This window comes from Burkholderia sp. L27(2015), from assembly GCF_009765705.1.
In the GTDB taxonomy this organism is placed as follows: Bacteria; Pseudomonadota; Gammaproteobacteria; order Burkholderiales; family Burkholderiaceae; genus LMUX01.
On the sequence record NZ_LMUX01000021.1, the window covers coordinates 457,327 to 502,945 of the forward strand.

Sequence of the window (45,619 nt, forward strand, 5' to 3'; positions counted from 1 at the left end):
CGCGCTCTTTACCATATACGTTGAAAACCGATTTTACCGCGAATCCACGCGCCATTAAATCATTCAATACCTTACTGCGTCTTTCATTCATACTGCCGTAGAACAATACATCTATATCTTCAGCGACCTCGGGGATTCTGGTAAGTTGTTCGACATAACCAATCGGCACGAATTTGATTGCGTCGACGCCTTTTTCCTGCAATTTCTTGACGTTGCCAACACTGTAATCCCAAACCTGACATTTTTTCAGCATGGCGAGATATGCCGAATCCCCTTTAAAACACGGGGCCCCCATCTGCTCGGTATTGTAAATGATACTCTTCGCCGGAATTTTATCTAGGGTATCGCGACTCAGCAAATGAGCCCCTATTATTATATTTAGCTTCGTTGGGTGCAGCTCATTTACTCCTACATCACACTCCACATTTATTTCGTGCAACCCGTAAATGATAGTTTCCGCGAGTTCGTACAACGCCAAATAATGGGTGTAACCTTCTGGCTTGATGACCACGATACGAATTTGTTCATTGGGCTGCATTTTTCTTCCACTTTAAGTATCAGCGAATAATTATCCGACTTTCGATCAACCGATGAATTCTCTCATTTCACCGGGATATTATCTAATTAATGTAGTGACTTTTTAAAGAAATATGCAGTCACGGCGTCTCCCATCGACCCATCAAACCCTCGATCCGGCTCACTGCACTACCCACATCGTCGATCGAGGCGTCGATAACAAGGTCAGCCTGTTCCGGCGCCTCATAAGGGCTATCGATCCCGGACATGTTCGGTAGTTTCCCGAGTCGTGCCTTGCGGTACAGACCTTTTACGTCCGCGGCTTCGCAGACCGCCAACGGCGTACTGACGTAAATCTCGACGAAGTTATCGCACCCTATCGTGTCACGCGCCATTTCCCGCTCGCGACGGAATGGCGAGATGAATGCCGTCATCACAATGATGCCGGCGTCCATCATCAATTTCGCCACTTCCGCGATCCGCCGAATATTTTCAACCCGGTCGGTTTCCGTGAAGCCCAAATCCCTATTCAGCCCTTGGCGAACATTGTCGCCATCGAGAATGTAGGTGCGGCGCCCCTTGGCGTGCAACTCCAGTTCAAGTGCATTAGCCAGCGTGGATTTGCCGGACCCGGACAGACCCGTGAACCAGATGACGCATCCCTTGTGTCCGTTCAGGCGCTCGCGGTCGGTACGGCCAATCGCCAGCGCTTGCCGATGCACGTTCTGGGCGCGCCGCAAGCTATGCCGTATCAGTCCGGCCGCGACGGTCGCATGCGAAACCCGGTCGATCAGGATAAAGGCGCCCAATGCTTTCGACGTTTCGAATGCATCGAACACCAGCGGTTTGGAGGTGGCCAGATTGCAAACGCAAATATCGTTAAGCTCGAGTTTTCGGTGTGCTTCATGCGCCAGCGTATCGACGTCCACACGGTGCTTGATGGTCGTGATTGCCGCCGGCGTCGTCTGAGTGCCTAGCATCAGTTCGTAGCTGCGTCCAACCAGGCCATCTTCGTCGGCCAGCCATATCACGCTCGCCTCGAACTGATCGGTGGTTTCGAGTGGCATCGATGCCAGGCTCAACACGTCGCCGCGAGAAATATCGAGGTCTTTGTCCAGTGTCAACGTCACCGCATGACCCTGGCTGGCGCTGGTGCGCTCGCCATCCATGGTCACGATCGCGCTTACCCTCGCGGTATGTCCGGAACGCGTGACGCGGATCTCATCGCCCCGACGCACCGCGCCCTGCATGATCGTCCCCGCGAAACCGCGGAAATCGGAGTTGGGCCGGTTGACCCATTGCACCGGAAACACCAGCCGGTCCGAGACCGCCGGCATCACCTTGACGGTTTCCAGATAGCCGATCAGGGTCGGTCCGGTATACCAGGGCGTGGCCGCGCTGCGTTCGGTAATGTTCATGCCTTTCAACGCCGAGAGCGGAATGGCCGTGATCGACTCGAAGCCCAGCGGCTGCGCGAAATGCTCGAAATCTTCGCTGATGCGGGTGAACCGATCCTGATCATAATCGACCAAGTCCATTTTGTTCACCGCCAGTACGACGTGCTTGATGCCCATCAGTGCCACGAGATTGGCATGGCGACGGGTCTGCGTTTTTACCCCCGCGCGCGCGTCGAGCAGGATCAAGGCGACATCCGCGGTTGAAGCCCCGGTAATCATATTGCGCGTGTACTGCTCATGACCCGGCGTGTCGATCACGATGAACCGGCGGCGGTCCGTGGCGAAAAAGCGGTACGCGACATCGATCGTGATGCCTTGCTCGCGCTCGGCCGTCAGCCCGTCGACCAGCAGCGCGAAATCGATTTCTCGGCCCTGGGTACCGTGCTTCTCCGAATCCGCTTTCAATGCCGCCAGTTGGTCGTCGAAGATTTGCTTCGCCTCCCAGAGCAGCCGGCCTATCAGCGTACTCTTCCCGTCATCGACGCTGCCGCACGTAATGAAGCGTAGGAGATCCGTGTTTTGCTGTCGCTCCAGATAGACCTGAACGGCTGTCACGGCGTCTATCGGCGACACGGGTGACGTCGCGGTCTGCCGCGTTGCCGGCGAGTGCTGCGGTGCTTTCGTGCGAGGAGGCATCAGAAATATCCCTCTTGTTTTTTTCGTTCCATCGAGCCACTGCTATCCAGATCTATGGCCCGCCCCTGGCGTTCCGAGGTGCGTGCATCGAGCAACTCAAGAATGATTTCCGGCAGGCTGGCCGCCTGGGATCCGACCGCACCGGTCAATGGATAACATCCTAGTGTCCTGAACCTCACGGTACGGCACTCGATGGTCTCGTGTTCGAGCAGGCGCATGCGCGCATCGTCGACCATGATCATCATGCCGTCACGCACCACCACGGGCCTGGGCTTGGCGAAATACAGCGGTACGATAGGAATCGATTCACGGTAAATGTATTGCCAGATATCGAGTTCGGTCCAATTGGAAAGAGGAAATACGCGGATGCTCTCGCCTTTGTTTTTCCGCGCGTTGTACAGGTTCCAGAGTTCCGGGCGCTGGCTCTTTGGGTCCCATCGGTGGTTTTGCGAACGGAACGAAAAGATGCGCTCTTTGGCCCGCGATTTTTCCTCGTCGCGTCGCGCTCCGCCAAAAACCACGTCGAATTGGTGTTGGTCCAGCGCCTGCTTGAGGCCTACCGTCTTGGTGATATCTGTATGCACGGAAGAACCGTGGTCAAACGGATTGATATTCTTTTCGATGGCTTCCGGATTGATATGGATCAGCAACTTCATACCGCTGGAGCGGGCGATCTCGTCCCTGAACAAATACATTTCATGGAATTTCCACCGCGTGTCGACGTGCAACAAGGGAAACGGCGGGGGCGCGGGAAAGAAAGCCTTGCGCGCCAGATGCAGCATGACCGAACTGTCCTTACCGATCGAATACAGCATCGCGGGATTTTCAGCCTGAGCCACCGCTTCACGCAGGATAGCGATGCTTTCGGCTTCGAGCCGGTCGAGGTGCGTGAGCGTTTCGGAAGCCGTCGCCCGCGCAGGATGCCGCGCCGTCTTTTGACTTTCCAAATTCAGTCGAGGCGGATAACTGAGCAAGGCAATATCGACATCGGCCAGGGCGTCGATCTCCCGGCATGGGGCGACCAAAGCCGCGTGAGGAAATAGCGTCAGCGGCTTGCCCACATAGGCCTGCAGCATTTCCAACGCGGTTGCGATGTTCGCCGCGCTGTGTGCCTCATTAGCGACTCCATCCAACGCGATCCAATAGCGGCCACCGCGCGCATCGTTCGCATGCAGGAACATCTGCTCTTCATAGCGCTTGAGCTGCCCGAACAGCACCAATTTTCGCTGGGCTTTGGACCGCGTAATTTCCCACTCCATCACGGACGGCGTGGGGGCCTTGCCTTGTTCGTCCAGAAGATCGCTAGCTTTGAGTTCGACCGGGAGAAAGCCGGTCTCATGAAGCCGGCGCTCCGCGGTGCGTTTGCTGGACGCGAGACCCAGTTGCTCCAGTAGTTGATAAGCCTGCTCGGTGTTCCAGACACGCGAGGAAGAAAAACTCAAAATGGGAGGGACTGTCATCCACGCATCCTTTTTGACGCAATAATTCAAAATCAAGACAATACAGAACAATCAATGTCATTTTTCTAATTTCCCCCACAAATTTTCTTGTTTCTCAAAATTGCGACAACTCTTGTCGATTGCAGCATGGAAAATTTGATAAGTGCGTGCACGGCGGGGGAGAATCAGCGCAGCGTGCGCTTAGATCGTGCGCAGAAAATACCAGGGGCTCGACCTATGACCTGCCACCATTGCGGGGCCGAACTGAAAACACGTTTGATAGACCTGGGCAGCGCGCCGCCGTCCCACACCTATCTGACGCAGCAAACCCTGCAGGCCCCCGAGAAATGGTATCCGCTCGAAGTATGGGTATGCGAAACCTGCTGGCTGGCGCAAACCCTGGACCTCGCACCGCAAAGCGAATTTTTCTCGGCCGATCACGCCCATTTCAACGCGTCCTCCAGCACCTGGCTCGCGCACGCGCGGCGTTACGTCGACGAGATGAGCGTGCAATTCGGGCTGACCGCCGAGTCCATGGTGATCGAAGCCGCGTCGGGCGACGGCTACCTGCTGCAGTACGTCAAGGAGCTCGGCATTCCGTGCCTGGGCATCGAGCACACCGAAGGCGCCGCGCAGGCTGTGCGCGGCAAAGGCATCGAAGTGATCACGGCGTCTTTCGGCATCGCGCTGGCGCAGAAACTGGCGGCGCAGGGCAAGAGCGCGGACCTGATCGCGGCCAATAATGTGCTGACCCATGTGCCCGATATCAACGACTTCGTGGCCGGTTTTACCGCCCTGCTCAAACCGGGGGGCGTGGCTACGTTCGAATTCCCGCATCTGGCAAACCTGATGCGGCACAACCAGTTCGATACCATCCACCACGCGCATTTTTCTTACCTGTCGTTGACCGCAGTGATGCGTATCCTGGCCTACAACGGGCTGGCGGTATTCGATGTGGCGGAATTGCCCACGCTCAGCGGCAGCTTGCGGGTGTTCGCTCAACGCGCGGATCGTGGCCGCCACGGCACCAGTGGCCGGGTGGGCGAGATGCTGGAGGCGGAACTGCGGACGGGCATTGCGAGCACGGGGTTTTACCGCACCTTTCAAGCCCGGGCCGAAGGCGTCAAGGACGATTTCGTGGCGTTCCTGATCGACGCCAAACGCGCGGGCAAGACCGTCGCCGCTTATGGCGCGGCAGCCAAAGGGAATACCTTGCTGAACTACGCGGGGGTACGGGGAGACTTGATCAGCTATGTCGTGGATCGTAACCCGGCCAAGCAAGGGATGTTCATGCCCGGCAGCCGGATACCGGTTCGCGGCGTAGAGTATCTTGCGCAAACCCGGCCGGACTTTATCGTGATCCTGCCTTGGAATCAGCAGGCGGAAGTGATGGATCAGCTCGCCTACGCGTCGCAGTGGGGCGCGCAGTTCGTGGTGGCGTTTCCGCAGTTATCGATTATTCCGCAGGCGCGGTAATCAGCGGCCGTAATACGCAAGAACACGACTCGGCCGCCCGCCTACCTACTTCTTATAGCTCGCCACGCCGTCGGTGATTTCCTTGTGGGCGGCTTCCACGCCCAGCCAGCCCTCGACCTTGACCCATTTGCCTTTCTCGAGCGCCTTGTACTGCTCGAAGAAATGCTTGATCTGGTCCTTCAGGTACGAAGGCACATCCTCGATCGTTTTCAGATCTGCCGTCATTGGGCAAACCTTGTCGGCCGGCACCGCAACCAGCTTGGCATCGACTCCAGCCTCGTCGGTCATTTGCAGCATGCCCAGGGCGCGTGCGCGCACGATCGAGCCGGCCAGCAGCGGGAACGGGGTAATGACCAGTACGTCGACCGGATCGCCGTCGCCCGACAGGGTTTGCGGAATGAAACCGTAGTTGACCGGGTAACGCATGCCGGTGCTGATGAAGCGGTCCACCACCAGCAGGCCCAGTTCTTTATCCAACTCGTACTTGACCGGATCGCTTTGTGCGGGAATTTCAATGATGACGTTGAAGTCGTGCGGCAGATCCCGGCCGGCGGGTACGTGATTAAAGCTCATCGGGCGTCTCGTGTAAGTCTGGATTAAAAAAACGGGGTGGCGTCATGGAGTAGTGCCACGCATTGACGTCGCGCATGGACGTCACGCATGGACGTCAATTCGTGACGCCATACGGTAACGCCGCGTCGTTGCGTGAACGGTGCGCGAAATACGCATGCAGGACTATGTGCGAATTACGAATTATAGCCAATTATCATGACCGATTCGGGCCGGGTCAGATCATCAATGCGCCCGCCCGGTAATGTTGGCCGGCCTGATCCTGATTCCCGAGCTGTTCGTGCAACTGTGCCAGGGTGCGATGCAGGCGCATGGTGAGCGTGCGGTCGTCGGTCAGCTTGAGCGCCTGCTCGAGGAAGGCCTGCGATTTGCCCCATAGCTGTTGCTGCAGGCACAAACGGCCCAGCGCGAACAGCAGATCCGGATCTTCGCCATGATCCACGCGCCACGCTTCGGCGCGCGCAATCAGTGGCAGCGGATCGTCGCCTGCGCAGTCGGCATAACGCCGCAACAAGCGCGTGTCCCAGCTGTGACCCAACGCCTCTTCGACGATCGCGCGAGCCTGTGCCGGGCGATCCAGCGCCACCAGCAATTCGGCGGCCAGATCGGCCAGACGCGGCGAAATGCGCTCGCTGGCCGGCAAGCTGTTCCAGCACTCCATCAAGGCATCGGCGTTGTGACGGCAATCGCGCAGCAGGTTTTCGCCCGACAACTGACGCAGGCGCATGGCCACCGCGGAATGGATTGCATCGCGCTTTTCCAGCCCCTTGACCAGCCGCAGCACCTCGGCCCAATGCCGCAGTTGCTGGTGGGCGCGCAACGCGATTTGCTGCGCGTAGATGCGCCGGCCACCCTGCGCTTGCATTTCGGTCAACGCGGCCAGCGCGCCCTCGGGATCGCGGCCATCGGCACACATATCGGCTTGCGCGCTAAGGCGGGCATCCTGCCACTCCGGTGCACGGATCGCGGCCAGCCATTCGTCGCGGCGCGTGAACTCGTGCATGCGATGCGCCGCCGTCGCGGCGATCAGGCTCGCGGCGTCATTGTTTTCCGGCAGCACGCTGGCATCGCGAGCGGCTTTTTCCGCGCGCGAAAAACGGCCCGCGAACAGATTGCCGACGGCCTCGCGCAACGCCGTCTGCCCTTTGGCCGTCCGCGAACGGGTACGGTAGGCCGACACGCGCTCGGGCATTTTCCAGATATTGCGCAGCGCGCGCAGCAGCGCGTACAGCACAATGAAGACAACCACGACCGCGATCACAAAGAAGTTCAACGAAACATCGATCCGATAGGGCTCGAACACGATCACGACCTGGCCGGTATCGTGATGCCCGACTATCGCGAGCGCGGTCGCTACCGCGAACAGGAACGCCAGCCAGAGAAGAGCGCGCATCATGGCCTAACCCCGGCTCTTGAACTGACGGACCGCAGCGAGGCTGCCGTTCATATCAGGCACCTGCACGGTGACCGCTGCCTGATCCACTTGCTGCAGCAAGGTCTTCACCGTCTGCACCTGCTTGGAGGCAGGATCGAAGTAGCGATTCACCGAAGCGCTGGCCGCAGTCAGGTCCGATTTCAGCGTAGCCGGATTGCGCGCCAGCAGCGACAGGCGTGCCGAAAGCAGCCGCAGCCTCAGGTTCGCGCGCAGGTAATAGCCCTGGTCGGGCGCGACCAGCATGGCATCGGGGTTGTCGATGCGACGTACCTGCACCAGGCCGGTCAGGCTGCGCCCGACCTCGCTGCCAAGCTCGTCGATCCATACGCGCCAGGCCGGCAGCGTCGACGCTGCCGGCGCTGTCGTGTCGACCGAGCCGACCGGATTGGCCTGTTGATGGCCGGTTTTGGCTTCCCCAAGCAGCGGCAGGTTATCGATCTGCGCGATCGCGTCATCGAGTTTGATCGCTAGCCCGGCGAGGTCCACTTGCGGCGTGGCCTTCAGTTTTTCGATATCGTGCTGCACCGCGCGCCGCACCGTGAGCATCTGCGGACCGCTTGACGCGGCGAGCCGCTCGTCGGCGCTTTGTAGTGCGAAAAGCGCGAGTTGCACGTTGCCCGTCAGTTGCAATTGTTCGCTGGCCGTCGAGAGCATCTGGCCGATTTCGGCAAGCGTCCAGTCGTCGCGATTGCGGGTGAAGTCCTGGTATTGCTGCTGTAACGCCTGTTGCGCGGCCTGTTGGTCCTGCAACTTGCTGTTGAATTGCGTCAGTTGATCGTTGAGCGTGCGTGAGGCGGCCAAGGCTTGCTGGGTCTGCGCGAGGGCAGCTGCGATGCGCGCGTCGCTGGCATCCTGGCGTTGCGTCGACGCTTGCTGGTCGCGATGCAATGCGCGGTTGAGCACGAGGCCACCCGCGACAGCCGCGGCCAGTACCAGTAGCAGGCCTATCCATAGTGGGGCGCGGTGCCCGAAGTTGGACGGGCCGCGCGGGCCGCCAGGCGGTTGGTCCCAAAACGGGCGCTCTGATTGCGTGGCGTCGCCCGCGACGGTATAAGCCGGTGCCGCGCTCGCGGCTGGCCGGGCTGTGCCCTGGGGATCGGATTGCATATCGTGCGTGTCTGTCATGCGCTTGGAGACCAATTGAACTGATTGGGACAGAAGCGCGCTGACGATATTGCGATCGCCGGCGCCCGAGACTGTAACTGTATCAAAACCCAGGCTGCGTGCCGTTTCCGCGATGCGCGCATGGGGCGTCATCACTTGCGCGCGCCGCAGTGACACGAGCTGCGTGGCATCGAGGTGGGCGCGGGCCAGCGCGTCGAGATGGCGCAGGCCCTCGGAGCTGGTCACCACCCACACCACTTGCTGCGCGGGGCCGGCCAGCAATACGTGCAGGCGTTGCCATTGTGCCTCGCTGGGCTGCGGCGCACTGCGATGATAAGCCGTCACGGCGTCGACCGCGACGCCCATCGCTTGCAATGTTTGCGTTAATAGTTCGCGCCCGCCGTCGCCTTTGACCAACAGAACCCGTTTGCCGACCAGGCTATCGAGGTGGAGCGTGTGGTCGAGTGCGTCCAACAAGGCTTCGGAGTCGTAGCGGACGGTTTCGTTCGTGTCATGGGATGAATCGGCGCGGGTATCGGCAATCGCATCGGTAGCCACTACGCTGGACGGCTGCGCGATGGCGCCGCCATCGCCGCTGGACGCGAGCGCGCCGCGCGGTGCAATGACGCTCACACGTGGCGCACTGATGCCGCGTTGTGCGAGTGCGCGCACGCTGCCCGGTCCGAGCACGCCGATCGGCACTTGCGCAGGCCACGGCGTGCCAAGATGCGCGAGCGCATGTTCAATTGCATTGGGCGAAACGAATACCACCAACGCGTACTGTTCGAGCGCCACCAACGCTTGCAGCAAGGGCTGCGGGTCCCGCACCGGCGCAATCTCGAGCAAGGGGAACTCGAAGGTCGCAAACCCCGCCGCACCCAATGCCGCGCTCAAACCCGCGGCCTGCGCCGCAGGACGCGTAACAATCACAGTCGGTTTGGAAGCTGGCGACTCGCCTGAGCCATGCGCGCCGCCAGTCGTTTCCACTCTCGTCATGGCAAGCCCATCATAACGAATCGGCACGATAGTCCGGGTCGGGTGGCCTTGTCGGATCGACCGAAGCCTCCTGTGCGTCCGACAAATCCTGCACGATGCCCAGCGCGCCCTGGTCGATCAGCGTCTGCGCCACCTGGTGGCCCAGTTGCCGTGCCTGGCTCAGGTCGGCGACCGCCGCACACGCATCGGCACGCAGCGTGCGCGCGCCGTCGGGCGTGGCGATCGAACTCTGTAGCCTGAGCTGCGCGCCGTCCCAACTGCCGTAGGCCGCCAGCGGCACCGTGCAGCTGCCGCCCAGCGCAAGCGAAACGGCCCGCTCGGCGGCGGTTGCCAGCGCTGTGTCCCTATCGTCTAGCGGCGCCAGCCATTGGAGCAGGTCCGCGCGGTCGGTACGCGTCTCGATGCCCAGCGCCCCCTGGCCTGCCGCCGGCAAGCTATCGGCGATATCGAGCCGTGCGCGTATCCGTGCGGCCAGGCCCAGGCGCTGCAGCCCTGCGGCGGCCAGGATAATCGCCGCGTAGTCGCCGCGATCGAGCTTGGCCAAGCGTGTATCGAGGTTGCCGCGTAACGGGGCCACGTGCAAATGCGGATAACGCGCGCGCACCATCGCTTCGCGACGCAGGCTGGAGGTGCCCACCACGCTGCCTGGCGGCAACGCGTCCAGCGACGCATACAGCGAGCTAACCAGCGCATCGCGAGGATCTTCGCGCTGCATCACTGCGGCCAGCGTAAAGCCTTCGGGCAGCGTCATCGGCACATCTTTGAGCGAATGGACAGCCAGATCCGCACGCCCTTGTTCCAGCGCAGTTTCGAGTTCTTTAACGAACAACCCTTTGCCGCCGACCTTAGCCAAGGTACGATCCTGAATCTGGTCGCCACGGGTCGTCATGCCCAACAGGCTCACTTGGCAGGCCGGATATAATTTTTGCAACGCAGCCTGCACATGCTCGGCCTGCCACAGTGCCAACCGGCTTTCGCGCGTGGCGATCACCAGCTTGGCAGGCGGCGCAAACCGCGGCGCGAGGGGCGACCCGGCCGGCGTGGTAGCGGACGTCGTGGCGAGCGAAGATGTGGGCAGTGGCGCTGAATGCGTCTCGGAGTTCATGAAAAAGCTTTGAAAGGCCCGCTTGCAACACCTACAGCGTCGTTTCCGACAAAACCGGAATAGGGCGCGCGGGCCGGATTGAGAAGTCGAGTAATGGTATCACGCACCCCTGTGCCAACCGGCTGGCTGGCACAGGCTTATCTGGGTCGCTTATCCAACTTGTAATCAGCGAGGGACTTTCATCGTGACGTCTTCCGACTCGGCCCGCAGCATCGGCGCTGCAACCCACCCCGCTGCATCGGAAACCCCTGCACGCGTTTCCGCCGCCGCGGCCAGCGCGCCGCGCGCCGCACGCGCCCGTGCCCGCGAGGACAAAGATCAACCCCTGTTCGAGGACATCCGCTTCCTGGGCCGCCTGCTCGGCGACGTGGTGCGCGAACAGGACGGCGACGCCGTCTACGATGTCGTGGAAACGATCCGCCAGCGCGCCGTCAAGTTTCGCCGCGAGGACGACAACGCCGCGGCAGCCCAACTGGAAAAGCTGCTCAATGCGCTCAGCCGCGACCAGACCGTCTCAGTGGTGCGCGCGTTCAGCTATTTTTCGCATCTCGCCAACATCGCCGAGGATCGCCACCATATTCGCCGCCGCCGCGTCCACATGCTGGCGGAGTCCCCTGCGCCCGCCGGAACGATCGCTTACGCACTCGCGCGCCTGGCTCGCAGCGGCGCCAGCAAGACCCCGACGCTGCAATATTTCTTCGATCACGCCTTGATCGTGCCGGTGCTGACCGCCCACCCGACCGAAGTACAGCGCAAAAGCATCCTGGACGCGCAGCACGATATCGCCCACCTGCTCGCCGAGCGCGACTTGCCGCTCACGCGCACCGAGCGTGAGCATAACGAAGCATTGCTGCGCGCGCGCGTGACCTCGTTGTGGCAGACCCGGATGCTGCGCGAATCCAAGCTTACGGTCGCCGACGAGATCGAAAACGCGCTGTCTTATTACCGTGCAACCTTCCTCAGCGAGATTCCGGCGCTGTACGCCGATATCGAAAAGGCTGTCAGCGCGCATGGGTTGCCCGCGCGTTTGCCCAATTTCCTGCAGATGGGCAGTTGGATCGGCGGCGACCGGGACGGCAATCCGAACGTAACCGCGGCGACGCTCGAATATGCAATCACGCATCAAGCCGCGGTGATTTTCGAGCATTACCTGACGCAGGTCCACAAACTGGGGGCGGAGTTGTCGATGTCCGAACTGCTGTGCGGTTCGAGCGATGCGCTCAAACAACTTGCCGACGCGTCGCCCGACGAATCGCCGCACCGTGCCGACGAGCCCTATCGCCGCGCGCTGATCGGCGTGTACGCGCGCCTGGCCGCCACCGCGCGCCACCTGTTGGGCGCAACCGCTCCGACCACCCGCGAAACTCCAGGCGTGCAGGCGCACGACCCGCAGCCCTATGCGCATCCCGAAGCGTTTATCGTTGACTTGCAAACGCTGCTCGACTCGCTGCGCGCGCATCACGGTGCGTCGCTCGCGCGCCCGCGCCTGGAACCGCTGTTGCGCGCAGCCGAAGTGTTCGGCTTCCATCTGGCCAGCATCGATCTACGGCAAAGCTCCGACATACATGAAGCGGTGGTCGCTGAGTTGCTGCAGCGCGCAGGTGTCGTGCCGAACTACGCGCAGTTGAGCGAGGCCGACAAGTTGCAGGTACTGCAAGCCGAACTGGCGCAGCCGCGGCCGCTGCTCTCGCCGTATCTGGAATACTCGGAACTCACCCGTAAAGAGCTGGCGGTGTTCGTGGCCGCGCGCGAGATCCGTGCGCGTTTTGGCACGCGGGCCGTGCGCAACGCCATTATTTCGCACACCGAGACGGTCAGCGACCTGGTCGAACTTATGCTGCTGCAAAAGGAAACCGGGCTGATGCAGGCGCGGCTGGTGCCGCTGGACGAGCAACTCGAATCGACCGCGCTAGCGGCCGCCGATCGCGACGATCGCGACGATCCCGATGCGACGGAGCCAGGCCTGATGGTGATCCCGCTGTTCGAGACCATCCCCGATTTACGGCAGGCTCCCCAGATCATGCGCGACCTGTTCGCGCTGCCCGGCATCGATACCCTGATGGAATCGCAGGGCAATGAGCAGGAAGTGATGCTGGGCTACTCCGACAGCAACAAGGACGGCGGTTTTCTCACCTCGAATTGGGAGCTATATCGGGCGGAGCTGGCGCTGGTCGCACTGTTCAAAGACCGCGGCGTGCGGCTGCGGCTCTTTCATGGTCGCGGAGGCACCGTGGGACGTGGCGGTGGCCCGACCTACCAGGCTATCCTGTCGCAACCGCCGGGCACCGTCGACGGCCAGATCCGTCTGACGGAGCAAGGCGAAGTGATTGCGTCGAAATTCGGCAACCCGGAAATCGGGCGGCGCAATCTTGAGACCGTCGTGGCGGCGACCCTCGAAGCGTCGCTCGCGAGCGACCCAGAAACACTGGACGTGCCCGCCGCGTTCGAACAACTCATGCAGCAGCTCTCGGATGACGCGATGCAGGCGTACCGCGCGCTGGTGTACGAAACTCCGGGCTTCACCGACTATTTCTTCGCTTCGACCCCGATCGCTGAAATCGCCGAGCTCAATATTGGCAGCCGACCGGCCTCGCGCAAATTCAACGACCCGGCGCAACGCAAGATCGAAGACTTGCGCGCCATTCCGTGGGGCTTCTCGTGGGGCCAGTGCCGACTGCTGTTGCCAGGCTGGTTCGGTTTCGGCAGTGCCGTGCAGGGCTATCTGGACCAGGCCGCGACGCCCGTCGAGCGCAACAAGCGGCTCGCGCTGCTGAAGAAAATGAACAAGACCTGGCCGTTCTTCTCGACGCTGCTGTCGAATATGGATATGGTGCTGGCGAAGTCCGACCTGGCGGTGGCGTCGCGCTATGCGCAACTGGTCAGCGACAAGAAGCTACGCAAGCACGTGTTCGGCAGGATAGTCGCCGAATGGGAGCGAACCTCGCACTTGCTCTCGGAAATCACCGGCAACGACGAGCGGCTCGCCGATAACCCGCTGCTGGCGCGTTCGATCAAGAACCGCTTCCCCTACCTTGATCCGCTGAATCACCTGCAAGTGGAGCTGCTCAGCCGGCATCGCTCGGGCGTTAGCGATGAGCGCGTCAAGCGCGGCATACATATGACCATCAACGGGATAGCGGCGGGCTTGCGCAATACAGGCTAATCGTAGGTAGGCGAGCGCGGTGCGCGAGAATACGGCCGCTTTTTTGCCGTGATAGATTGCGGATCAACTTCGAACTCACCACGCGATTCGCCGCTCCATGCCGACCAGCGCCCTGAACGATACGATCCAGCCCAGTTGGCAGGCTCACCTCAAACTGGCATTTGCCGCGCGGCCCGGCGGCAGTTTCATGACCGAGCGGCGCCATAGCGGGCCCCTGCGGGTGCAAAAGCCGTTGTACCCGGAAGGTGGCCAGATCTGCCATGCGGTAATCGTGCATCCTCCCGGTGGTATCGCCGGCGGCGACGCGCTCACGATAGAAGTTGACGTGGGCGCGGCCAGCCATGCGGTGCTCGCCACCCCAGGCGCCACCAAATGGTACAAATCGAATCGGCGCAGCGCTCGGCAGCACGTGACGCTGCGCGTGCATGAAGATGCACATCTCGACTGGCTACCGCAAAACAACATCGTATTCGACGACGCGCGGGCCGAACTCGACCTGACGCTGGTGATTGCCGCATCGGGCAGCGCGATCGGCTGGGAAGCGACCCAATTGGGTCGTCAGGCCGCAGGCGAAAGCTGGAACGCCGGCCACCTGCAGGCCACCACCACGCTGATGCGCCCGAATGGCGAGCTGTTGTGGACCGAGCGCGCCATCCTCGCCGCCGACGACCCGCTGCGCGATGCGCCGCAGGGCCTGGGTGGCTGGCCCGCGTTCGGCACCTTATGGGCAATCGGCCCGGCGCGCAGCGAGCAAACGGATGCGGCGTTGCACGAACAACTGACCGCCCTGCTCGGCTTCGATGCGAACTTGCGTAGCGGCTTTACTTGTTTGCCCGGCGGAGTGCTGCTGATACGCGCCGTAGCCCGCCAGATGCAAGCGCTGCAGGCGCTGCAGATAGCGTGCTGGAACCTGTTGCGACCGGTGTTGCACGGCGTGCCCGCGCAGCCGCTGAGATTGTGGTCGACCTGAGACCTTGCGAACGATGCTTCATTTGCCCAAGCCGTCGACTCCCCATCGACCAACCCGTTGCACCAACCGTCGCCCCGTAGACCGATTCCGAATCGCCACACCCCGACCCTGAACGCATTGAGCTGCTTATGAAACTGACGCCTCGCGAAAAAGACAAACTGCTGATCTTCACCGCCGCCTTGCTGGCCGAACGGCGCCGTGCGCGCGGGTTGAAGCTCAATTATCCGGAAGCCATCGCCTTTATCAGCGCCGCGCTCATGGAAGCCGCGCGCGACGGCAAAAGCGTGGCCGAGGTCATGCATTACGGCACCACCCTGCTGGGCCGTGACGATGTCATGGAAGGCGTGCCCGAGATGATTCCCGACATCCAGATCGAAGCCACCTTCCCCGACGGCACCAAGCTGGTGACCGTGCATCACCCGATTCCTTAACCCTTAGCGCGCGAGGCAGCGATGATACCCGGCGAAATCCTGACTGAACCAGGCGAAATCGAACTCAACGTGGGGCGCGAAACCGTGTCGCTGACGGTCGCCAACACGGGCGACCGGCCGATCCAGGTCGGTTCGCACTTCCATTTTTATGAAACCAATACAGCGTTGAGTTTCGAGCGCGAGCAAGCGCGCGGCTACAGGCTCAACATCACGGCCGGCACCGCAGTGCGTTTCGAGCCGGGCCAGGAACGCACGGTCGAACTGGTGGCGCTCGCGGGGGACCGCATCGTCTACGGTTTCAACGGCAAGATCATGGGGCCGCTCTAAAGCGGCGTTCCAAGGCAGCTCGCTGGGCACATCCATTTTTCGAATTCCGGTTTTCGAATACCGATATGCCGAAGTAACGCAAAGCCACTGAAAGCAACGGCAACACGACAAGGATACGCAGATGACTCTTCGGATTGGACGCCGCGCCTACGCGGAAATGTTCGGCCCGACCACCGGTGACCGCATCCGGCTGGCCGACACGGGGCTATTCGTCGAGATCGAGCACGACGCGACGATTTACGGCGAAGAAGTGAAATTCGGCGGCGGCAAAGTGATACGCGACGGCATGGCCCAGTCGCAACGCGTGCATGCCGATGTGGTCGACACCGTAGTGACCAACGCCGTGATCATCGATCATTGGGGCATCGTCAAAGCCGATATCGGCATCAAGGACGGCCGGATCGCCGCGATCGGCAAAGCCGGCAACCCCGATATCCAACCGGGCGTGACGATAGCAATCGGACCGGCTACCGAAGTGATCGCCGGTGAAGGCATGATCGCGACCGCCGGCGGAATCGATACGCACATCCATTTCATCAGCCCGCAGCAAATCGACGAAGCGCTGGCCTCGGGCGTGACCACCATGCTGGGCGGCGGCACCGGCCCGGCTACCGGCACCCTCGCCACAACCTGCACGCCTGGGCCCTGGCATCTGGAGCGCATGCTGCAGGCGGCGGACGGCTGGCCGATCAACATCGGCTTTCTCGGCAAAGGCAACGCCAGCCAAAGCGCGCCTCTGCTCGAACAAATCGCCGCGGGCGCAATCGGCCTGAAGCTCCATGAAGACTGGGGCAGCACGCCGGCTGCGATCGATTGCTGTCTGTCGGTGGCCGACGACACCGATACGCAGGTGGCGATCCATACCGATACGCTGAACGAAGCGGGCTTTGTCGAAGCGACCGTCGCCGCCTTCAAGGGCCGCACGATCCATACGTATCACACGGAGGGCGCCGGTGGCGGCCATGCGCCCGACATCATCAAGGTGTGCGGCGAATCGAACGTGTTGCCCTCGTCGACCAACCCGACGCGTCCGTACACCGTGAACACGCTCGATGAGCACCTCGACATGCTGATGGTCTGCCATCACCTGGACCCGGCGATTGCCGAGGATATTGCGTTCGCCGAGTCGCGTATCCGGCGCGAGACGATCGCCGCCGAAGATATCCTGCACGACCTCGGCGCACTATCGATGCTGTCGTCGGATTCCCAGGCGATGGGACGAGTCGGCGAAGTGATACTGCGCACGTGGCAGAGCGCCCACAAGATGAAGGAACAGCGCGGTGCACTGCCGCAGGATACGCCGCGCCACGACAATTTCCGGGTCAAGCGTTACATCGCGAAGTACACGATCAACCCGGCCATCACGCACGGCATCTCGCATGAAGTGGGTTCGCTCGAAGTCGGCAAATGGGCTGACGTGGTGCTGTGGGATCCGGCCTTCTTCGGCGTCAAACCGACGCTGATCCTCAAAGGCGGGATGATCGCGGTCGCGCTGATGGGCGACCCGAACGCGTCGATTCCGACGCCGCAACCGGTGCACTACCGCGAGATGTTCGCGACCCGCGGCGGCGCACTGGGCAAGACCTCGCTGACCTTCGTTTCGCAGATGGCGCTCGATGCCGATGTCGCCGGCCGGTACGGCTTGAACAAGCGCGTGGTGGCGGTGAAGAACACGCGGCAGATCAGCAAATCGCAGATGATCCATAACGCTTGGCAACCCACGATTACCGTCGATCCGGAAACCTATCAAGTGGTCGCGAACGGCGAGTTGTTGACGTGTGAGCCGGCCAAGAGCCTGCCGATGGCGCAACGTTACTTTCTGTTCTGATGCCTACGACCATGCGCAAGATCGATAAGCGTATCGGTAGCGACATCAAGCTCGCGCGTGCGCTGGTGGCGCGTGCGGCTACGTTGACGCTGCCGTATGAAGCACGATGCAAGAGCCGGCTCGCAGCTCACCTCGATGATGGCGAAGCGGTGGCGTTGTTGATGCCGCGCGGTACGGTGCTGGCCGAAGGCGATGTCCTGGTCGCCGAGGATGGCGCGTTGATCCGTGTGGTGGCCGCTCCTGAATCGTTGATGCGCGTGACGGCTTCGAGCGCTGCGGAGTTGATGCGGGCCGCTTATCACCTTGGGAATCGGCATACTCCGGTCGAACTCGGCGACGGTTATCTGCAGCTTGAAGTGGATACTGTGCTGCGCGATATGCTGCAGGGTATTGGTATGCGTGTCGAAGTGGTGGATGCGCCGTTTCATCCGGAGGCTGGCGCGTATGGCGGCGGTCATAAGCATGGCCATGATGAAACGTTTGCTGAGGATTATGCGCTTGCGCAAAAGGTGTATGCCGAGCATGACCATGGGCACGCTAAGGGACATGATCATGGGCATGGGCATGAGCACGGACATCAGCACGAGCATGAGCACGCGAAAGCGCATAAGCACGGTCACGAGTCAGAGCACAAGCATGACGAAAACTGCCAGCACAACCATCCGCACTCACACGATGCAACTGACTGAACTGATCGGCTTGCTGCACTTGGCGTCGCCGGCGTTGCCGATCGGCGGGTTCAGCTATTCGCAGGGATTGGAAGCCGCGGTGGAAACCGGACAGGTGCATGACGGCGAATCCGCGCAGTTGTGGATCGCCGCCGGACTCGAAGGCGTGCTCGCTCGCTGCGAACTGCCGTTCATTGCGCAGCAAATGCAGCGCTGGCACGCGCACGCGGCCCACGATGCGGCGGCCGGCCCGGCGCTCGCCAGTGCCAACGCCTGGTATCTAGCGAGTAGAGAATCAGCCGAGTTGCGGCAGGAAACCGAGCAAATGGGCTGGTCGCTGGCCTCGCTGTGCAATTCGCTGGAATGGGGCGACGCGGATCAACGCGCCGCGCTAATGACGCTCAAGCCGGTGGCATTGCCGACCGTATTTGCTTTTGTGACTGCCGCGCACGGTGCCGAGGTGCAAGCCAGCCTGACTGCGTATGCATTCAGTTGGGTTGAAAATCAGGTCGCGGCCGCGCTGAAGGCGGTGCCACTTGGGCAACTGGCCGGCCAACGCATACTCTACGGATTGCGTGCGCCGATCGCCGCAGCCGCAACAGGCGCCGCCGAGATCGGCCCCGAGCAGCTATCTACGTTCGCGCCTTTGCTGGGCATTTTATCGGCGCGCCATGAATCGCAATATTCTCGATTGTTCCGCTCTTGAGCCTTGATCGCAACTGACCGCGTCGCTCCACGCACAACTTCATGCACGATTCCACGCTTGATTCCTCGTGTGATCCCACGCTTGATTCCACTAACTCAATTCATTCAACGCCATGACCGCACTCTATCCCGCCCGCACCAAAAGCCTGCCACCCCTGCGCGTCGGCATCGGCGGCCCGGTCGGTTCAGGCAAGACCACATTGGTTGAAATGCTCTGCAAAGCATTGCGCGAGCGCTACGATCTGGTGGTCATCACCAACGATATCTACACCAAGGAAGACCAGCGCCTGTTGACCGTGGCAGGCGCACTGCCGGCCGAGCGCATCATGGGCGTGGAGACAGGCGGCTGCCCGCATACGGCGATTCGCGAAGATGCCTCGATCAATCTCGAAGCGGTAGACCGGATGCTGACGCGTTTTCCGAATGCGGACATCGTCTTTATCGAATCGGGCGGCGACAATCTGGCCGCCACGTTCAGCCCCGAGTTATCGGACCTGACGATCTATGTGATCGACGTGGCGGGCGGAGAAAAAATACCGCGCAAGGGCGGTCCCGGCATTACCAAATCGGATCTGCTGGTGATCAATAAGGTGGACCTCGCGCCGATGGTGGGCGCGTCGCTCGAGGTGATGGCCGCCGACGCCGCAAAGATGCGTGGCGTGCGGCCCTTCGTGATGTGCAATACCAAGGCCGGAATTGGCTTGGCCGAAGTGATAGCGTTTATTGAGCGACAGGGCTTGCTTGTGAGTTGAGCAAAGCGCCCAACACAGCCACCGTGCGCTGCGTCGCGCCACGGTGGCGCGCGGCGAACGCAGCCGCCGCCTGCCCCATTGCGATGCGGCGCGGCGAGTCGACAAACAGATCCTGCACGGCCCGTGCGAGCGCAGCCGCGTCCGCCACGCGCAGTGCCGCGCCACTTTCCAACGCATCGGCGCTCGCCTGCGTGAAATTGAAGGTATGCGGGCCGAACACCACCGGCACACCAATCGCGCAGGCTTCTATCAGGTTCTGACCACCCAGCGGCAACAGACTTCCACCGATAAACGCGAGATCGCAAGCCGCGTAATACGCCGGCAACTCTCCCATCGAATCGCCGAGTAACACCTGCACATCGGCGGGTACGTCCCCATCGGGCAGTGCCCCCCATTGAGAACGCCGCATGCAGCGAAAACCGTTGCGCTCGACCAGCGCTGCCACCTCAGCAAATCGTTGCGGATGACGCGGCACGAGAATCAGCAAAGCACGCGTCAAAGTGGGGTGTTCCGCGCCCGCGTCCAGCACCTTCCTGAAGGCGGCCAACACTTCGACCTCCTCCCCTTCGCGCGTGCTGGCCGCGACCCACACGGGCCGCGCACCGATAGCCGCGCGCCACAACCGGCCCAATTCGAGCGGTTGCGGTGGCGGCGTGATATCGAACTTTAAATTGCCCAGCACCATCACTTCGCGCGCGCCCAACGCCGTGAGGCGCTGCGCATCCGCGGGGCTTTGCGCCAGCACTTTGGAGAACCCGCCGAACACACGGTGCGCGGCCGTACCGAACCTGGCGCCACGTCGCGCCGAGCGCGCCGACATGCGCGCATTGGCCAGTACCAGCGGCACCCGCGCGCGTTCGCACTCGGCTATCAGCGTGGGCCACACCTCCGTTTCCATCAGCACGCCCAGCGCCGGCTTCCAGCGTTGCAAGAAGCGCTGCACCGCCTGCGGCAGGTCATACGGCAAATAACAGCGCAGCACCCGATCGCCGAACAACTGCTCGCCGGTCGCGCGACCGGTCGGCGTCATATGCGTGAGCAGGATCTTCACGTCGGGATAGGTTGTGAGCAACGCTTCGATCAACGGCTGCGCGGCACGCGTCTCGCCAACCGAAACCGCGTGCACCCAAATCAGTTGACCGGTCACGCCGTCGGGGCGATCGCTAAAACCGAAGCGCTCGGGGATATGCTCGCGATAGCCGCGCTCGCGCCGCGAACGCCACAGCAAACGCACCACGGCACTCGGCGCAATCAGCCACCATAACAGTCGATACAAGGTATTGAGCATCTATCGCGTCAGACCAGCGCGCGGCCGGTAAGCCGCTCGAGTATGCCCAGCGGCGCGCATTCGGGGCGCACCATGCCGCTTGCCGGCAAAAACAGAGTCTGCTCCAGCATGAATTGGCCGGACATCACCGCATGCGAAGTCTGATCGGAGAAACACACCCAGACGCTGCCCGGTGCAAACGGCATGGTCTCTTGCGGGCAGTCGCGCTGATAACTCTCGTCGGCTTTCATCGCGTCGTGCAGACCCAGCATGAAATGATCGTAGGCACTGCGTGGTGATTTGGTAACGTGCAGCGTATTGAGCAACCAGGCCGAGCCCGGCAACTGCGGCCGGATACGCGGCAGGAAACGCTGCGCGGCCGCTTCGAACGGTTCACCCACGCGCCACACGCGTGGCACGCCGGCCGGGTTGACGTTGGTAAACACCCGCAGGATACGTTCGCCGTAGTTCGGCCGCGACGGAAAGGCATCCACGTGCAAACGCCTATCGTCGGCGCGCACCGACTGCCGGCGCGTTTCGACCTGCATGGGCCGATAACTGGTCGGCGCGAGACGCAGCGCCGGCGTGTAATGCGGTACCAACGAGTGGATCAGTGCTTGCGATTGAGCGCGAAAACGGCCGATCATCGCGGCAATTTCGGTCTGGACCGCGTGCTCCCCTTGCGCGCCTTTAAGGCGGCCCTGCGCGTCGAGGCTGATGTTGCGCACTTTGGGGTCGCGCACCTCGGGCGTCAGAAAACGCTGCTCGCCCTCGCTCAACGGGAAACCGAGCTTGGGGAAATACAGCACCTTCCCGGCTTCCAGTTCCCTGACCGCAGCACCTTTGACAGCGTCGTCGACATCGGCAAGCGCCCAGTCTTGTGCGTCCAGTTCAATGATTTGCGAGCTCATGGGGATTCTTTAGAAAAGACGGCAGGTATTTCAGTAAAAATCGCTGCGCGGCGCTCGCCGCTTGGGTGGTCGAGCACCGTCGCTACCGCCGCGATAGCTTCCGTCAGCGTAGGCGGCGTGCCGGTGTCGCCCAAGTTGACGATCTGCGGCGACCAGAATCCTTCGGTTTTCCAGCGCGGAGAATCGCAGTAAAGCTCGATGGTCGGACGCCCCAACGCGGCCGAGATATGCGTGAGCCCGGTGTCGACGCCCACCACCAGCGTAGCGCGGCGTATCAACGCCAAGGCCTCCAATACCGATATTTTAGGCAGTACCACCGAATTATCCATGCGCGCGGCCAAATTATTGGCGGCCTGCAGCTCGGCCGGGTTGCCCCACGGCAGCAGCACGCGCATACCGCGCGCGGCGAGATGCTGCGCCAGCTCCACCCAACTATCGTCGGACCAGCGCTTGGCGGCTCGCGCGGTCGCATGAAACAGCATCGCAAACGGCACATCGGGCAGGCAGGCAGGCACCGGTTCGGGCTGCGGCGTGCCCAGCTTGAATTCGACGCGACCGTCAACCTGGTAGCCGAGCACCGCGGCGGCCACTTCGCGCGAGCGCGTCACGCCATGCGTACGCAGGCCGACCGGCACCGAGATGTGATGAAAAATGCGCGACAGGCCTTCATAGCCTGAATCTTCGGTCGCGTTGGCCAGGCCCGCACGGCATCCGTTAGGCGCCAGCCGCGCCATCTGCATGAGCGCGCCGGTCTTGAACAGCCCCTGCGTGTCGAAAATATAGTCGTACGGTTCGCTGCGCAACTGCCGCAGGAAATCGGCCATTTCCGCTCGCGTGGCCGCCGACAGCAAGCTTTTGCGCCAGCGGCGCAGCGCGAAGGGAATCACGCGTCGCACGTCGGGGTGCAAGCGCACCAACTCGACATACGCCTCCTCCACGACCCAGTCGATGCTGGCATCGGGAAAATGACGGTGCAAATCGGACACCATCGGCATGTTATGCACTACGTCACCGAGCGATGACACCCGGACAATCAGTATTTTCAAAGCAGGCATACCGGAAAGGCGCAAACGAATGCCCAGCGTGAACGCCGGGCTGAGACTTCATATGATACCTGCACCAGAAGGGGGCCGCGGCGCTTAGTTGGCGCGGTGTTGGGCCGCGGGCACGGTCGAGCGGGCCGCCAGGCGGGCGAAGCGCTCACCTGGCGGCTCACGACGTCCGCTTAAAACGGCAGTTGCGCCGACGGCTTGGCCGCGAGTATCACCCGTTTGAAATCCTGCTGGATGCGCGCCAGAGCCGCTTCGCTATCGGCTTCGAAGCGCATCACGATCACCGGGGTCGTATTGGACGAACGGGCCAGTCCGAAGCCGTCGGGATACTCCACGCGCAACCCGTCGATCGTATTCACCTCATCGGCGCCTTCGAACTTGGCTTCGGCCTGAAGCTTGGCAATCAACTCGAAGTTTTCGCCTTCGGCGCATTTGAGCTGCAGCTCCGGCGTGCACAGCGAATCGGGCAAGGCATTGAGCAGCGCGCTCGGGTCGCTCACGCGGCTGAGGATTTCCAACAGACGTGCGCCGGTATAAAGGCCGTCGTCGAAACCGTACCAACGGTCTTTGAAGAAGATATGGCCACTCATTTCGCCGGCCAGCGGCGCGCCGGTTTCGCGCAGTTTCGCTTTCACCAGCGAATGGCCGGTTTTCCACATCAGCGGCTGGCCGCCGTGCTTGCGGATCCACGGCGCCAGGTTACGCGTGCATTTGACGTCGTAAATGATCTGGCCGCCCGGGTTGCGCGACAGCACGTCTTGCGCGTAGAGCATGAGCTGGCGATCGGGATAAATGATGTCGCCACCCTTGGTGACCACGCCCAGGCGGTCGCCGTCGCCGTCGAACGCGTAGCCGATTTCGGCATCGGTTTCGCGCAGTGCGCGGATCACGTCTTGCAGGTTTTCGGGGTGAGCCGGGTCGGGGTGATGATTCGGGAAGGTGCCGTCTATGTCGCAGAACAACTCATGGACTTCGCAGCCCAGTGCGCGAAACAGGCGCGGCGCGAACGCACCGGCTACGCCGTTGCCGCAGTCGATCACCAGCTTGATCGGGCGAGCCGGCTTGATATCGCCGACGATGCGCGCCAAGTAGGCGTCGACCACGTCGTGCTCGTGATAGGTGCCGGCGCCGGAGCTGAAATTGCCGTCGGCGATGCGGCGATAGAGCGCCTGGATCTGCTCGCCGAAAATGGCCGCGCCACGCAATACCATCTTGAAACCGTTGTAATCGGGCGGGTTATGGCTGCCGGTGACGACGATGCAGGAATCGGCGCTGCGGCCATCAAGCGGGATCTGCGTCGCAAAATAGCCGATCGGTGTGGGCACCATGCCGATGTCGATCACGTCTACGCCCGCCGCCTGGAGGCCTTCGGCCAATGCCGCGGTCAGTTCCGGGCCGGATAGGCGGCCATCGCGTGCGACCACCACGGCGGTACCGCCCTGGGCGCGAATCTCGCTACCGAAGGCACGGCCGATCTGCCGCGCCACGCCAGTGTCCAACGTGCTGCCGACCACACCACGGATATCGTAGGCTTTGAAAATCGATTGCGAAATCATGAATGTTTATCCAGATAGGCGGAACAGGTCCGCGTTCAACTTATAATTGCGAGCAAGGGCCAGGCAGTTTGCGACGGCGCTATTTTAATGCTTACGGAGCTCCGGGCGGCAATATCGCTACCTCGCTCCCCCACATATAGCGCATGCTGAAGAAACTTAATCACCCTGATGTCACTAAAGCGCTAGGCAATCTGTTCTGGCTCGGTCTCGAAAGACTCGTGCAGATTGCTGTCGCGATTGCCATTAGCGGCCTGCTGGCTCGCTATTTCGGCCCCGAACTCTTCGGCAAATGGCAATACGCCAATACGCTGTTGCTGGTGCTGGCCCCCCTCACCTGGGTGTGCGGCTCCGAAATTCTGGTACCCACCATCGTACAGACTCAGCAAACGCCGCAAAATTCCCCGGAAGGCCCTACCCTGGGCGCAATTCTTGGCAGCGCCTTCGCCTTGCGCTTCATGGTGTCGCTGGCGGCGCTGCTGCTGTGCTGGGGCGCGCTCGCGCTCGGCTGGCTGGATCCCGTGGTCGGCGCGATGCTGGCTGGGCTGGCGGTGACGCTGCTGTTTCGCGAACCGTTCGGGGTAGTCAGCGTGTGGCTGCAAAGCAAGACGCACAGCAAGCCGGCGCTGTTGATTGGGCTGAGCACCGCCATATTGAAAGCGGCGGTGGTTTTTGTGATGGTGCGCACGCTGGTCGCGCCTGGTCGGTTTGGCTGGCTTTGGGCTGCGGAAGCGGCGCTGATCGGTGTGGCGCTGATCGTCTATTTCATGTGGAGCAATGGTGGCCGGCTGGGCTGGCGCATCGAGCCGGAGTTGTTCAAGCGTTTTGTTTCGGCTGGTGCCATCTTCTGGCTGGGGCTGATTTGCATGTATTTGTTTCTGAAGCTCGACAGGCTGATCCTTCAACATTTTGTGTCGTATGCTGCGCTGGGGCGCTATTCTGCGGCCCAACAGCTTAACGAGAACTGGATCACGCTTGCGCTGATGCTCGCACAGACGTTGGCGCCGGCGTTCGTTTACCGTGTCGAGCATCTGCTGAAGCTGCGGGGCAATGTGGTGCGGCTGATGTGCCTGGCCGGTGTGGTGATGGCGTTGGGCTCCATCGTGTTGGATCTGTTGGCGGGTATGATCATTCGCCGGGTGTTCGGAGCGGCGTTCGAGGAGGCCATCCCGATTTTTCGCTGGGCTGTGTGGCTGTCGGTTCCGGCTGCGGTCGAAGCGATGGGCAATTTGATCGTTCTTAAATTCCAGGCGCGCTATGTGTTGTTGGTAAAGTGGTTGATCGCTTTGCTGGTGGCGCTGTGCGTGGACATGCTGTTGATTCCGTTGTGGGGCGCCTATGGTGCGCTGAGCGGCTTGGCCTGCGGTTACCTGAGCGCCACCGCTGTCAATCTTTACTACTTTCGCTACCGGTTGCATCCATGACCCCTGGTACCCCTGGTTCCGAATTTTCCGATAACGCTGATAACGCCGACAGTGCGGACAATGCCGAAGCTTATGACGGCGCCCCCGCGTTAGACGACGTGGCCGTGTTGATACCGGCTTATAACTGCCAGGAGGATCTCGAACGCACGCTGGCTTCGTTGCATGAGACGAGTCCTGTGCGTGTGCTGGTGGTGGACGATGGCAGTACACCCGCGATCGTTTTGCCTGCTTGGGAGGGATTGCGGATAGAAGTATTGCGCTTGGCCGTTAATGGCGGTATCGAGCGGGCCTTGCGCACCGGCTGCGAATTGCTGTTCGAGCAGGGAGTGCGATATATCGCGCGAATCGATGCGGGCGATCTGGCCACTGCGGGACGGCTGCGCCGGCAGCGGACTTATCTGGAAGCCCATGCAGAGGTGGGCGCCGTGGGCGCTTGGGCAGAAGTGGTGACGCGCGCGGGAAAGCGGCTGTTTCTGTTGACGCCGCCGACGCAGCCTGAGGAGATTCGACGCCTGCGGTTTTTCCGCAGTTGTTTCGTGCACCCGGCGATGATGCTGCGGGCACAAGCCGTGCAGGCGGCAGGTAATTACCGTGTGGGCTACCGTGCGGCGGAAGATCTCGATTTGTTCTTGCGCATCATGGAACACGCCGAATGCGCGAACCTGCCGGAAATCGGGCTGCGTTATGAGATCAATGAAGGCGGTATTAGCGCTACGCGTCGGCGTGCGCAGATTAGCTCGACGCTGAGGTTGCAGTTGCGTTATATCGATGCGTTGAATCCGTATTATTGGCTCGGTCTCGCGAAAAACCTGCTGCATTTCGCGGTACCGTATCGCGTTTTGCAGGGGTTCAAGCGCGGGTTATTCAGCGCATAACCATGATTATATTTTTCAACTGCTACGCGCTCTTTATGAATTCCCCATGACTGTCAGCCGCCCCTTGCATGTCTGCCTGGTGTGCAACACCGCCTGGGCGATCCATACTTACCGCCCCGGGCTGATCAAGGCTCTACTAGCGCAGGGTGCGCGCGTCACAGTGCTAGCGCCGTACGATCGTACTTTTGCACCGTTACAGGCATGGGGGGTGACGTGCATAGACGTGCCGATTCATTCCAAAGGCACCAACCCGCTTGCCGACCTGAAAACGCTGGTGACGCTGTGGCGGCACTATTGGGCGTTGAAACCGGACATGGCGTTTCACTACACCATCAAAGCCAATATCTACGGGACGATTGCGGCGGCACTAGCACGCGTCAAGTCGATCGCGGTTACGACTGGGCTGGGCTATGTGTTTATCCAGCGCAGCCGCGCGGCGCAGGTCGCCAAACAACTGTACAAAATAGCGTTTCGATTTCCCCACGAGGTCTGGTTTCTAAACCCCGACGACCACCGCACCTTTGTTGACGCCGGCCTGCTGGTTCATCCCGAGCGCGCTGAGCTACTGCGTAGCGAAGGGATAGACCTCGAACAATTTCCACTGACGCCGATTGCCGCGGGAAAGCCCGATTTCGTGTTTATTCTGGTTGGGCGCTTGCTTTGGGACAAAGGAGTGGCCGAATATGTGGCCGCCGCGCGTGCTGTGAAGGCGCGGTATCCGCAGGCACGCTTTCAATTGCTCGGGCCGGTCGGCGTCGCTAATCCGAGCGCAATCTCGAAGCAGGAGGTCGAGCAGTGGGTGGCAGAAGGCGTGGTGGAATGGCTGGGCGAAACTGACGATGTGCGGCCATATCTGAGCGCGGCTGACTGCGTGGTGCTGCCGTCTTACCGTGAAGGCATGCCGCGCACGTTGCTGGAGGCATCCGCATTGGGGCGGCCGATTGTCGCTACCCGCGTGCCCGGTTGCCGCGATGTGGTGGAGGACGGCGTGACGGGCTTGCTGTGTGAAGTCCGCAGTGCAGACGATCTGGCTGCTAAGATGCTGCAGATGCTCGAAATGTCGGCGCAGCAGCGCGCTCATATGGGCGAGTTGGGACGCGCCAGAATGCAGGCCGAATTCGACGAACGATTGATCATTCAACGCTATTTTGCGGCACTGACGACGCACACTGGTGTGCGTTTCGAGGAGAAGAGACCATCATGACGGGAAGCGTACAAAGAAAAGGTCAGACCAAAGGCACCATCCTCGTGACAGGTGGCGCCGGCTTCATCGGCTCGCATACCTGTGTCGAACTGCTCAACGGCGGGTATGACGTGGTGGTGGTTGATAACCTGGTCAATAGCCGTGCCGAGTCGCTGCGGCGCGTTGAAAGCATTACCGGCAAGAAGATCGATTTCTATCAGGAAGATGTGCGTGACGAGAAGGCGCTGGCGCGTGTCTTCGACAATCATCCTATTTCGGCTGCGATTCATTTCGCTGCGCTTAAGGCTGTTGGGGAGTCGGTCGCTCAGCCGATTGAGTACTATCGGAACAATATCGATAGTTTGCTGGTGCTTGCGCAGACCATGCGTGATCGTAACGTGAAGAATTTTGTTTTTAGTTCTTCGGCGACGGTTTATGGCAATCCGGCGAGTGTGCCGATTGATGAGAGTTTTCCCCTCTCGGCGACTAATCCTTATGGGCAGACTAAGCTGATTGCAGAGCAAGTTCTGCGGGATCTGGAGATTTCGGATTCGAGTTGGCGTATTGCTACGTTGCGGTATTTCAATCCGGTAGGGGCGCATGAGAGTGGGCGGATTGGGGAAGATCCGGCGGGGGTGCCGAATAATTTGATGCCGTATGTCGCGCAAGTGGCTGTGGGGAAATTGGCTAAGTTGCGGGTGTTTGGGAATGACTACGACACGCCGGATGGCACGGGTATGCGGGATTTTATTCATGTGGTTGATTTGGCGCGTGGGCATTTGGCCGCGCTGGATGCGTTGGGTCGGTTGAATCGTAGTTTTACGGTTAACTTGGGCACGGGGTTGGGGTATAGCGTGCTTGATGTGATTCGGGCGTTTGAAGCGGCTAGCGGGCGGCCCGTGCCGTATGAGATTGTTGAGCGGCGGCCTGGTGATATTGGGGCTTGTTATGCGGATCCGAAGCTGGCGGCGGAGTTGATTGGTTGGCGTGCGGAATATGGGATTGAGCGCATGTGTGTGGATCAATGGCGCTGGCAGTCGGGGAATCCGGATGGGTTTGTATAATTTGTGCGCACCACCGTTCGTACGTACACGTCAAACGCGCGTTGATTTGGCGCGCGTTTAACGTCTTGGCTTGAAGTCCTTTCCTCGTTCATCCCTCTCTCCCGCAACCGGCCTCCCGCATCAGTCATGCTCAGTTTCGCTCTCGGTTTTTTTGTCTCGCTGTTGGCTACCCTGCTGGTGATCCGCTACGCGCATCTGCATGAGCGTTTTTCTGGAGACCAGGATTTGAGCGGTGTGCAGAAATTCCATGCGCATGCTGTGCCGCGTATTGGTGGGGTTGGGATTTTGCTGGGGCTGATCGCTGCGGCGTTAGAACTGCAGCTCAGTTATCCGCGCGTTTCGATGGCGATTTTGATTCTGGCTGCTTGCGGTATGCCGGCGTTTTTGTCTGGCTTGGTTGAGGATCTGACTAAACGGGTCAGTCCGCTGGTGCGCTTGCTGTGCACTATGGCGGCGGCGTTGCTGGCTTATTTTTTGATGGGCGCGGCTGTTACGCGCTTGAGCGTGCCCTGGGTTGATATGGCGCTGGCATTGCCGCTGGTGGCTTGCGTTGTGACGGTGTTGGCAGTGGCGGCGCTTGCGAATGCGGTGAATATTATCGATGGGTTTAATGGGCTGGCTGCGATGGTCAGCTTCATGATGTTTGCTTCGTTGGCTTATGTGGGGTTTCAGGTTTCGGACCCGGTTGTGCTGTCGGGATCGCTGATCATGATGGGGGCGATTCTTGGCTTTTTTATTTGGAATTTCCCGGCGGGTCTGATTTTTCTGGGCGATGGTGGGGCTTATTTTGTTGGGTTCTTTCTTGGGGAATTGGCGATTTTGTTGGTGCTGAGGCATCGCGATGTTTCGCCTTGGTATCCGGTGCTGCTTTTCATGTATCCGATCTTTGAGACTTGTTTTTCGATCTATCGGAAGCGGTTCGTGCGAGGGATGTCAGCGGGGATGCCGGATGGGGTGCATCTGCATATGCTGGTTTATAAGCGGCTGATGCGCTGGGCGGTGGGAGGGAAGACGGCGCGGGAGTTGACGCGGAGGAATTCGCTGACTTCGCCTTATCTTTGGTTACTGTGCCTGGTGGCGGTGGTACCGGCGACATTGTTTTGGCGGCATACGGTGCATTTGTTTGTGTTTGTGGTGGTGTTTGTTGTGACTTATGTTTGGTTGTATTTGAGCATTGTGCGGTTTAAGGTGCCGCGGTGGATGGTGGTTCGGAAGGGGAAGTGAACTCAGAAATTAAGGTTACGCCAATAGTGAGGTCTCCTGGGCATTCGTCTTCCAACCAACCGGTGGGTTTTATGCAGCCTGTTCTCCCTGCTTTTGTTCGCAGATCCAGCGCGATCGAGATACTCGATGAGCCTATCCGTTTCTTTGTGTGTGAGGCATAAACTGGCAACGTAAGGAGGCCTGTTATGCCACGCAAACAGAAGGAAGACGTGATGGTCGAGCCGGGTCAGGGACTCAATCTGGACCCGGAATTGATCAAGCAGCTGGTGCCTGGAATGTTGGATCGTTCGACACTGGAGGTACAGCTGTGGGCGCTCAAGAAGGCGATTTTCGAGCGAGCGCTAGGCGCCGAGATGACTCACCACCTCGGCTACAGCAAGGGCGAGGCCAAGCCAGCCGAGCTGGCCAATTACCGCAACGGCAGCAGCCGCAAGCGCGTCACGACCGACGACGACACCGTCGAATTAGAAATCCCCCGAGATCGCGAAGGCACATTTGACCCGGTTTTGATCGCCAAGGGCGAGCGCCGGTTCAAGGGCTTTGACGACAAGATTATCGCCATGTATGCCCGTGGCATGACGGTGCGCGAGATTCAGGGGTTTCTGTTGGAGATGTACGGCATCGAGGTGTCGCCGGATTTCATCAGCACGGTCACCGATGCGGTGGTCGAGGAAGTACGGGAGCGGCAGCAGCGCCCGCTCGATGCCATGTATCCGGTGGTCTTTTTCGATGCGTTGCGCGTCAAGATTCGCGACGAAGGGACCGTACGCAACAAGGCGATCTACCTGGCCTTGGGCATGCGCCGCGACGGCACACGGGATGTTCTAGGGATCTGGATCGAACACAGTGAGGGCGCCAAGTTCTGGCTACGCGTAGTCAATGACCTCAAGATCCGTGGCGTGCAGGATATCCTGATCGCGGTTGTGGATGGGCTCAAAGGCTTTCCGGGAGCGATCAATGCCGTGTTCCCGGAGACGACCGTGCAAACCTGTATCGTCCATCTGATCCGCAACTCGCTGGACTTTGCGAGCTGGAAGGACCGCGGGCAAGTTGCGGCAGCACTCAAAGAAATCTATCGAGCGCCAACGGCTGAGGCTGCTGCACAAGCGCTGGAGGCCTTCGATGCAGGTCCTTGGGGCCGCAAACACCCACCGATTGCAGCCCTGTGGCGCCGGGTCTGGGAGCAGGTCATTCCGTTCTTCGCGGTCCACCCGGATGTGCGCAAGGTTGTGTACACGACAAACGCGATTGAGTCGCTGCACATGCAGTTGCGTAAGGTCATTAAGGCACGCGGACACTTCCCAACCGACGAGGCGGCCCTCAAGCTGATATGGCTGGCACTGCGCAACATCATTGCCAAATGGACCGGCACCCGACATGATTGGAAACGCGCCATGACCCAATTCGCTTTGCTTTACCCGGAGCGTTTCACTATCGCGCTATGAGATTCACAACCGCCTCACACACAGAGTTTCGGATACGTCCTACTCGATTGGCGACCTATAGCCAAGCATCGAATGCGGTCGCTTTCGATTGTAAAAGACTTCGATATATTCGAAACCGACGGCGTTCATTGCGGCATGCGTCGTGTACGCATCCCCCATGAACTCCTCTGTTCTTAAGATTGCAGCCAATTTGACGCGCCCGCCCTGCACAGTAGTCCGCAAAGCATTGTCTGGTGTTGCTCAAAATGCGACAATGAAGGTTTTTTAGCAGAAGCCGCCCTTTCATTTAAAGGGGATTTTTCGATTATCCAGACAAAAAAAAGCAAGAAAACAAGTGGTCAATCATTTTCTCACCAAGAAAACCAAGCAAACGCTCATTGTCTCCGGCATCAGTTTGGCCCTAGTCGGTTTTTTGGTTAGGGCCGTCGACTGGAAAGATGCTTTCCGTATCTTTCAGGGCGGGGTCTCACCAAACTCGTTGTGGCCATTCTTGTTAATGGCTTTCGCCATCGCCTTGATTTACGGGTACCGCTGGCGACTACTACTCAAACCAAAACTTAATCACAAGGCATCTCTGATTGCATCGACGCTATGCCTTGGAGGAAACATGATTCTTCCGGCGCGAGGGGGAGATCTACTGCGGGTTCACTACAGCCATGTTGTTGGCAAAATGCCGCATGCCGAAGTCCTCAGCAGGCTATTTGTCGAAAAAGTCATCGATCTTGCGACCATCGCTGCAGTTGGCGTACTTGCTTCTGCCTCCTTGCATGAGCCAAGTGTTTCCTCGCATCCATCTATCCTGATAATTTTCACTGTATCCGCGCTGACGATGGCTTTTGTCGCTGTGGTGGCGATCAAGTATTTCGGCGAGCCGATGTTGCGTTGGTTGCAGCCAGTCTTCAAACTCGCCGGAAAGACTGCGTTTTTTGAGCGACACGTCACGCACCTGGTGCGTGATGCCAGTCGCACCCTCACCTTACCGACCGTGCTCCTGCCTGGCATCCTTACATTGGCCATGTGGCTGTCCGTATATGCGCTGTCTTACATTCTCGCCGCCCGAATTGTTGGCGTAACGTTAAGTTACCAAGAATCGTTGCTAGTTCTTTTTGCTGGCGCTTTAGGCTTAATGCTCCCTGCAGCGCCGTCAGGCGTAGGAACATTTCATGCCTCGGTCGTTTCGGCCTTCATTTTTTTGGGCCGCTCTCCGGCGGAGGGATTACTCGTGGCGACCGCCATTCACCTTCTATTTTTTGTGGCATACGCGGTACCTGCGGCGTTTCTCTACGGTCGCTGGCGCCTAACTCGAAACGTACCAAGCTGAGTTCATGAGAAACTACTTCTATTCACTGCTGCGAAAGTATCTGTCGCTGTTCATTCTGCCGCAAAACTCGGTTGTTGAAGTCGATCCAACATCCTCTTTGTTGGTCGGAGCGATGCCTCAAGGCAAGGTGGCGTTTCGCAACGCCCCGGAAGAGATAGCGTTGGCTACAAATTTCCGAGAGGGTGCCGTGCTTCCTGTCAAGAGCATTTATGAGGCGCGACCAGACTATCTTGTAATCAGCGGCCTGATTCATTACGAGCGAGACATCCAAGGCCTGTTAGGCAGTTTGCACAAAATGTGTCACCGGGAGACGCGCCTGGTGTTGACCTACTACAGCAGTCTGTGGCGTCCATTTACTAACCTCGCGTCGAAGCTCGGCTTGCGCCGCAAGTTACCAGAATCGAACTGGCTGGCACATGAGGACATCAAGAATCTCTTAGAACTTGAGAATTTTGAGTTGATTCGACTCGATCACAAAATACTTTTTCCATTTTATGTTCCAGTCGTAAGCAATTTCTTTAACCGGTACTTAGCCCCATTACCGCTATTCAAGATTTTTTGCCTTTTGAATATCGCCGTTGCCAGGCCATTGGTCGACGAAGTCAATAAGAAGCAAGCAATCCCATCGGTCTCAATTGTCGTTCCCGCCCGGAATGAGTCAGGAAATATCGACAACATCGTCAAGCGCATTCCCACCATGGGGCCCAATGACGAAATTATATTTATTGAAGGTAACTCAACAGACGATACATGGCAGGCCATTCAGGCGGCGCACGCCCGCTACGGGCAGGAGCGCCCCATCCTCATCGCTCAACAGAGTGGAAAAGGCAAAGGGGACGCGGTACGAAAAGGATTTGGACTTGCCACGAATGAAATTCTCATGATCCTCGATGCGGACATGACCGTTCCCCCTGAGGACCTCCCTAAGTTTTACCACGCCATCAGGGACGGAAAAGGCGAATTCATTAACGGCACGCGTTTGGTCTATCCCATGGAGAAAGAGGCGATGCGCTTCTTCAACCTTCTTGGCAATAAATTTTTCGCCATCGCTTTTTCCTTCGTTCTTGGGCAACGATTTAAAGACACGTTGTGCGGCACCAAGGTGATTAGTCGTTCAAATTATCTGCAACTGGCGAAGAACCGCTCCTTCTTTGGCGACTTCGATCCCTTCGGCGACTTCGACCTAATTTTCGGTGCTGCTCGGATGGGGCTGAAGATCGTCGAAGTTCCAATTTGCTATCGCGAGCGCGTCTACGGAGAGACAAATATCTCTCGCTGGCGCCATGGCGCCATCTTGCTTGCAATGCTTATTTTTTCTGCGAAACGAATAAAGTTCCTCTGAGATGAACGTAGATAGCCAAAAACTTTATCAACACGACCTAGATCAAACTCTGGCGAATCGGGAGCGTCTCCAAAACAATCGCAACCTGATGTTTTGGTATCGAGAACTCTATCGAGATTTGTTTCGCACGGTTCCCGACATCGCCCAGAAACGAGTGCTGGAAATTGGAAGTGGAACCTCTCCGCTCAAAATGTTTCTGCCTAACGTCATTACGACGGACGTCCTGACGCTTGAGCATCTGGACCTTGTCTTCGATTGTCACAACATCGCTGACTTGGCTGAAATACCAGATCACAGCATTGACGTCATCACGCTAACGAATGTCCTGCATCACCTGCGCGACCCGATTCACTTTTTACACGGCGCGTCTCGCAAGCTTAGAAAGGGCGGCGATATATTCATCGTCGAACCGTATTTCTCGGTGTTGTCCTATTCGTTGTTCAAGTTCTTGCACCATGAACCTGTAAATTTTGATATATCTCGCCCAGTCTTGGACACGGTCGACGGCCCCTTGTCTTCTTCAAATCAGGCGATTCCATACATGATCTTCTTTTCTCGGCCAAACTGGTTAAAGGAATTAGCTGACAATTACGAATTAGAGGAGACGCGCTTCGGATTTTTTACGAGTCTGGCCTATATGGTAACGGGTGGAATTTCCCGAATATTTCCAGTTCCACACTGTATCTATCGGCCGTACCTCATGCTTGATCGGTCTTTGGCACGCATGCTACCCAAACTATTCGCTTCTTTCTTTAGTGTCCGCTTGGTTGCTAAAAGATAAACATGTAAAATTTGGTATTCGGCTTGACCAGTAGCCACATGAACATTGCTACGGGGTCTACTGCCCTTTGTCAGTCTTGAAGATTAACGTGCGGCGGTGGTTCCCTCAAAAGTTATTGACTTAATCAATTCTCTCGGTTTTTTAAATACAAACAACAAGCTGTTTAGATGGTGATCTCTTCGAAGATTCTCGGCTTGGTCCGAATAATATTGATAACCGTTGCAATCTAATAGTCACCAAGCGCTCATGTGCCTAATATTGATATGCACATATAATAAGTAGGACTCAGCTTACTATGTTATCTACTAGCCACAAAATCAAAATCGCTCGTGGCCTTTCGGCCACAGTTCTTTCAGTACGTAGTCTCTTTGGCCTTCCCCCTGAGGTTGTTGCCACCCGCAGGGGATTGACCTGGTCACTCAATCTAAAGGAAGGTATTGATCTGGCTATTTACGCTCTGAGTGGGTTCGAGCTTCGAACCCTGCGCCGGTATGCCCAGTTGATCAAGGAGGGCAACGTCGTTCTCGACATCGGGGCCAACGTTGGTGCCCACACCCTGCCACTAGCTCAACTTGTAGGAAACACCGGCAAAGTGTTCTCATTTGAGCCAACGGCCTATGCGTTTGCGAAGCAGCAAGCAAACATCGCACTCAACCCATCCCTCGTTTCGAGAATTAGCGCTCATCAGATGATGCTGATGGCCACGGATGCCGATCCGCTACCTGATTCAGTGTACTCAAGCTGGCCGCTTGAAACCGCCGACGATTTGCATAGTCAGCATCACGGCCGCTTGATGGAAACTCGTGGATCTGTCAAAGGCACCTTGGATAGTTTTGTTCGGAATGCGGGAATCGAGCGTATCGACTTTATCAAACTTGATGTGGATGGTAATGAAAATGATGTGCTGGCTGGAGCAAAGACAGTCTTAGAAAATTCAAAACCCAAGATAATGCTCGAGCTCGCGCCCTATGTTTATGCATCGGCGCCGCATAAGTTTGATGAATTGTTAGAAGATCTCTGGCGCATGGGATACCAAATATCCGATATAGCGACAGGACTGCCGTTGCCACAGAATTCAGCTGCGATCAGGGCACTTATTCCCGAAGCTGGCTGTTTGAATGCGTTAGCCGAAATTCAATGATGAATACTATTTCAACACCCAAAAGGAAGCGTGCGATCTCTTTTGTTTCGCTACCCTTAATTTTTACATCGCTACCCTTCATTTTGGTGGCGGCTGTATGGCTATATTTCGCTGTGTTACACCCCATTCCTTACTGGCAAGAGTCCGGGGATTATCCGTGGTACGCGTTATCGCAAGCATTCACACTGGAAGCAAAGTTCTCGGGTTTTCCGGCAACGAATTTAGGATACAACATCCATCCCGGCGTACCATTTGGATTTGCCGGTTGGGTGGCATTCCGTCTCGCCACCCAGGGACTAAGCGATAGTAGCGAACGGATAGCTTATGCTATGGCCAACGCGCAAACATTTTGGTTGTGGGCAAAAATCATTGCGCTCGCCCTGAATCTTGCGGGCATGCTTGCGTTGCAACGTATATTTAAGGGAGACGCATTACGTTTCTGTATCGCGTGCGGACTTTATTTCGCTGCGATTCCCGCGGTATTCGGCACCTCACTTCTGCAGTTAACAAATGAGAGCTTTGCACTCGTATATATTACATCATTTTACTATTTGACGTTTAGACTCTTAACTGATCAGAAGAACCTTGAAACGGAGCCACGTCCCAGGTCCTCAATTTTCACTCGCGATTTATTAAGCTTCCTTTTAGGATCTTTAACTGCGCTTGGATGCTCAATAAAAATATATTACACAGCACCTGCGTTTGGAATGGTAATTGGCCTCATAGCTGCTGTTATGGTGAAAGCCCTTGACAAAAGATCTGCCTTAAGAGTTTTCGTAACATTTCTAGGTGGATTGCTTTTTTCAGGCACCTTAGTCATAAATTTCGTAATTGGCTGGCCCGCATTTAAAGAATGGATTATTTGGAATTACGGAATGCTATCGCATACAAATCGCTATGGAAGCGGCGACCAAGGGTTTATGCAATTGTCACTGGCATTGGATGCAATCAAAGATCTCACATTCACGACATTAGGCACTTTTCCATTAATTACCGCATCTCTGATAACGATTTATCTGGGAACAACAATAAACGGCATAAAAGACAAGCCATGGAAGAAAAAAAATATTCCATTTGTTGTCGCAATATTTTTTGGAATTTTTATAAACCTTACTGGTCTATTAAAACATTACTCACCTCTATCGCAACATTACGCACTTCCCTTATGCGCATCTTTATCGTGTTTGCTATTAATAAAAAATAAAGACGCCTATGGTCGAAATTTCTTAAAGATTGGAGTGATTTTGGTCGCTGCTTTACTAGTCGTTAACTTACATTCCTACACAAAAATTCATACAACAAATAATCAATTGGCGAGCGCCGTAATCCGGGATTCCGAGACAATAGAAAAGCTACCCCTTTTGCCTGGGGAAAAACGCGTATGGGGATACTACAGCCCTACAAAAGCTGGTGTTATGCCAATGATTAACCAATACGCAGGATCGTCCTTTGTTTCGCAGATTATCAACAAAAACTCCAGCTCCAATGACGTTACTCCAAACGATGATCGGGACACGAAAAATTGGCGATATGTAATATTCCCCAAAAGCTATTTTCCAACCCGAGAATCTATTCCCCAAAACTACCCAAAGCAATTCGATTTTGCCGTGACAAAATTTGCGATTCGCGATACGGACAAAATCTCCGAGTTAGAGACATTCTTTTTACTGAGTAGGGTATCTGATGTTACGCCCGGCTCGGCCAAGTAGCCTTTTCAAGGTCGGCGAGATACCGTATAGCGCCTGCTGCGCGGTGTCACATCTTCCGACACGCGGATCGGGCTAGCAGCTGGCAATCCCCTAACCTCATTTTTTGCAATCGCTTGAAATCGGGAGTACCGTCTCGCTGTCTCTTGCGACGCACGAACGGTGACCCTTCTGCGCTAGCGTACACGTGTCCACCTATTGGTTAAGTGGGCAAGATACACTCAAGATTCGGACTGGTTATTCAAGATAGCTTCCTGGCGCGTACCAAAGTACGGTACAAATCGACATACGAGTTCACCATTTGCTCAGCCGTAAAATACTTCCAATACCTCTCCTCCGCTAGGCGGCCCATTTCAGCAGCTTCTTCGGGGTGCGTCCATAGATGGTGCATGGCAGAGCGCAGCGCCTCGGGTTCGCTGGGTGGAATGACAAGCCCCGTCTGCTCCGCTACATTGATAAAAGTTGTGCCGGTGCCGATTTCACAGGAAATCATCGGTTTGCCGTACATAGCACCTTCCAACAGCGAGATACCGAAAGCTTCGGAACGCAGATGCGAAGGAAAAACCAGGCCGTAGCAAAGGGTGAGCAATGCTACCTTGTCCTCATCATCTAAATGCCCAAGGAAATGAACATTGCGCAAACCGAGTCTGGCTGCCTGAGCCTTCAACTCTCCCTCAATCGGCCCTACGCCAACGATCACGATGGGGTAGTCGGTTCCCCGCGCGGCTTCCATCAGAGTATGCAACCCCTTGTAGTAGCGGATTACGCCTACAAACAGGAAAAATGCCGGACCAAGCTTCTCGCGCCAGAACCGTAGACGATCCAGAGATGGCTGGGGATAGGTGGCCTTGTCAAGACCAATTGGAATCACGGAAACTTTGTCCGAGAATCTCCTCAGGACATCGCTGGTTGCCAAATAATTGGGCGACGTCGCAACAATGCGATCCATACTCGCCAAAAAGCGTCGCATTAAAGGACGATATAGCTTCAATAAATACTTCTGGCGAATGATGTCCGAATGGTAAGTCACCAAGGCAGGCTTGTTTACACGGGTCGCAAAGTGCACGACGTCCATGAATGGCCATGGGAAATGATAGTGGACAATATCTGCTTTCTTCGCCAACTCCGAGAAACGCGAAAAAGCAGAGATCGACAAACCCGTCGACGCAATCTGCAAATCGAATCGCACGCGGTGCGCGTGATAACCATTGATTTCAATAGTGCTCGCCCCCCGGTCGGCGGTAAGTGACAGGACATCGGTCTCGATACCGAGCTTTTCGGTACCCCGGGCAATCTGATTAATAACCTGCTCTACCCCACCCATCGTATCTGGGAAGGCGGTTTTGTAAAAGTGCAGAACCCGCATTCAATTCTGCTCCGATTAACCCATTATTGATTTAAACCACACCGCATAGGGCTGCGCTAACCACCATTTCAACGGTACTCGACCATAGTACTTACGCACGACCTTCATCGCCTCCTGGTAATGCCGGCGGCGCTGGGTTTTGGTTTTCGTGTCTTCATGCTCTCGATTTACCGCCACAAAATCATCCAGGAAACGCAACGGTCCTTCCTGCTTGAACAACCGCCACCACAAGTCGTAGTCCATCGCCATATGCAATTTCCCGTCAACGCCGCCCACAGCCTCCCATGCAGTCCGTCGAATCAAGGTCGCCGGTTGTGAAATGATACAGCGCAAGGCCAAGCGTGGTTCATTAAACGGCTCCACCCAAGCTGGGTAACGTTTTCCGGATTTTTGCACCACATTCCATGAGCGTCCATAAACGGCTGGTGCGCTCGGATAACCTTGTAGCCCGCGAACCAACGTGAGCAATCCACCGGGCAGAAGCCAGTCATCGCTGTTTAGCCAGCAAACGTAAGGTGCCTGTCCTTGAGCAATGCCCTCATTGATGGCCGCGGCCTGCCCGTCATCGGCGTGACTGCGCCAACCAGCCAATCGGTGCTCCCACTTACGGATCACATCCATAGACCCGTCTGACGATCCTCCGTCCACTAGAAACACCTCAACCGGGACGTCCTGCTCAAAGATAGAGGTCAGTGCGTCATCCAGAAATCGCCCTTGGTTAAAAGACGGGACAGCAATCGTTACCAATGGCTCTCCCATGCTTCACGCAAGCGATCGGGTTAGAAAATCTGCATAGGCTTTGCCAATTCCGTCTTGTAGAGAAGTACTAGCCGCCCAACCCAGCTCGCTCATCCGGTCAACATTCAACAATTTTCGTGGTGTTCCATCGGGTTTGCCCGTGTCCAGCACAATCTTGCCTTCAAAACCGACGACACTCATGACAACCTCAGCCAACTCGCGAATGGTTACATCCTCGCCAGTGCCAACGTTGAATAGCCCTTCACTGACGGCGCTTTCCATTAGAAATACGCAGGCATCCGCCATGTCGTCTACATATAAGAACTCACGCATCGGCCGGCCAGACCCCCATACCACCAACTCTTTGTCCCCCCGTACTTTGGCTTCATGCGCTTTTCGAATCAAAGCAGGCAGTACGTGGCTATTATCTAGATCGTAGTTGTCACTCGGCCCATAAAGGTTGGTTGGCATCGCCGAAACATATTGGGTGCCGTATTGCCGATTGTAATTTTCGCATAATTTTATACCGGCAATCTTTGCAATCGCATAGGGCTCGTTGGTCGGCTCCAACGGACCGGACAATAAATATTCTTCCTTAATCGGCTGCGGACAATCGCGCGGATAAATACAGCTTGACCCCAGAAAAAGCAAACGCTGTACTCCAGCAAGCCAGGCGGCATGCACGACGTTCGCCTCCATCATTAGGTTCTGGTAGATGAATTCGGCGCGGTAGACGTTGTTGGCGTGGATGCCCCCTACCTTAGCGGCAGCCAGAAAAATATAATCGGGCTTTTCCTGCTCCAGAAACGAAACCACTGCGGCTTGGGTGGTCAGATCCAGCTCGGCATGAGAACGCGTGACGAGGTTCGTGTAGCCGTCAGAAACCAACCGGCGCGCAATTGCAGATCCCACCATTCCACGGTGGCCTGCTATGTAAATCTTGGCAGTCTTTTCCATTACATTATTTATAGCCATAGAGAATTAACCGGCTTCTTTGAATTCAATCCCCGCCAAACAGGTCGCGGGAATAAACCTTGTCCCTTACGTCGTGAAGGTCGTCGCTCATACGGTTCGCAAGGATCACTTCCGCTTCCTGCTTGAAAGCAGCCAGATTGTTGACGACCCGCGAATTGAAGAACATGGCATCCTTCAGCGCCGGCTCGTGGACGATTACCTCGATGCCCTTGGCCTTGATCCGTTTCATGATGCCCTGGATGCTCGATGCACGAAAATTATCCGAGCCGCTCTTCATAATGAGGCGATGTACGCCTACGATCGCAGGATTCAATTGAATGATCGAGTCGGCGATAAAATCCTTGCGTGTCGTATTCGACTCGACAATGGCGTGGATGAGATTCTGCGGCACGTCCCGGTAATTGGCGAGAAGTTGTTTGGTGTCTTTGGGCAAACAGTAGCCGCCATAACCGAACGAGGGGTTGTTGTAATGGCTGCCGATCCGCGGGTCGAGTCCGACAGCTTCAATAATTTGCCGAGTATCCAGTCCGTGTGTGGCGGCATAGGTGTCGAGTTCGTTGAAGTAAGCCACCCGCATCGCGAGAAAAGTGTTCGCGAAAAGCTTGATCGCCTCCGCCTCGGTTGGGTCAGTGAGAAGCACCGGGATGTCGGTCTTGAGCGCACCTTCTTTAAGCAGCCCAGCAAAGGTTTCGGCTTGCTTTGAACGCGCTCCCACGACGATACGTGAGGGATAGAGGTTGTCGTAAAGCGCCCGGCCTTCGCGCAGGAATTCGGGCGAAAAGATTAGGGACTTACACCCCAGCGCCGAGCGAGTCTTGACAGTGTAACCGACTGGAACGGTCGACTTGATGACCATCACGGCATCCGGGTTGATCGCCATGACGTCCTTGATCACGGCCTCGACCGATTGCGTATTAAAGTAGTTCGTCTCTGGATCGTAGTCAGTCGGGGTCGCAATAATCACGAACTCGGCGCCCGTGTAAGCCTCGCGCTTGTCGAGTGTCGCACGGAAGCTCAGGTGCTTGTTCTCGAGATAGTCCTCGAGTTCAGTATCGATAATCGGTGATTCTCGGCGATTTAGCATCGCGACCCTCTCGGGCACTATGTCCAACGCGACGACCTCATTGTTCTGGGCGAGCAAAATAGCATTGGATAGCCCGACATAGCCGGTACCTGCGATCGCGATCTTCATCTTGAATGCTCAGTGGCGCCGTGTGCAGTCTTCACCAACAACTTACTCGTGGTAGTCATATGCAGAATAGCCATGTTTCTTTACCAGTTCATCGCGTTCGGCAGCCTTCAGGTCTTCGCGCATCATTTCCGAAACCAGTTCCTTAAAACTGATCTTTGGAGTCCAACCCAGCATCTCCTTGGCTTTGGATGCATCACCCAGCAAAGTTTCGACCTCGGTGGGCCGGAAGTAACGAGGATCGACGGCCACAATGCATTTGCCGTTTGCGTCATACCCCTTCTCATCGACGCCCCCACCCTTCCAGGTGATCTCCAGCCCAACTTCCTGCGCTGCGGCCACCACAAACTCACGCACGCTGTATTGCACGCCTGTGGCGATTACAAAATCCTCGGCCCGCTCTTGCTGCAACATCAGCCACTGCATCTCGACATAATCTTTCGCATGCCCCCAATCTCGCTTCGCATCGATGTTGCCGAGGTACAAGCATTCCTGCAGCCCAAGCTTGATTCGAGCCAAAGCGCGTGTGATCTTGCGGGTAACGAAAGTCTCGCCACGCACGGGACTTTCATGATTAAACAAAATACCGTTGCAGGCATAAATGCCATAAGCCTCACGGTAATTTACCGTAATCCAATAGGCATATAGTTTGGCAACTGCGTAAGGAGAGCGCGGATAAAAAGGCGTGGTTTCCTTTTGCGGAGTTTCCTGCACCAGCCCATATAGCTCTGAGGTCGATGCTTGATAGAAACGAGTCTTCTTTTCCAAGCCGAGTATGCGAATAGCTTCCAGAATGCGCAAGGCACCGAGCGCATCCGAGTTAGCTGTGTACTCGGGCTCTTCGAACGAAACCGCGACATGCGATTGTGCCGCCAGATTATAGATTTCATCCGGCTGCACTTGCTGGATGATGCGGGTCAGACTCGAGGAATCCGTCATGTCGCCATAATGCAGAACAAAGCGACGGTTCGTTTCGTGCGGATCCTGATACAGATGATCTATCCGGTCGGTGTTGAATAAAGAGGAGCGCCGCTTAACGCCGTGGACCTCATACCCTTTGTCCAAGAGTAATTCCGCGAGATATGCGCCATCCTGCCCTGTCACACCTGTAATCAATGCTTTTTTCATTTTCGGTCCAATCTTCAATTCAATAAACTAGTCTTAAACGCAGCATCGGCTTGTCGATGCCGAGAGAGATAACGCCAATGAAGCACCGCGCGCCGAATGCGGCCCATGTCCTTGCGACTGTGACGTCTGCGCAAATCCGCCATTTCGTTCGTGCCACGCGTGAGGAAATTCGCCTGTGACTTCTGACTTCCGTGGGCCCGGAAAACCCCAAACAATTCGGGTAAATGGTGGAAAACGGCCCCAATATCAATGAATCGCAAAATCAAATCCCAATCCATCGCGAACTGGAGATTGGCGTCAAACCTCGCGCCTACGTCATCCCAAATGGAACGCCGCCAGAACATCGACTCCTGAGGTACGTAGTCGACAAAGCCGAGAATTTGCGAATCATGTCCGGGTAGTACCCAACGACCGACCTCTAACCCATTTTCGTCAATGATCAACCTGTTGCCGTAAACGACATCGACAGATGGATGATCACGAAAATATCGCCCAACTAAGTGCAAGGCCCCGGGCAAAAGCATGTCATCAGAGTTCAAGTAACCCATGATCTCGCCTGAAGTCCGCGCAAACCCCCGATTCAAGGCGTCCGCCTGACCGCGATCGGCTTCGATGCGAATATCCACGCCTCGACCAGCGTACGGCCTGAGAACTTCCGCGGTGCCATCGCCGGACATGGCGTCCTGCACGACGTACTGCAAGTTCGCATACTCCTGCCCAACAACGCTTTCGAGCGTTTTACCGACGAACTGCGCTTGATTGAACGACGGCGTGACCAATGAAATCAACGGCAGATTGTCATCATCGCCGGTCTTAGCCAATCGATTAATTGACAGTGGACATGGCGGATGTTGATACAAGCGCCCGAGTCGAATACCCAGCATACGCCGACCCAACACACCAAGCCCCAAAGCCGAAAGCAAGGCCCTCATGCTAAACCATGTTCCTGCTTAAACCAAGTCACATAGCGAGCCAAACCGGCTCGCCACGCCGTCTTAGGTTGCCATCCCCACGCCATGGCTCGAGTCGTGTCAGCATGATAATGAAGGGGGTCACCCGGTCGTTGAGTGCCGCAAAACTCGGGAAGATCATCTCGCCCCATCAGCCGGAAAAGCTCCACTACCACATCTCGCACCGATACCGCTTCACCAAAACCGCCGTTCACGATGGGGCAATTTGACGAAGCATGGTCCGCGGCCCGGACCAACAACTCTGCGGCGTCGGCCACATATAGCCAATCTCTGGTCTCATCACCGGTACCAAAGAAAACAGACTCTTTGTCCAAGATTCGCCGACAGGCATCCCACAACAATTGTTTGCGAAAGCCCTCGCCGTAAATTGAAAAAAGTCGGACAACCGCAGCCTTTAATCCAAACAACCTGGAATGCTCGACCACCAATTCCTCAGCGATCTTTTTGTGCACACCATATGGGGATGCCGGGCGCAAAGGAAGTCTTTCCTGCATGGGCAAATAGTCGACTAAGCCGTAAACCGCAGCACTCGACGGATAGACCAGGGCTGCCCCGGGGGTGTCAACTCTGAGAAATTCCAGCACGGCGGCCGTCGTTCCCACCGTCCGTTGAAAGTCCGTGTGGGGTGCCGTGATTGATGCTCCAACGGCGCCACTGCCAGCACAATGAAAGATCAACTCTGGCCGCACATTGAGCGCACGCAGGTCGCGTAATGACACATCCCCTTCGACCCATGACGAAACGCCCCATGCCGCTTGATCTTCAGCATCCCATTTTCCGTGCCCTAACCCGACCACCCGCCAGTCACGCGAAGCCAAGGCCAAGGCAACATAGCGGCCAATCGTGCCGTGAGCCCCCGTAACCAGTGCGATTTTCTGTTTCATCAATTCAGATTTAATTTCGATTTTAGTTAGCGCCGTTGCGCGAGGAACAGAGCGCCCCTGTACCAGAGAGCAATTCCTCATCGAAAGTCTTATACGCTACCGACGTAGGATGCACGCCATCCACGGTGTAATGTCCCTTCCACTGGACACTTAGGAATTTTCTGTTTGCATCGATCAGCCGAACATCTTTCTCCTTTGCTAGCTGACGAATCGATGAGTTTAGTTGGTCAATGAGACTCGGATCGAAATAGGGCGTACCGAGGGGCATACCATCCTCCACAGGTAGGATCGTGAAAACCGCGACCATTGGACTTAATTTTTTGGCCAGATCAATCACTTCCGCATAATCATGCGTCCACTGACTTGCGTAATCGGCGGGCAATGCCATGCGATGTGCGTCATTGACTCCGACCGCCACAACAATACCGCTTAGCTTAGTACGTCCCGGGTTAGCTTCAATTTGTCGGAGCAAATCAAGTACGTCCTTTACCCCCCCCCCCC

The 45,619-nt window shown here is 57.6% G+C and carries 40 protein-coding genes (1 of these 40 cut by a window edge); 20 read left to right on the forward strand and 20 right to left on the reverse strand.

The genetic code is table 11. From position 1 onward, the window contains the following. From GSQ77_RS20460 to cysD, 3 genes are all read right to left on the reverse strand, one after another. Positions 1–538: the 5' portion of a hypothetical protein gene (locus tag GSQ77_RS20460; protein ID WP_158904590.1), read on the reverse strand. Its footprint begins 317 nt before the window's first position; 538 of the gene's 855 nt are visible here — the first part of the coding sequence; it begins with the start codon at positions 536–538; its stop codon lies off the left edge, out of view. A 118-nt stretch (positions 539–656) separates the two neighbouring features. Further along, the gene (gene cysN, locus GSQ77_RS20465; protein WP_158904591.1) at positions 657–2,609 is read right to left on the reverse strand and encodes a sulfate adenylyltransferase subunit CysN; all 1,953 of its coding nucleotides are present in this window, start codon (positions 2,607–2,609) and stop codon (positions 657–659) included. Next, on the reverse strand, positions 2,609–4,069 hold the full coding sequence (gene cysD, locus GSQ77_RS29295; protein WP_158904592.1) for a sulfate adenylyltransferase subunit CysD: 1,461 nt from the start codon (positions 4,067–4,069) through the stop codon (positions 2,609–2,611). Before cysD ends, cysN begins: the two co-directional genes overlap by 1 nt. A gap of 216 nt (positions 4,070–4,285) precedes the next feature. Here cysD and GSQ77_RS20475 point away from each other — a divergent pair, with 216 nt between their 5' ends. Further along, a complete protein-coding gene (locus GSQ77_RS20475) occupies positions 4,286–5,524 on the forward strand; it encodes a class I SAM-dependent methyltransferase (protein ID WP_158904593.1) in 1,239 nt (412 codons plus the stop codon). 45 nt (positions 5,525–5,569) lie between these two features. Here GSQ77_RS20475 and ppa read toward each other — a convergent pair whose 3' ends face one another. The 4 genes from ppa to hemC all read right to left on the reverse strand — a co-directional run bounded on the left by ppa (position 5,570) and on the right by hemC (position 10,734). Continuing rightward, a complete protein-coding gene (ppa, locus tag GSQ77_RS20480) occupies positions 5,570–6,097 on the reverse strand; it encodes an inorganic diphosphatase (RefSeq protein ID WP_158904594.1) in 528 nt (175 codons plus the stop codon). A gap of 214 nt (positions 6,098–6,311) precedes the next feature. Further along, positions 6,312–7,490: a heme biosynthesis HemY N-terminal domain-containing protein gene (locus GSQ77_RS20485; protein ID WP_158904595.1), complete on the reverse strand. Its 1,179-nt coding sequence runs from the start codon at positions 7,488–7,490 to the stop codon at positions 6,312–6,314. A 3-nt stretch (positions 7,491–7,493) separates the two neighbouring features. Then, positions 7,494–9,629: a fused uroporphyrinogen-III synthase HemD/membrane protein HemX gene (hemDX, locus tag GSQ77_RS20490; RefSeq protein ID WP_158904596.1), complete on the reverse strand. Its 2,136-nt coding sequence runs from the start codon at positions 9,627–9,629 to the stop codon at positions 7,494–7,496. 10 nt (positions 9,630–9,639) lie between these two features. Further along, positions 9,640–10,734: a hydroxymethylbilane synthase gene (gene hemC / locus GSQ77_RS20495; protein WP_158904597.1), complete on the reverse strand. Its 1,095-nt coding sequence runs from the start codon at positions 10,732–10,734 to the stop codon at positions 9,640–9,642. Between the two features lie 184 nt (positions 10,735–10,918). On the opposite strand from hemC, the gene ppc reads away from it, so the two are divergent. The 8 genes from ppc to ureG all read left to right on the forward strand — a co-directional run bounded on the left by ppc (position 10,919) and on the right by ureG (position 19,578). Continuing rightward, entirely contained in the window at positions 10,919–13,897 is a 2,979-nt protein-coding gene (gene ppc, locus GSQ77_RS20500) for a phosphoenolpyruvate carboxylase (protein ID WP_254067719.1), read from the forward strand. Positions 13,898–13,994: 97 nt separating this feature from the next. Further along, positions 13,995–14,867, forward strand: a complete 873-nt coding sequence (locus tag GSQ77_RS20505) for an urease accessory protein UreD (RefSeq protein ID WP_158904598.1) — start codon at positions 13,995–13,997, stop codon at positions 14,865–14,867. A gap of 128 nt (positions 14,868–14,995) precedes the next feature. After that, positions 14,996–15,298 (forward strand): urease subunit gamma, encoded by a 303-nt coding sequence (ureA, locus tag GSQ77_RS20510; RefSeq protein ID WP_158904599.1) that lies wholly within the window; start codon positions 14,996–14,998, stop codon positions 15,296–15,298. 21 nt (positions 15,299–15,319) lie between these two features. Next, positions 15,320–15,625 (forward strand): urease subunit beta, encoded by a 306-nt coding sequence (locus GSQ77_RS20515; RefSeq protein WP_158904600.1) that lies wholly within the window; start codon positions 15,320–15,322, stop codon positions 15,623–15,625. 121 nt (positions 15,626–15,746) lie between these two features. Continuing rightward, on the forward strand, positions 15,747–17,453 hold the full coding sequence (ureC, locus tag GSQ77_RS20520; RefSeq protein WP_158904601.1) for an urease subunit alpha: 1,707 nt from the start codon (positions 15,747–15,749) through the stop codon (positions 17,451–17,453). 11 nt (positions 17,454–17,464) lie between these two features. Then, complete coding sequence (gene ureE, locus GSQ77_RS20525) at positions 17,465–18,142, forward strand: urease accessory protein UreE (protein ID WP_158904602.1); 678 nt, start codon at positions 17,465–17,467, stop codon at positions 18,140–18,142. Continuing rightward, on the forward strand, positions 18,129–18,827 hold the full coding sequence (locus tag GSQ77_RS20530) for an urease accessory protein UreF (protein ID WP_158906414.1): 699 nt from the start codon (positions 18,129–18,131) through the stop codon (positions 18,825–18,827). Before ureE ends, GSQ77_RS20530 begins: the two co-directional genes overlap by 14 nt. Positions 18,828–18,939: 112 nt before the next feature. Then, complete coding sequence (gene ureG / locus GSQ77_RS20535; RefSeq protein WP_158904603.1) at positions 18,940–19,578, forward strand: urease accessory protein UreG; 639 nt, start codon at positions 18,940–18,942, stop codon at positions 19,576–19,578. Here ureG and waaA read toward each other — a convergent pair. From waaA to GSQ77_RS20555, 4 genes are all read right to left on the reverse strand, one after another. Then, positions 19,547–20,866, reverse strand: coding sequence for a lipid IV(A) 3-deoxy-D-manno-octulosonic acid transferase (gene waaA, locus GSQ77_RS20540; protein WP_158904604.1), 1,320 nt, complete (start codon positions 20,864–20,866; stop codon positions 19,547–19,549). The genes ureG and waaA overlap by 32 nt on opposite strands. Before the next feature lie 8 nt (positions 20,867–20,874). Next, complete coding sequence (locus tag GSQ77_RS20545) at positions 20,875–21,756, reverse strand: Kdo hydroxylase family protein (RefSeq protein WP_158904605.1); 882 nt, start codon at positions 21,754–21,756, stop codon at positions 20,875–20,877. After that, the gene (gene waaC / locus GSQ77_RS20550; RefSeq protein ID WP_158904606.1) at positions 21,753–22,802 is read right to left on the reverse strand and encodes a lipopolysaccharide heptosyltransferase I; all 1,050 of its coding nucleotides are present in this window, start codon (positions 22,800–22,802) and stop codon (positions 21,753–21,755) included. The genes GSQ77_RS20545 and waaC overlap by 4 nt, the downstream gene beginning before the upstream one ends. A 179-nt stretch (positions 22,803–22,981) precedes the next feature. Then, the gene (locus GSQ77_RS20555; protein ID WP_158904607.1) at positions 22,982–24,364 is read right to left on the reverse strand and encodes a phosphomannomutase/phosphoglucomutase; all 1,383 of its coding nucleotides are present in this window, start codon (positions 24,362–24,364) and stop codon (positions 22,982–22,984) included. A 143-nt stretch (positions 24,365–24,507) separates the two neighbouring features. Between GSQ77_RS20555 and GSQ77_RS20560 the strand changes: the two genes are divergently transcribed. The 6 genes from GSQ77_RS20560 (at position 24,508) to GSQ77_RS20585 (ending at position 31,576) form a co-directional block, all read left to right on the forward strand. After that, complete coding sequence (locus GSQ77_RS20560; protein WP_158904608.1) at positions 24,508–25,785, forward strand: oligosaccharide flippase family protein; 1,278 nt, start codon at positions 24,508–24,510, stop codon at positions 25,783–25,785. Then, positions 25,782–26,660, forward strand: a complete 879-nt coding sequence (locus tag GSQ77_RS20565) for a glycosyltransferase (protein WP_158904609.1) — start codon at positions 25,782–25,784, stop codon at positions 26,658–26,660. Before GSQ77_RS20560 ends, GSQ77_RS20565 begins: the two co-directional genes overlap by 4 nt. A 46-nt stretch (positions 26,661–26,706) precedes the next feature. After that, entirely contained in the window at positions 26,707–27,864 is a 1,158-nt protein-coding gene (locus GSQ77_RS20570) for a glycosyltransferase family 4 protein (protein ID WP_158904610.1), read from the forward strand. Further along, entirely contained in the window at positions 27,861–28,907 is a 1,047-nt protein-coding gene (galE, locus tag GSQ77_RS20575; protein ID WP_158904611.1) for a UDP-glucose 4-epimerase GalE, read from the forward strand. The genes GSQ77_RS20570 and galE overlap by 4 nt, the downstream gene beginning before the upstream one ends. 126 nt (positions 28,908–29,033) lie before the next feature. Further along, a complete protein-coding gene (locus GSQ77_RS20580; protein ID WP_158904612.1) occupies positions 29,034–30,131 on the forward strand; it encodes a glycosyltransferase in 1,098 nt (365 codons plus the stop codon). Positions 30,132–30,316: 185 nt separating this feature from the next. Continuing rightward, on the forward strand, positions 30,317–31,576 hold the full coding sequence (locus GSQ77_RS20585; protein ID WP_158904613.1) for an IS256 family transposase: 1,260 nt from the start codon (positions 30,317–30,319) through the stop codon (positions 31,574–31,576). Between the two features lie 39 nt (positions 31,577–31,615). Here GSQ77_RS20585 and GSQ77_RS29985 read toward each other — a convergent pair whose 3' ends face one another. Further along, positions 31,616–31,786, reverse strand: a complete 171-nt coding sequence (locus GSQ77_RS29985) for an IS3 family transposase (protein WP_367889695.1) — start codon at positions 31,784–31,786, stop codon at positions 31,616–31,618. 124 nt (positions 31,787–31,910) lie between these two features. Here GSQ77_RS29985 and GSQ77_RS20595 point away from each other — a divergent pair, with 124 nt between their 5' ends. The 5 genes from GSQ77_RS20595 (at position 31,911) to GSQ77_RS20615 (ending at position 37,870) form a co-directional block, all read left to right on the forward strand. Beyond that, a complete protein-coding gene (locus GSQ77_RS20595) occupies positions 31,911–32,897 on the forward strand; it encodes a lysylphosphatidylglycerol synthase transmembrane domain-containing protein (RefSeq protein WP_158904615.1) in 987 nt (328 codons plus the stop codon). Between the two features lie 4 nt (positions 32,898–32,901). Beyond that, positions 32,902–34,239, forward strand: a complete 1,338-nt coding sequence (locus GSQ77_RS20600; protein WP_158904616.1) for a glycosyltransferase family 2 protein — start codon at positions 32,902–32,904, stop codon at positions 34,237–34,239. A 1-nt stretch (position 34,240) separates the two neighbouring features. Beyond that, positions 34,241–35,020: a bifunctional 2-polyprenyl-6-hydroxyphenol methylase/3-demethylubiquinol 3-O-methyltransferase UbiG gene (locus GSQ77_RS20605; RefSeq protein ID WP_158904617.1), complete on the forward strand. Its 780-nt coding sequence runs from the start codon at positions 34,241–34,243 to the stop codon at positions 35,018–35,020. 295 nt (positions 35,021–35,315) lie between these two features. Beyond that, on the forward strand, positions 35,316–36,161 hold the full coding sequence (locus GSQ77_RS20610) for an FkbM family methyltransferase (protein ID WP_158904618.1): 846 nt from the start codon (positions 35,316–35,318) through the stop codon (positions 36,159–36,161). Further along, entirely contained in the window at positions 36,158–37,870 is a 1,713-nt protein-coding gene (locus tag GSQ77_RS20615) for a hypothetical protein (protein WP_158904619.1), read from the forward strand. The genes GSQ77_RS20610 and GSQ77_RS20615 overlap by 4 nt, the downstream gene beginning before the upstream one ends. Before the next feature lie 238 nt (positions 37,871–38,108). On the opposite strand, the gene GSQ77_RS20620 is transcribed toward GSQ77_RS20615, so the two are convergent. From GSQ77_RS20620 to GSQ77_RS20655, 8 genes are all read right to left on the reverse strand, one after another. Beyond that, a complete protein-coding gene (locus tag GSQ77_RS20620; protein WP_158904620.1) occupies positions 38,109–39,233 on the reverse strand; it encodes a glycosyltransferase family 4 protein in 1,125 nt (374 codons plus the stop codon). A 15-nt stretch (positions 39,234–39,248) separates the two neighbouring features. Then, positions 39,249–39,992, reverse strand: a complete 744-nt coding sequence (locus tag GSQ77_RS20625) for a glycosyltransferase family 2 protein (protein ID WP_158904621.1) — start codon at positions 39,990–39,992, stop codon at positions 39,249–39,251. 3 nt (positions 39,993–39,995) lie between these two features. Continuing rightward, positions 39,996–40,928: a GDP-L-fucose synthase gene (locus GSQ77_RS20630; RefSeq protein WP_158904622.1), complete on the reverse strand. Its 933-nt coding sequence runs from the start codon at positions 40,926–40,928 to the stop codon at positions 39,996–39,998. Between the two features lie 43 nt (positions 40,929–40,971). Next, positions 40,972–42,138, reverse strand: a complete 1,167-nt coding sequence (locus GSQ77_RS20635; protein WP_158904623.1) for a nucleotide sugar dehydrogenase — start codon at positions 42,136–42,138, stop codon at positions 40,972–40,974. Positions 42,139–42,180: 42 nt separating this feature from the next. After that, complete coding sequence (gene gmd, locus GSQ77_RS20640) at positions 42,181–43,263, reverse strand: GDP-mannose 4,6-dehydratase (protein WP_158904624.1); 1,083 nt, start codon at positions 43,261–43,263, stop codon at positions 42,181–42,183. A 14-nt stretch (positions 43,264–43,277) separates the two neighbouring features. Then, positions 43,278–44,195, reverse strand: coding sequence for a glycosyltransferase family 2 protein (locus GSQ77_RS20645; protein WP_158904625.1), 918 nt, complete (start codon positions 44,193–44,195; stop codon positions 43,278–43,280). Further along, positions 44,192–45,118, reverse strand: a complete 927-nt coding sequence (locus GSQ77_RS20650; RefSeq protein ID WP_158904626.1) for an NAD(P)-dependent oxidoreductase — start codon at positions 45,116–45,118, stop codon at positions 44,192–44,194. Before GSQ77_RS20650 ends, GSQ77_RS20645 begins: the two co-directional genes overlap by 4 nt. A 22-nt stretch (positions 45,119–45,140) precedes the next feature. After that, positions 45,141–45,619, reverse strand: a 479-nt coding sequence (locus tag GSQ77_RS20655; protein ID WP_158904627.1) for an SGNH/GDSL hydrolase family protein, incomplete at its 5' end; no start/stop codon positions are given.

What these genes read in the sequence shown, in the direction of transcription:
- GSQ77_RS20600 (WP_158904616.1), top strand. Translation starts at nt 32,902, where the DNA reads ATGAGAAACTACTTCTATTCACTGCTGCGAAAGTATCTGTCGCTGTTC.
- GSQ77_RS20475 (WP_158904593.1), top strand. Translation starts at nt 4,286, where the DNA reads ATGACCTGCCACCATTGCGGGGCCGAACTGAAAACACGTTTGATAGAC.
- GSQ77_RS20570 (WP_158904610.1), top strand. Translation starts at nt 26,707, where the DNA reads ATGACTGTCAGCCGCCCCTTGCATGTCTGCCTGGTGTGCAACACCGCC.
- GSQ77_RS20620 (WP_158904620.1), bottom strand. Translation starts at nt 39,233, where the DNA reads ATGCGGGTTCTGCACTTTTACAAAACCGCCTTCCCAGATACGATGGGT.
- GSQ77_RS20565 (WP_158904609.1), top strand. Translation starts at nt 25,782, where the DNA reads ATGACCCCTGGTACCCCTGGTTCCGAATTTTCCGATAACGCTGATAAC.
- galE (WP_158904611.1), top strand. Translation starts at nt 27,861, where the DNA reads ATGACGGGAAGCGTACAAAGAAAAGGTCAGACCAAAGGCACCATCCTC.
- GSQ77_RS20505 (WP_158904598.1), top strand. Translation starts at nt 13,995, where the DNA reads ATGCCGACCAGCGCCCTGAACGATACGATCCAGCCCAGTTGGCAGGCT.
- GSQ77_RS20560 (WP_158904608.1), top strand. Translation starts at nt 24,508, where the DNA reads ATGCTGAAGAAACTTAATCACCCTGATGTCACTAAAGCGCTAGGCAAT.
- ureA (WP_158904599.1), top strand. Translation starts at nt 14,996, where the DNA reads ATGAAACTGACGCCTCGCGAAAAAGACAAACTGCTGATCTTCACCGCC.
- GSQ77_RS20610 (WP_158904618.1), top strand. Translation starts at nt 35,316, where the DNA reads ATGTTATCTACTAGCCACAAAATCAAAATCGCTCGTGGCCTTTCGGCC.
- ureC (WP_158904601.1), top strand. Translation starts at nt 15,747, where the DNA reads ATGACTCTTCGGATTGGACGCCGCGCCTACGCGGAAATGTTCGGCCCG.
- hemDX (WP_158904596.1), bottom strand. Translation starts at nt 9,629, where the DNA reads ATGACGAGAGTGGAAACGACTGGCGGCGCGCATGGCTCAGGCGAGTCG.
- ppa (WP_158904594.1), bottom strand. Translation starts at nt 6,097, where the DNA reads ATGAGCTTTAATCACGTACCCGCCGGCCGGGATCTGCCGCACGACTTC.
- GSQ77_RS20545 (WP_158904605.1), bottom strand. Translation starts at nt 21,756, where the DNA reads ATGAGCTCGCAAATCATTGAACTGGACGCACAAGACTGGGCGCTTGCC.
- GSQ77_RS20515 (WP_158904600.1), top strand. Translation starts at nt 15,320, where the DNA reads ATGATACCCGGCGAAATCCTGACTGAACCAGGCGAAATCGAACTCAAC.
- GSQ77_RS20615 (WP_158904619.1), top strand. Translation starts at nt 36,158, where the DNA reads ATGATGAATACTATTTCAACACCCAAAAGGAAGCGTGCGATCTCTTTT.
- GSQ77_RS20645 (WP_158904625.1), bottom strand. Translation starts at nt 44,195, where the DNA reads ATGAGGGCCTTGCTTTCGGCTTTGGGGCTTGGTGTGTTGGGTCGGCGT.
- ureG (WP_158904603.1), top strand. Translation starts at nt 18,940, where the DNA reads ATGACCGCACTCTATCCCGCCCGCACCAAAAGCCTGCCACCCCTGCGC.
- gmd (WP_158904624.1), bottom strand. Translation starts at nt 43,263, where the DNA reads ATGAAAAAAGCATTGATTACAGGTGTGACAGGGCAGGATGGCGCATAT.
- GSQ77_RS20485 (WP_158904595.1), bottom strand. Translation starts at nt 7,490, where the DNA reads ATGATGCGCGCTCTTCTCTGGCTGGCGTTCCTGTTCGCGGTAGCGACC.
- GSQ77_RS20650 (WP_158904626.1), bottom strand. Translation starts at nt 45,118, where the DNA reads ATGAAACAGAAAATCGCACTGGTTACGGGGGCTCACGGCACGATTGGC.
- GSQ77_RS20605 (WP_158904617.1), top strand. Translation starts at nt 34,241, where the DNA reads ATGAACGTAGATAGCCAAAAACTTTATCAACACGACCTAGATCAAACT.
- ureE (WP_158904602.1), top strand. Translation starts at nt 17,465, where the DNA reads ATGCGCAAGATCGATAAGCGTATCGGTAGCGACATCAAGCTCGCGCGT.
- GSQ77_RS20635 (WP_158904623.1), bottom strand. Translation starts at nt 42,138, where the DNA reads ATGAAGATCGCGATCGCAGGTACCGGCTATGTCGGGCTATCCAATGCT.
- cysN (WP_158904591.1), bottom strand. Translation starts at nt 2,609, where the DNA reads ATGCCTCCTCGCACGAAAGCACCGCAGCACTCGCCGGCAACGCGGCAG.
- hemC (WP_158904597.1), bottom strand. Translation starts at nt 10,734, where the DNA reads ATGAACTCCGAGACGCATTCAGCGCCACTGCCCACATCTTCGCTCGCC.
- cysD (WP_158904592.1), bottom strand. Translation starts at nt 4,069, where the DNA reads ATGACAGTCCCTCCCATTTTGAGTTTTTCTTCCTCGCGTGTCTGGAAC.
- GSQ77_RS20630 (WP_158904622.1), bottom strand. Translation starts at nt 40,928, where the DNA reads ATGGAAAAGACTGCCAAGATTTACATAGCAGGCCACCGTGGAATGGTG.
- GSQ77_RS20585 (WP_158904613.1), top strand. Translation starts at nt 30,317, where the DNA reads ATGCCACGCAAACAGAAGGAAGACGTGATGGTCGAGCCGGGTCAGGGA.
- GSQ77_RS20580 (WP_158904612.1), top strand. Translation starts at nt 29,034, where the DNA reads ATGCTCAGTTTCGCTCTCGGTTTTTTTGTCTCGCTGTTGGCTACCCTG.
- GSQ77_RS20555 (WP_158904607.1), bottom strand. Translation starts at nt 24,364, where the DNA reads ATGATTTCGCAATCGATTTTCAAAGCCTACGATATCCGTGGTGTGGTC.
- waaA (WP_158904604.1), bottom strand. Translation starts at nt 20,866, where the DNA reads ATGCTCAATACCTTGTATCGACTGTTATGGTGGCTGATTGCGCCGAGT.
- GSQ77_RS20625 (WP_158904621.1), bottom strand. Translation starts at nt 39,992, where the DNA reads ATGGGAGAGCCATTGGTAACGATTGCTGTCCCGTCTTTTAACCAAGGG.
- GSQ77_RS20530 (WP_158906414.1), top strand. Translation starts at nt 18,129, where the DNA reads ATGCAACTGACTGAACTGATCGGCTTGCTGCACTTGGCGTCGCCGGCG.